The organism is Sphingobacterium deserti (genome assembly GCF_000757725.1).
Taxonomy (GTDB): domain Bacteria; phylum Bacteroidota; class Bacteroidia; order Sphingobacteriales; family Sphingobacteriaceae; genus Sphingobacterium; species Sphingobacterium deserti.
On the sequence record NZ_JJMU01000072.1, the window covers coordinates 1 to 57,671 of the forward strand.

Consider the following 57,671-nt stretch of genomic DNA (forward strand, 5'->3'; position numbering starts at 1 on the left):
TGCCTTCGCACTATCTAATAAGGATGCAACAAAAATAAGCGACGGGGTTTTGAACCTTTTGCCCTTCAAAAGTATTTGCCTTGCCGCGGCATGCGGCGGAAGGGTTTAGCGTTGGACAAACTGTTTTATAAACAGAAACTTAAACTTGCTACGGCATGCGGCGGAAGGGATGTGCGATGGACAAACTGTTTAAAATGCAGTAGTGCGAGAAGTTCAGATATTCTTTATTTTATCGATTCTGACCATTATTAAACGACATGTCGCATTTGAAGGGGTATTGCGTATTGTGTATCGCGTAGTGCGAGAAGTTTAAGTTTCCCATACTTTATCGCTTCTTCCCATTATTAAACGAAATGTCGCATCGAAAGCTTTGCAATATGTAATCATTTGCCACAGCACAAACCCACCCTGCAAAGGTTTCAAGCGACGGGGTTTTGAATACTTTTGCCCTACAAAAGTATTTGCCTTGCCGCGGCATGCGGCGGAAAGGTTGTGCGATGGAAAAACTGTTTTATAAACAGAAACTTGAACTTGCTACGGCATGCGGCTAACTGACTCCCTAAAATTTCAGCTCGCCAGGCGATATACCATAGTATTTTTTGAATGCGCTGCTGAAATTATTTTGATGTCCAAAACCTGTAAGCAACGCAACCTCGTAAACAGACATCTTATCATCTATCAAGTAAGAACGTGCCTTCTCCATGCGGAGCCGCGTCAAGTAATCGTGGATAGTGACCGAAAAATATTCTTTGAAATCTTTTCGCAATTTACTTTCACTCATCAGTACCTCCGTGGCAAGCTCTTTTTGGGTGGGTGGGTTTGCGAGTCTTTGTTCCAAGATTTGCCTAGCCAGCTCAAGTCGCGTTACATCATCATCATTAAAAAGTGGCGCACTTTGCTGTGTCCGATCATTATATTGTTCAAACTGATACATCAATAACTCTACAACCCTAGACTCTGTATGTAGTCGCCGGATTTCGCCGGTCTTTTTTGATTCTACCAATTCTGAAATAGTGTGCTGCATTTCATACGTTGCCATCAAATCCTCCTCGGAGAAGGAAGCATACAAACCTTTTTCAATTTCGTCCACAAAATGTTTATGCAAGAGCGAATCGCGTTTGATAAGGTTTAGGTAATATTCTTTAGAAATGACCGCGATGAAGTAGCTGTATTCCACACCTTCTTTTACCTCATGCGTCGTTTTTACCGATGGAATGTAGCGAATGTTATGTCGGCTCATACCGTAGGGCTTTTTGCTATCCGTGGCTTTGTAGAAAATAAATTGGCTCGTGATGGCTTCCCCTTCAATTTCCGTATGGATATGCACAGGCTGATCAAAGGACATCTGCGTGTACAAGACAAAGAGGCCACTGGTTGATAGCTGAAAGTTTTTCATATGCACAGGATCGCGTTTTATAATCAGACGATTCTCCACCAACGGCTTATCGGGCACGTAATGATCGGGTATTTCTTCTATAAAAAGCCATTCGTCTAGCTCTACTATTTTGCCTTTTACCAACATATCAAACTTTATTTGAGCAACATATCCGGTCTAAATATACACAATATATTTCACTGTTTATATTAATTCTAAATAACAACATTTCCCCGAACGGATCTGCTCGTAGCTATCTGTTTTTCTTTCGATCGATTACTGATACGCAGCGCCAAGACGCCATGTTGATCAAAAAACTCCAACACATCTTCCTCCGCTGACGATACACTACGGAAGATATGCTCCACCAAAGGCAAACGCAATTCCAACTCCATCCTATCGTCTTTTATCATGTAACGAAAGCCTTGATCGATCAAATTTTTAATCGTACCGATATAGCTATGCACGCATCCCCGATTCATGGTTGTAATTTCTAGCATAGCGGAGTTGGCTACTGCCTCCGCGAAGATTTTTCGCACTTCATTTATACCGATTTCCTCCTTAGCATTTTGTGATGCCGGATTGTTTGATTGGGGATGATGCTTTGCTGCTGTCGAGGACGGTCCGAATTGCGGTTTTTCATCTTGCTTTGCTTCCAGCCACGCTGTAATGGCACAAAAAGCATCTCTATCACTTGTATCACAGAGCTGCAGGCCGTGTATAAGCATACCTTTGTCATCGAAAAAATGTAGGCCTTCATCCCCAACTTCCTTTACCAAAAATCCAGCGTGCCACTCAGCTAGATCGTGACGCAGCGCATTGACAATAGGTGATTGCGTGCTGATATGGGGTGCATAGCCATCATTCATCGCTGTGGTATACTGCTGCACGGTTTTTTGGGTGCAACATGCATTTCGAGTGTAAACACTTACTTCGCCTAAGCTCGAAAGCTTAGGGATAATACTCTCCAACGATTGATTGATAAAATTCACATGCCGACCTTTGTCCATCATCCAAAGTTCAGCTTCAGGTACACGCAATACTTCCGCTTGCTCTGAGATACTGAGATATGGATCTTGGGCAAGCAATTGTTCGCGACGCTGTTTTAACGGTACATGTTTGAGATGATCGGTACTTAATTTTGAATTTATCTTAAACGCATCAACCGGCATTTCTTCCAACCGGATGTAAGGGCGAAGCGTTCGCGGATTTAATTCTACAGATGCCTCGACAGAAAACACCGTGTATATATTGGCCGGGTTGAGTACTTCCACCGGCGTGCCATCGAAAAGTTTACGACCATGCTTTAGCATAATGACGCGGTCTGCATAGGTGGCAGCAAAATTGACATCGTGGACGACAAGAACAACAATGAAACCCTTTCTAGAGAGCGCTTTCGCAATAGCCAATACTTTTTGCTGGTAATGCATATCGAGGGCAGAAATTGGCTCGTCAAGCAATAGCAGGCTATCTGGGTTTTCCCATACCTGCGCGAGCGTTCGGGCTAGCTGCACACGTTGCTGCTCGCCACCGGATAAACTCATGAAGACGCGATCAGCTAACGTATCCACGCCACAAAGTGCCATCACCTCATTCACGACTTCTTTATCCGTGAGGGATGGACTTGATTTGAAGTGTGGATAACGCCCCATCATTACGATTTCCCCGGCTGTGAACGCTAATGATACGTGTTGCTGCTGACTTAACATCGCCCGCCCACGTGCCAAGATACGCGGGTCATAGCTGTCCAACTTCTTCCCATGTAATGTAACTACACCATTTGTAGGCTTGTATTCACCGCAAAGCAACTTCATTAATGTAGATTTACCGGCGCCGTTGGCGCCTAACAACGCTAAAACCTCACCCTTCCTAATTTGGAAGGAAACGTCGCGCAATAGTTTCCGCCCTTTTACTTCGTAATTTAATTTCTCAACCCTTAGCATGCTGTATTATTTGAATCTCTCCTGAATTCGTTATTTTTCTTTAATAAGTATGTATATAAAAACCGGCGTGCCGAGCAATGCGGTAATGACCCCAATAGGTAGCTCCATAGGTGCAATAAGTGTCCTCGAGATCACGTCAGCCAGTGTCAATACAAGAGCGCCTAAAATTAATGATCCAGCTAATACATAGCGATTGCTCGCTCCACCTAGCAAACGCACCGTATGCGGAACCAACAAACCAACAAAACCAATCACGCCTGCTATAGCTACGGACGAACCGACAGCTAAGGTCGACAGGATCACTACCCAAAGCTTAACCTTATCTGTACGCATTCCTAAAAGGTCGGCATGCATTTCACCTAGGGAAAAGGCATTCAGCTGTTTCCCGAAAAACAATAGTAAAGAAACAGGGAATATAATGCATGGCGCCACAACGGCTATGTTGTCCCAGGTTGCACCGCCTAAACTTCCCAACATCCAGAACGTGATGGTGCGTAGCTGTTGTTCTGTTGCCAGATACGTCATTAAGCCCGTGAGTGCTCCCGCGAAACCATTGATCGCAATCCCGGCAAGTAGCATAGTAGTCACATTTGGACGACCGTCTTTGACGGCGATGCGATATACAGCGAACGCCGTCAATCCAGCGCCGACAAATGCACCGAATACCAATAGGTAGTAGCCTAAATATGCCGACAACTTCGTAAAAAGAAGGGTCTCAAATGCGATTATCAACACAGCAAAAAGTGATGCCCCGGACGATATACCGATGAGGCCGGGCTCTGCTAGTGGATTTCTAAAGATCCCTTGAATTGCGGCGCCGGAGACGCCTAAAGCAGCACCCACCAGTAGGCCGAGCATGACACGAGGTAGTCGGACCACGAAAAGTACATCCATGGGCAGTGCATTGTCAGATGTTGGCGAGAGCAAACGCATTTTTTCGCCAATGAGTTGCAAAACATCGCCAACGGGAATATAAAATGCGCCTAGACCAAGCGATACCACCGCCGTTATTATCAACAGGATAGACAGCACGGTGATAATCAGGTGTTGTTTTTTTGACACGGTATTTCTTTTATCAATTAGTTGTAATCGCAATTAAAGCCTGATGAAGCGCCAACACCGCTTCGGGTAAACGCGTGCTGAAATTGACCAACAACGATGCATTCATACTCACGATCCGTTGGTGCTTACCAGCTTCTGTTAAGCGCACACCAGGCATTTTCAGAATCGCATCTTTACCACCGAGGCTGCTTACACCAAAATCAAATAATAAGATAACGTCCGGGTTGGCCTTCACGAGCGCTTCCGTGCTGTAGGGTTTAAATTCCGCAAATTCTTGAACAGCATTCTTTCCCCCTGCCAGGCCAATCAGCGCATCTAAACTACTTCCCTTACCGGACACACTCATTGTTCCTGTACCTCTTGCGTAAATAAACAAGACTGTTGGCTTTTTCCTACCGGACATCTCTTCTGATATCATTTCGGAAACTTTTTGCATAGTCAGCTTTGTCCTCGCCACAATCTCTTTTCCACGATCAGGAACCTGAAGCACATCGGCTATTTGCTGCATAAAACGATAGGCCCCTTGTTCCGTAAATGTTTGTTTTAAAGTCACGACACGTATGCCCGACGTTTTCAAATGTTTTAGGACAGTTGGGGGAATGTCGCCCTCGAGCACTAGCACGATAGTTGGGCGAAACGCCATCACCCCCTCCGCCGAGATCGAGCGATTTTTACTCACCTTCGGTAGTGTAGCTGCCGCTTTTGGCGATAAGCTTGTTACGTCGGTAGCAACAACCTGATCCCCCAATCCAAGTCCAAATACGGTTTCCGTGATAGCACTACTTAATGTGACAATGCGCTGCTCTTTTGCATCGACGTCCAATAGGCTGGACACCAGGATAATTAATATAGCTATGATACGATTTGTCATGTGTGTTATTTTCTTGTCGACCTCCAACTAATCTTTTCTCCATTCTCGTATCCAGCAGGGCTGATCCTATGCGAAATAGATCGAGAAAGTGAAATGCCGACACAAAACAAGTCAATAATCAGTCTAAATACAAATAAATTTTACACGCTATAACTTCATGCTAAAACCTAGCAAAAACCATATTAATAAATAATAATCAGATAGTTATAAACTTAATTTTTAAATATTGGTCGTGTGATAAAACGAATTTAAGATAGGATTTAGCACTTTTCATATAGTAAAAATCATTTCGATTCGCTTTTTTTGTGCTATTATTTAGATTGAATAAAAATAAATTGCGTTTACGAAGGTTTACAATATACAACAGGCTTATCCTTGTCTTATGGTTTTTCTTACCATCAATTTTGATTGGGCAATCACGAAATCTGCTATCGGGCTATGTCCTGGATTCATTGAGAAGACCACTCGAAAATGCACAAGTAACCTTGCATCCAGATAATAAAATTATGCAAACAGATACTGCAGGTTTTTTTTCCTTTACGGATCTCTATAGTGGTACTTATAAGCTGGAAGTGCGCCGGGTCGGCTTCGCTCCGTCAATGCATGCTATCGCCTTAGAAGATATCGATAGCTTGATTACTATCCATCTGCGCGCAGATGCTCGACAGATCGATACTGTATTAGTCAACGGAAAAGTCGCTGCAGTCGACAATCTTGTCCGTGTAGAAAGTTCGGCTATGCCCGTAAAGATTATTACCCGGCGGGAGATCGAATTGATGGGAAGCCGTAGACTGGATGAAGTAATGAAAGAGCAGACTGGTGTCGCTGTGGTCAATGATGTCGCCGGCGGGTCTCGGGCGGTGGGTGTACAGGTGCAGGGCTTTAGTAGCAACTATGTGATGGTTTTGATTGATGGGCAGCCGATGATGGGTAGAAACAATGGTAATTTCGATCTCTCCCGGATATCAGTGACGAATATTGAACGCATTGAAATTATAAAGGGCGCCACCTCTTGTCTGTATGGTAGCGACGCATTAGGGGGAGCAATTAATATTGTGACTCGGCACGGCGCTGTGACGCCGCAAGCGCAGGCTTCTATCTTATATGGTAGCCGAAACATAGTCGATGCTACGTTAGAGGCTGAAACTCCATTTGCCCATCAACGTGGTTCAGTAGTCGTTTCTGGAAATTATTACCGTACGGACGGTTTTAACACGGATCGTCAGTTTTTAGATAATGAAAGTACGACCTTTCCTCCCTATGAAAATTATAGCTTTCAAGGCCGCGGTCGGTATAGAGTTAGCAAAAAGGGTACGTTTGGTTTAACGAGTCGATACGCTGCGCGAAAGTCAACCATGATAAATGCATGGTCTGAGGATCTACGTATAGAAGATAAACAAGAGGATCAGGAACTGAGCCTAGCAGCGAGTTATGACCACTCCTTTTCCTCAGCATTGCGCAGCATGAGCCGCTACTATTACACCCGCTTCCACACCCAAATGGACGCATCTTGGCTTCAGCAAGAGATTTTAGCAGGCGCAGAATCTTTTGGACAGCAAGCACACCGACTAGAGCAACAATTTGCCTATACGCCGATGCAGGCATTGAAGTTTACGGGTGGCCTAGGCGCTGGGCTGGAGCGAATGGATGAGCAAAGTCTTGACGAGCGCCGTTCGCTAAATACGGCATTCGCTTTCTTGCAAACGGAATGGAAGGCTACAGAACGCTTGTTAAGTACTTTAGGGCTACGCTACGACTATTCGAACGCCTATAATGGACGACTAAGTCCTAGTCTGGGACTTCAGTACCAATTGCACTCCTCCCTATTGCTAAAAGCGGGTGTAGGAGCAGGCTTTAAAGCTCCAGACTATAAAATGCGTTATCAGGTGTTTTTCAATCCAGCAGCAAACTACCTCGTCGTAGGAAGTGATCGCGCGAAACAAATTATAGAGGCTATGGATGCCAGCGGTGAAATAAGTTTTAAAAACACCTATATGCTTAACATACTGGATAACAACTTAAAAGCAGAAAAAAGTTTATCAAACAATATTGGCTTAGCCTGGAGTCCCAGTCCGAAACTGCAATTGGACGCCTCCCTCTTTTATCACCGCATTAACGATCAAATAAATACTGTGGTAGTCGCCAATGGAACAACAATCACGAGCATCTTTAGTTACCGCAACTTACCAAAAGCTGTCAATAAGGGTTTTGAAGTTTCCGCTACCTACCAAGCAAGCCGCAGTCTACAATTGTCTGCTGGCTACCAATACCTTATCGCTAAAGATCTGGCGATGTTAGATAGTATACGCAGTGGTCGCTATCCTTACAATCAATACAATAATGCGGCCACCGGCGAGTACCGCGAAAGCCGAGAAAGCGACTATTGGGGAATTGAAGACCGTTCGAGGCACATGCTAAACCTCAAGGCACTCTATACCTATCAACCTTGGGATATAAACCTCAATTTGCGGGCAAATATTCGTGGGCGATATCCTTTTCAAGACATCAACGGAAATCAATTTATTGATAACGCTGACGCTTTTGTCCCTTGGCATACTCTGCTTAACGTCACGCTTGAAAAACGAATATTTGATCAGCGTATGACCATTCGATTGGTGGGCGACAACTTGCTGAATTTTACCAATAGAAATATGTTAGGTCAGCCTGGAAGGGTTGTCTTAGCAGGCCTCAGCTATCGCTGGATGAAAGACTAACAACTGTTCTACATGTAATTAAACTACAAATGGAAATACTAAGAAAAATCATAACATCCACACGCCAAATGCTACCGTTGCACAGCGGGTTCCTATTATTGCTGCCCATGCTATTATTATCCTGTGGAAAGGAAGAGGACACGCGCCCCGCCCTGGAAGACGGGAAGAGTACAGTCGTTTACGACTTACCCGGTGATACAGAAGCTTCTTTGGGCGAAGCTGTTGATGGCAAGCAGCAACGGCCATTTTATACGTTCCTATTTCGATTGCGGGATCAACGACAGATCTGGATAAAAAGCCAAGCGGACTCGTCGCAGTGGCTAAAAACTTCAGATTGGGACCTGGCTTTTACGGATGAATATAACTCTGGCCTTTATCTCAATAATGCTGATTTTGAGTATAACCCAGGTTTCCAAGGTGCTGCTAAGAATACAGCTGTCGTACTGGTGAAAGATGCGTACGATAACGTAACCACCGCGCCAGCGGACGATGTATTTGCAAACAGCACGGTTAACAAAATTGGTTGGGCATCTTCCGAAAGTTCAAGCGGTTGGTTTCAGTATAGCTTAAATACGCACATTATGCAAGCACTTCCAAACCGGACTTACGTATTGCGCCTGCCCGACGGAAAATATGCGAAGCTACAGCTGATCAATGCATATAAAGGTAATCCACAAACGGTCACAAATATGAACTGGCCAGCCCCCTACTTCACCTTCCGATACTTCGTGCAGCAAGATGGCAGCAAAAACCTGAGTACGAGGTGATAAGTCAAAAGTGAGAAGTCAAAAGTGATAAATCAAAATTCAAAAGTAATAAGTCAAAATTTATAAGTGAGAAGTCAAAAGTAATAAGTCAAAATTTAAAAGTGGGAAGTCAAAAATATACAAACCCGCTGCGGTAGACTTCGACACTCCGCTTGGATACAAATTGAAATAAAAACCCCATAACGGATATATACAGCTTTTTTTAATTTTTTTATAAAACTACATGAACAAACTATTCAAAATTGCAGCGTTGGCCTGCACGATTACAATGGGCTTTATGTCTTGCGGCAAAGATGAAAGTACTATTGTCCCAGTCTTGAACAATGAAACTGCTGTACAAACCGAAGCACAGGTAGAGGTGCTTGCAGGACAGAAAGTATTTTTTGATTTCAGCAGCAATGCGCCCACTGATAGCGTGAAGAGTATGGTCAACCTTTCAGGCATGTATGGCTCTACGCTTAAAAACTCGCAAGAAGGCGTCTATAAAATGGGATATTTCGACTTGCAGAACACATCTGTTTCTGCCTTGACGGTGGAACAGGTACTCGCTTCAAATATAACTTTAACAAACACCTTTACAATAGATGCAACATCGGCAGGCGCCCCTGCTGGCGCCACACCGTTTTGGATCGTATATGACTTTGCTAATAATCACGCTGTTTACCCGACCGCAAATCGCTATATCGTGTTATATAAAGGAGATAACCTCTCGCCTTCCACAGATGAGCTATTCATCGTACAAGCAAAAACTGTGACCGCAGCTCGTGGAAATGCGTCGTACAAAATTGATGTTAAAAAGATAACCAAGAGATAAGCAAAAAAAATATCCGCACGGTCATAAAGTGTTCAATTCCAATTTAAATACTCAGAGACGCGTTTGCACGCGTCTCTATCTTTCAATAGCAAAATTCATAAACGAAAAATCATTTTTAATATATCGAATGTGAGGTACGTCAACTATATTTGTTATTATCTATAATGATTTTAAATAAAAATAACGTGATGATTTTATCAAAAGCCATACATCATAAGCTGCAAAGGATTAAGCACAGCATCTTCATAATATTCGTTTCGAGTATTCTCCTTTCGGCTTGTAGCAAGGGTAGCACGGAAGAACCTACCCCCGATCCGGATGTTCCGACAAATGATTCCATCTTTAATCGCTTGATTGTTGTCAAAAATTTTGGCGAATTAATTCCGGTTGGTGCTGAACCAACAACACCGCAGTCCCCTATTTACTATAGTTTGGAAACAAATAGCGCTATTACGGCAGATTACCAGCGTACCGCGCGTTGGGATATTTCTTTCGCAGACATATACCGCAGCAACATCAATTGCAACAATACACGTGCTGACGGTGGCGCGGGGGGGCCCGGCAAGGGAGGTATCCTTCTTCTAGAACAAGCTTTTGAAGATGTTGTAGACATTCCTGCCGATAATCTTTTCAAAACAGGAGACAAACCCTATGGCTTGGATATCAATGGTGCGCTAGGGGAAGATCTTGGCTGGGTGTTGTATGATTTTAGTGGGTCTTTAGTTCGCGATGGCGCGTACGACAATGCCCATATTGCCTATCCATTGGATAAACCGCTTACCATAAAGTTGGAAAATGGACAACCAAAAACAGTGCCTGCGAGAACGATAGTGGTTCGCACAGCCAAAGGTAACTACGCTAAGCTGAAGGTAACCAGCTTCTATAAAGATAAGCTGGATCGAGATTCGTGGAGAAGAAATGACCCGAAGCCATTCTTTTCTTTCGAGTATGTGTTGGCAAAAGCCGGAAGCAGCAAATTTGAAATCAAATAAAATTGACCATTAACCTTATGAAAAGATTATATACATACATCATACTTCTGAGCAGTGTCATAGCGCACTCATCCTGTACAAAAACAGAAGATTTAGCCCCATTGCCACAAGATAAAATAACAGTTTTCAAGGTTGCCAACTTGCCTGATGACAATGTAATATATGGCGCAGTAGACAATCAAAAAAATACCGTTACCGTATACATCCCATACTATTACAGTTTAGTGGTTATCGACCCGGAGATCGAGGTATCTAACGGTGCAAAACTAGAAGGCGAGATATTACCCGTCCTTGTCGCGGAGGAAGAACAGACGTATACGGTCATCGCTGCAAATGGCGGTAAAAGAACCTATAAACTCATCATCGAATCGCAAAATACACCATCTTTCGAAGCCGCTTGGGTTAGTACAAGTACCTTTTCCTTGCGAAAAGCGCCATTCACATCTCTTGTAGGTATTTTGGGAAATTTTGGACATACCAATACCGCGGCAACGGGTATCACATTGATCAACCAGGAAACTGGCGAACGTTTGGCTATGCCGGTACTTAATTCACTCAAGCCCGACAATCAAGGTTTTTATGTGCTCATCAATGAAGGAAATATCGATGCACATCGGATACCTGCGGACGCTAAGGCCGGTGTATATGACGTAGAAGTGCGTAATCTAAATCACGTTTACAAATTAAAAGAACCCTTGAATATCCGTTATGTCCAACCCAATCCGCATATACCGCTGGCGGGCGTACAGTTAAGTAAGAATGCTGATTGGAAAATAGGCCCCGCTTTGGGCACCGTGTTTCTGGATCCGAAGTCGGCGAAAGTAACAATAAATGGCAAAGATTATCCGCTTACCATAAAATCTCATTCCCGGACGGAGCTCATCCTAACGCTTCCTACCGACTTGCCGGTAGGGACATTTCCAAATGTCAATGTAGCATTTGAGTTTGAGGGATGGAATGCCGCAAATAAACCGACGACACTGATGGTATCAGGCACGTAAAAAAGCATCCACAGACCCTGCGGGGCAGTATATATATTTATTTATTTCAACTTTATTCATTATGAAAATTCAATCAATCTTTAAGACCACGCTGGCAGTAGCGCTTCTTTCGACAACCGTTTTAGCTACTTCTTGCGACAAGGAAAATGATGCATCTCAGCTTGAGCTTCAACAGGCACAGGCAGCAACGCCATATACAATTACCGGCCAATGGGGATCACCGTTTAATCCAACAGGCTGGACAAAAGTCTATGTCAATTTCGCGACAGCAAGCCAAAGCACATCATCAACCTCAACGCACCAAGTTGCTTTCGAACGTCAGGTCAATGGAAACATAGCTGCAGGTTCAGGCTACCAATTACGTTATATCGCTAAAGCTATTGATAATGTGAGTGCTGCCGACTGGAGCTCAGCAACAGCAGCAGCGTCGATCGGTAGCGGCATCTGGTATAACTATGACACCAGCACAAACGATTATGAAGCAGTAGATCCATTGACCGTTATTGTGGCGACAAGCACGGGCACTCCGGTTTACGCGGTAAAACTTGTTCGTTTTGATAATATCCAACAGACAGGTTCGGGCAGCTCATTGCAAGTAAAAGCTGATCCTGTCATCGAGTACAAAGCACTTTAAGAGACGCTATATCAACTAAGCAGTTTGCAGGCCAGTGGATGGGTCGGCAAACTGTTTTCATCACAACATCCGCATATCAATTTTAGTGAAATAGATCATGCTACTAACTTTCATTTCCAACCAATCAAAAAGCATATTATTACTTAGCTTGTCAATACTCGCTCTAGCACAATCGTGTAAAACGGAATACGTAGATTTCCCATACAACGAGATTGAAAGCTTCTCCATCGAGGATCCGGCAGGAAATCCACTGCATGCGAGCATCGTCGGCGACAAAATAATGGTCTATTGGCCGCCCTTAGTAGAACAGCCCGAAACCGTTACACCTACTATTGCAATTTCTGAACGCGCAAGTATACAGCCGGCATCGGGCACGCCAGTATCAATCGCTTCCAATGAACCTATAAATTACACCGTCACTGCGCAGGACGGAACGAAGAAAACGTACACACTTGTCTTCAACTACAACCAGCCTATTTTAATAGCCAACATCACTGATCAACAGTACGTGACGGGAGACATAGATTACACCTATGCTTTCTTTCGAGTCTCCGGTCAAAATATCATAACAGATTCACTACAAACGGTTGCTTACCTTGTTGATAAGGATGGAATGGAAAGAAAATTAAACCTCGCAACCATCAAATCCACAATGATTACATTTAGCCGATCCAAGGCTACTGATCCCGCTCCGGGTCTGTACAGGATTAAACTAGTGTCGGGTAAATACACCGTACTTACTGACCAATTTGAAGTTGTGCTCTTACAACCGAATTAAATAGTCTAGAAATATTAAAGGCAAAACTAAGTATGCGCCAGCAGCGTATTACAAAGAAACAAAAGCCGGACTCCTGGAAGGGTCCGGCTCACTTATACATCGCCATAGAGGCAATATATATATATTACTTATTTCGCTACGAAATTACAATCTTTCCAAAAACTATATAACCTAAGATCTGTTAAAAAAACCTAATTCTTTAGTTTTGTAGCATAAATACTACAAATCACTACCTTTTCCTTAAACCGGAAGATCAATAGATGCGATACAACCGCCCTTGATCGGTGATGGCATAAAGCGCACCATCCATACCTTGCGTTACATCTCTAAAGCGTTGATTCTCTCCAGCGAGCAATCTTTCTTCTCCAGCTACTTTGCCATCACGAATCACGAGCCTCACAATATGTTGCCCACTTAGCGAACCTATAAATAAATTGTGTCGCCACTCCGCATGATGGCTGTGGTTATAAAATGTCATTCCGCTAGGCGACACTACGGGATCCCAATAATACACGGGTTGCTCCATGCCGGGCATTTGCTGTATAGCGTCTCCTATCGCCTGACCACCATATTCGATACCGTAAGTAATCGTAGGCCAGCCATAATTTGCACCCGGTTTGATAAGATTTAATTCGTCGCCACCGCGCGGCCCATGCTCTCCCTGCCAAAGATCTCCCGTCTCCGGATGTATGGCGAGTCCTTGTGGATTGCGATGTCCGATAGAATATAGTTCAGCACGAGCAGCTCCCTGTGTAAAGGTTGGGTTATCTGGCGCCGCCTGCCCATCGGTTGTGATGCGAACAATTTTTCCAAGTGCAGACCCTACGTCCTGAGCCTGTGGTCGCGTGGCTAAATCTGATCTTTCCCCGGTACTGATTAGCAAATGTCCTGTCCTATCAAAAAGAATACGCCCGCCATAATGTAGTGTTCCTGCGTAAGCAGGTGTTGCGCGATAAATAACAGTTGCATTTTCGACCTGCCGTTCATTTGCAGCGAGCACTCCCCTTCCTACTGCAGTAAGATTGCCGCCCGCTTGAGGCTCGGAAAAAACCCAATACACTCTTCGGTTTGAGGTAAAGTTAGGATCAAGGCAAATGCCAAGGAGGCCGCCCTGCCCTGCCGCGTCCACTGCAGGCAGCCCAGTGATGGGCTCGCTCAACTCACCAGCTGCCGTCGCTATGCGAAGAGTTCCACCTTTTTGCGTTATCAGGAGCCTTCCGTCAGGCAAACTTGTGATACCCCAAGGGCTATTAAGTCCCGAACTAATGGCCTCAACAGTATAATTCATTGTGGTGCTTACGCCCGGCGCGCGAGTTTGCCCCACGAATGCCGGCGTATAGTCGGTTTCCGGTGGATCTGTTTCTACCGGCGGCCCCAATACAGTAGTATCTTGGATGGCATCATCGGTCCTACAGGAATGAAGCCCGGCACTAAAACTAAGGGCTAAGCCAAAAAAGATAGCTCCTTTGAAAAGAAATTGAACGAGATTTTTCATAGTTAGCTGTATATCAGATTACATTCCATATAACATTGAACAGCGCATTAGGTTTTAAAAAATATACCGATCGTTCGGATTTCGGTTCGACTGCGTATCTTTGCGTATCCGAAAGTCGGACAGCATTACTCAAAATATATGCTATAAAATTATTCTATCTATATCATGTACGGAGAAGAAACTTATAGGAAAGAATACGGAAAACAAGTTGAGAAGTACCTTGCGGCGTTTGGTCTGACGGAAGAAGATCTTGGAAAGCTAATCAACTCCAGCTCCGACAATGTCCGGGATATCGTTAAAGGTGCGGTTGGGCTTAGTTTAGGGAAAATGATAAAAATTGCGAATGTGTTCTCCGTGCATTATTATCAATTTGCCGACCCCGCCTATCCATTGCCCGAAGAAAGGCATTTATCACGAAGTACGCGGAAGAAGATAGAGAAACGCAAATCCATTGGTATTATAGTTCGTGACAATCAAAATCTGTTAGCTAAAGAGCTTGATAGGCTAATATCAATCGGGTTTCTTAGTAAACCTGTCACCGCTTCTATGCTCCATCAAGCAATGGATAAAAGCCTCTCCAACAGAAATTCTACAGAAATTAGTAATCTACTAATTAAACGTCCTCGCAATCAGATCATTGCAAAACTATCAGCTAAAGTCGGCAAGCAAAACCTTTATATCCACAAAGATTTTTTGAAAAATCACGAACCGAATGGCTTGGATCTTTTTCAATCTGCAGCGGAGCAGGATAATCCGTTAAAATAGCAAAATTCATAGTCGAATCAGCGATTTTAATAGAGCATAAGAAACCTAATCCCTTAAATTTGTTATTATTTAGAATAATTTCAAATAGAAACGGATGTATAGCTATCTACCTCAATTTCGTCATATTCAACGCGCTATAAAAAACGTAACGTTACGTTTATCCATTTTCTTTATGCTGATTTTGATATGCGTGCTTTTTTCCTGTGAAAAAGATGGAGGAGACTACGCTACCGACGAGGCATTGTCGCCGCTCACGGGCACGCGCATGCAATTGACATTAGACTCCATATTTCTTTACAGCCGCCAAGTCTATTTGTGGGGAAAGAGTCTCCCCAGCTATGAAGAATTTAACCCTCGGCTACGCTATGGCTCTATCTCTCCCGAACTAAGTGCGTACCAAAATGAGTTATACGATATTACACAGTTCCCAAGCGATTTTAATGGTAAGCCCTTTGAATGGACAGGCATTGAACACCGCGCCAAATATTCCTATCTGGAGCGGACGACTGCGCTATCAACTTCCGAACGAAACGCGTCAATCGGGCTCAGCAACTTTGTGAACCATGTACAGTTTTGGGATATTGGCACAGCCAAAGTAGCTTACCTGTACCTCTCAAGTTTTCCGGATCTCGCACAAATACAGCAGGAACTCGACGATGTCTTCGTAAACCTGCAGAAAAGATCCGTTACGCACCTCATTGTAGACCTGCGCCACAACGGTGGCGGTTTCCTCAACTCTGCCGTCCACTTAGCAAATCTTATCGCACCTCAACAGCTTAACGGCAGAACGATGTTTGTAGAGCAATTCAATGAAAGCATGCAGAACGGCAAAGCCAGTATTCTACAAAAACAGATTTACCGTGATGCAAATGGCAAAACTGTCCAATATCAAGGAAGGCTGGCCACTATGGCCGATGTAGACTATAGTGAACGAGCGAATACCGAGGTATTTGCAAAGCAAGGAAATTTTAATAGTGTTCAGCAACTGTATTTTATAGTGTCAGGAAGAACAGCGTCGGCAAGTGAATTGTTGATAAGCAGCTTCAAGCCATACATTCCCGTAAAGCTAGTGGGGCAAAAAACCTATGGCAAACCCGTGGGCTTCTTCCCTATTCAAATCGATAATTACCGAATGTATTTGGCAAGCTTTCTTCTAAAAAATGCAGCGGGCTGGTCAGACTATTTTGATGGGATTCCAGTAGATATTACGGTTAATGACACACTTACGGATAACCAATACATCGGCAATCCAGCAGAAAAACTACTGTCTACTGCTTTACGTGATATTGCTTCTGGAAAGCAAAACATTACGCCTAATGGGAGCTTCCTCGTAAAGAAAGAATTACTTCAAAATAAACGTTCACCTGTTATAAAGAACAATTATCACTTATTACCCCCCAAGTAGGTGAATAGACTAATGTAAACAAATGCTTATGACTATGACAATCGAAAACACACCCTCCAAGTGGATCCAACAATTGAAAGATCGCGGTCACTCCGCGAGCCGACAGCGCATCCTGATTATGACGGCCTTGTCGCAAAAGCGCGTAATAGATGATATGGAAAGTTTTTGGCTGGAACTGCGACAGGAACACGCTATTTCCTGGGCAACATTTTACAGCTTTATCCGTTTGGCGGTTAAAGAAAATTGGATCGCAAAACACGGCAAAGTGTCTACCTACGCGCGTTATCAGCTGCTAATCGATTGATTTTAGAACGTCGCCAAGACAATTGCATCCTTTTTTTAAAATCAGGTGGAATCATTCTAAATTATATCGAAATCGCTATATTTGATCGGGAGTACATGTATTGTATATAAATATATTTCCAAAGGTAAGAAGGTTGGATTGAAAAGCTGTGCAGTTCAGTAGCTCAGTAAAACGCATGAATTAGCGATTTTCATACATCAATAATCAGATATCAGCATAAATATTAGCCCAGAAATCTGAATATTTGTGTAGAATCGTTTTAAATAAAAAAGCTATGATATTAAGCGAGAATATTAAAGAAAATACAAAAGCAGCTCACCAGAAGTTAGAGGCTGTTGTTGTCCGACAATTGAAGGCTGTAAGATCCAATGCCGATTATGCGGAAGTTTTAAAAAATTTTTACGCATATTTTAATGCGGTTGAGCGAGCTATTGCTCCTTTTATCACTTCTAATGTTTTACCAGACTACCACGAACGTCGAAATTCTTCGCATATAAAAGAAGATATTTTGGAGTTAGGAAGTGATATTAATGAACTACCTGCCGCATCTGCACCATCAGTCAGTAATACGCTGGAAGCTTTATCTGCTTTGTATGTGCTAGAGGGATCAATTATGGGTGGTCCTTACATCGTGCAAATGCTTAATAAGTATGGTATCAATCTCGGCACATCGTTCTTCTCTGGCTACGGGCAAGAAACAGGAACAATGTGGGCATCTTTCACTGCAGTATTGAATAAGTATGCGGAGAGTCCCACAGATCACGAACGTGCAATAGAAATTGCTAACGAGACCTTCTCAAAATTTGGAGATGTTTTTGCAGCAAGCACAGTTGAAAAATAGTTTGCACTTATTAATGTCAGAAACAAAAGAAAAAAAATCAAAGTTATGGCTTAAGCGCGCTGGTATTGGCGCGTTTATGTTTTTCCTGCTTAAAGGGATTGCTTGGCTAGTCGTGTTTGCCTTAGCAGCAAAATCTTGCACATAAGGCACCTGCTGGTATTCCTTTTTTAATTCAGTACGGTTACAGTGTTATTGCTATTGTAGTGGAATTCTCCATTTCCCTATACTAAAGTTTGACCTCATTCCAGAGTATCTTCATCACTTAGTTTTTCGCTATCTCATTCCTTTGTAAAAATAACAATTGCTCGTTACTGGTAATAGTCTGGCCATTAGCTGCATGCAATTCTCCTTCACTATTTATGAAATAAATGATTAAAATCGCTTTACTTAGTGTGAATAATACACTATATTTGTACTTTCATAATTTAGGTTTATAATTGGTTAATTAAGGCTTTCACTCTCCTCGTTTGAAAGCCTTTTTTATTCATAAAAAATTTCCTAATATTTACCAACTACTAGATTCGTATTCTTTCAAATTTTTCTTTTCGTTTCGTTTTAAGATTCGTAGTGTCGGTTGTGTCCTAATTTTAAAAATGCTATTTTTAAAATCAGCTGCCGTTATCAACGGCATCCTATAACACCGAATGTCGAATATTTATTATATCGTAAAATAAAGCGTATTATGCAAATGAAAACAATTAAAGGACCTGCAATATTCCTTGCGCAATTTATGGATGACAAAGCGCCGTTCAATAATCTGCAAGCTATCGGTGCCTGGCTCGCTGGTTTAGGCTACAGAGGCGTGCAAATCCCTACTTGGGATAAACGTTGTATAGACATGGAGCAGGCCGCAACTAGCAAAACATATGCGGATGACCTCAAGGGTGTTTTAACAGAACTTGGTTTGGAAATAACAGAACTTTCTGTGCACCTGCAAAGCCAGTTGGTTGCCACACACCCAGCCTATGACACGATGTTTGACGGATTTGCACCCGCTCAGTATCATGGAAATGTGAAGGACAGAACGGCGTGGGCAACAAAGCAGGTCGAACTTGCAGCACAAGCTTCTGAAAATCTTGGATTAAAAACTATTGCAGCTTTCTCTGGCTCTTTACTATGGCATACGGTGTATCCCTGGCCGCAACGTCCCGCAGGACTTGTTGAGGCAGGCTTCAAAGAGCTTGCCTCACGATGGAAGCCGTTGCTAGATACTTGCGATCGTCATGGTGTGGATGTTGCATTTGAGCTTCATCCTGGTGAAGATTTACATGATGGGGTAACTTTCGAACGTTTTTTAGAAGCCGTGAACGGGCATACCCGCGCAAATATTCTATATGATCCCAGCCACTTCGTGCTGCAACAGTTGGACTACTTACAATTCATAGACTTCTATCACGATCGAATTAAGGCTTTCCATGTCAAAGATGCGGAGTTTTTGTACAACGGGAAATCCGGCATCTACGGTGGCTACCAAGATTGGATTGATCGCCCTGGTCGCTTTCGCTCGCTCGGCGATGGACAGGTGGATTTCAAAGGAATTTTCACCAAACTTTCCCGCTACGGCTTTGATGGATGGGCAGTCATTGAGTGGGAATGCTGTATTAAAGATCCAGTACAAGGGGCGGAAGAAGGCGTCGCCTTCGTAAAGGATCATATTATCCAAGTTACCTCAAAGACCTTCGATGATTTTGCCAGCGCAGGCGCGGATGAAAATCTGAATAGACAGATATTGGGACTGTAAAAAAAGAGCGCTGTATCCTTTCAAATACAGCGCTCTTCATTTTACAGCAACAGGCCACCCGGCTTAGCTCTTAAAGCATTGTTTTATGCCAGACCCGATGGGTCATGAATGTTTTACTGCGAAGACTAATAACCAAAGATCTCTTTCAATGATGGTTTCTTCAATTTACCGATCTTTTCCAATTCCTGATCTGGTAAACTTTCTTTGTCTCCAACAATGCAATACACATACGGTTTATTACTGAATTCGCGCTGGTGAAATGCTTCCAGATCAGCATACTGTAACTTTGGGGCTTCCTCATAAACAGCCTTTCGGATATCGCTCGTATTCCCCAGGCGTTTAGATGCAAGATAGCTGTTTAAGATACCTGCATTGGTAATACGCTCGCTTGCCAACGATTTTAAAAGACTCACTTTGGCCGTTTCCAATGCCAACGGAGATTCCGGAAGAACATTTAGCAGTTCATTCATACCATCAATAGCCTCTTTAAATTTATCGCTCTGCGTTCCTATATAGGCACCGACCACGTAATGGTTCTCCTTCTTTTGGGGCTGACCGAAAAATGCATAGGTTGAATAAGCAAGAGCCTTCGATTCCCTAATAGTTTGAAAAACGATGCTTCCCATCCCCCCACCGAAGTAATTGTTGAACAAGGAAATAACGGGCGTATGGGCAGGATTGTATAACTCGGAATTGCGAGACCAAAATACCTCTGCTTGCTTCATGTCATAATGCGCAAACAGCACTTCGTTCTCGGTGGTAGACAATTCTTTAAAGCCAGGACCACGCTTTACCTCTACATACGGATTTTTATCGGCTTTAAGCGGAGGTAGTCCCGCCGTTAATTTTTTCATTTCTCGGGGTCCGTAATATAATATGTTATGCTTCGTGCGGGATAGATCGTGCAGAATGTTAACCAAGTCCGCAGCTTTCAGATTATGAAGTTCTTCGTCCGAAAAAGTATTATTAAATGGATTTTTTGGGCCATACTTCGCATAGGCTTTCAAGCCGTCCAGAATATTTTCTTTGTTCTCTTTCGCATTTGATCTCGCTTTTTTCAACCTCGAAAGATAAGCTTGAAACGCATCCTCATCCACCACACAGTTACGAAGCAGGTCTTGGATAAGAACAACTGTTTTCTCGAAGTTTTCATCAAGTCCGGAGATTGAAACACGCGTTTCCTCATTACCGGCAGAAACTGAAAATGTAGAAGCAAGCTGATAAAATTCTTTGCTAAAGGTTTCGCTGCTCTTATCCTTTGTTCCTAAAAATTCAAAATAAGCTACTGCCAATGGAAGAAGTTTATTATCCCATTTTCCCAGAGAATATTGATAGGATAGGCTAAATAACGCATTATCCTTATTTTGAACAGCGAGCACTTCCGTATCATGTAGTTTTCCTTTTGCAACGTCCTTCTCGAAATCAAGCCATACGGGGCTGATCTCGGTCTCCGGCAAAGCATTTACCGATTTCAAAAAATCGGACTGACTATCTCTATTTACCGTGACCGGTGTGATCGCCGGCTTTTCTACTTTTACAACATCGGAATCTACACCTTGCCTTTTGTAGACTACTACATAATTATTATCATTCAAGTACTTATTAGCAAAATCGACGACGTCCTTCTTCTTGATCGTTGTTAACCTATCAAGATAGCCAATCTCCCTAGCCCAGTCGACGTCTGAGGTGAAAGCAGACATCAGCTCTTCCGCTCTGCCCTGATAGCTTTCGTTAAGCGATATTTGGTCTTTTCGTTGGTTGTTAATTATTGCAGTAATAAGATCTTCCGAAAACTCCCCGCTCCTAAGTTTTTTTAATTGGCCTAGGAGAAGATCGCGCACCTGCTCCAAAGACTGGCCTTGGGAAGGGTTGCCTTGGAGAATTAACAGAGAATAATCTTTCAATACATAAGGAAATGCGGCTGCTCCTAAAAGTTTCTGTGACTTAACCAAATCCAGATCAATCAAACCAGCAGAGCCGTTTGTCAATATATTGGCCATTAATTTCAACATTTGCGCATCTTCGCTGCCCGCACCTGGAAACCGGAATCCCATAAAAAGGAATTCGGCAGTCGGTCCTTTTATCTCTCGGACGATAGGCTCATTAATCTCATTTTCCTTGTCGAAATCGTAGGCCGGAACAGCTTTCGGCTGCATATACGCAAAAGCTCTATCTATCTTTTTTATCATCTCGGCCGGATCAAAATCGCCAGACATGATAACCCCCATATTGTTTGGAACGTAATAGGTATCGTAATACGTTCTTATAGCTTGTAAGGACGGGTTTTTAAGGTGTTCCACCGTACCTATAACGGTTTGCTTACCATAGTTGTTATTTGGAAAGCTAGCTTCGAACATAGCTTCAACGGCTTTCCGACCGTCATTGTCCAACCCCATATTTTTCTCTTCGTATACGGCCTCTAACTCCGTGTGAAATAAACGTAGGACTGGAGCACGGAAGCGTTCCGCCTGTACAGCCAAATATTTATCGATCACATTATTGGGAATGTTCTCGATATAAACCGTCTGTTCGAACGATGTAAATGCATTGGTCCCTTCAGAGCCCATGTTGCTCATCAGCTTATCGTACTCATTCGGGATTGCATATTTTGCCGCTTCACCAGAAACGCTATCTATTTGTTTATAGATGTCCTTCCGTCTAGCTTCATCTGCCGTAGAATTGTACTGTTCATACAGTGCATCGATTTGGTCAAGCAGCGGCTTTTCCTTTGCCCAATCCAAAGAACCAAATTGATCCGTTCCCTTAAAAAGCATATGCTCTAGGTAATGCGCAAGGCCGGTATGATCCTTTGGATCCGTTTTGCTCCCCGCCTTAGTAGCGACATATGTCTGTATTCGTGGCTGCTTTTTACTCGGACTTAAAATCACGGTCAAGCCATTACGTAGTTTGTAAAACCGCGCCTGAGTCGGATCATTAGTTACATAGCGGTAGGTATAGCCATCATCCGAAGCTTCCTTCCATTCATATTTTTTTTCTTGGGCAAAAGATCCAACCCAAATGAAAAGCAACGAAGACAAGATCGTGGCTCGAAAAATTTTTCTCATACGCTTTTAGATTTTAGATAATAATTTCGTCAAGCTATTTTCTACACTCGAATTACAGACCCCTAAATGGGTAGTAACAATAGCTTTCAGGGTTAAAATTATAGAAAAAAGAGTGAATATTCAATCTTTTAATGAAACTTACATAAGTTACGTTACATATAACGTATACATAACGTGAAATATGGAATGCAAAAAATTGTAGAAAGCAGGAGACTGCCAGGCCTATAAACCTACGAATATTCTATTTTTCAGGCTTTTTAAAGATATTGAGTTCGCCCAATAGCCTATTGAAGTTTTCAGTCCCCTTTTCCTCCTCTCCTAACAAGAACCCCCATGCTTTAAGGTCTCGCACACGGTCAAACAAAATTTTGCATATAGCGAGGATAGGAATTGCCAGAAACATACCCGCAATACCCCAGATCATCTCGCCAACAATGATGGCCATCATGGCGAAAAGCGAATTTACTTTCACCTTTGAACCGACGATCTTCGGCACAACATAATTGCTATCCATGAGATGTACAACAACCAATGCGACGATAACTAACAAGACATGCGTAACCGATGATGTAGCAAACGTAATGATCGATATAATTAGCAAGGCTATAAAGATACCTATGTATGGTAACACATTGAGAAAACCCGTGATAAGCGCAAGCATAAGACTATATTTCACGCCGATAACACTTAATGCGATAAAAGTTAATGCAGCAACAATCAGCATTTGCAACACCAAGCCAATGAGATATTTTTTAACAACATATTGGATCTGCCGCACAATATCCATCACGATAACATGATGTTCCGTGCGATTTACAAGAAGTAGGAAGCGGACAATATGTGCACGATAGATGAGGATAAAGAATGTGTACAGGAATGTGAATACGAGCAAAATCAATAGCGATGACAACGATAGCAACGCAATCCCTACTATTGCCGTTCCCTGACTGATTGATTTCGACACGGTGCTAGTAAGATATTCCATTTGTTCGGCCTGTGCTACACCGAAAGTTTTGTGCACCCAAATCTGCGACATACTGAAACTTTGTGTAATTTGCTTTTCAAAAGCCGGCCAGTCGTCTTTTAACATGGATAACTGTGCGCCCAACATCGTGAAAAGTATAACTATCAAACCAAAGAAAAGCAGTAAGGACGTAATTGCGGCAAGCGTTCGGTGAAATTTCAGCTTGTTTTCCAATATATTGCATACGGGAACCAGCAACAAAGAAAATAAACTTCCTAAGATCAACGGCACAATGATAGTTTGACCTATGTGAGCGATATAACCAAGCGCAATGATCGAAATCAATGTGCAAGATAGCTTAATATAAAAGGGTAAACTTAGGAATCTGATCATTTTGATTATTAATTTGGACTAATATACAATTTTAGAGGATTGCGACGAATCGATACTGAAACTACATTGTGAAATACGGCAATTAAATTAAAAAGTAAACTGCAATTCGATATGGCGCAGATTATGACGAATTAAGGTCTAACCGAATTACCCCACATGCTCATCCAGCAATGTCCGGTCTAATCCTTTTTCAAATTTCGCGATAACGAAAGTCGCGGCCGTGTTTCCAATAATATTGGTGAGCGCCCGCGCTTCACTCATAAATCGATCGATCCCTAAAATAATGCCGACTGCCTCTACTGGAACATGCCCTACCACCGGCAAGGTAGCCGCTAACGTCACAAACCCGCTACCCGTAACACCGGCCGCACCTTTCGATGTTAATAGCAATACCAAAAGTAGCGAAATCTCCTGATGCAACGACAAATGCATATTAAGTGCCTGGGAAATAAAGACAGCAGCCATAGTAAGGTAGATACAAGTTCCATCAAGATTAAACGAATAACCTGTAGGAATAACAAGTCCAACAATGGGCTTCGCGCAGCCAGCTTGCTCCAGCTTTTGCATGATGCCCGGGAGTGCGGATTCAGAAGAAGATGTTCCCAATACAATCAGTAACTCCTCCTTAATATACCGAATGACCTTGAATATATTGATACCTACATAGAAGTATAAGACTGACCCTATAACCACGAAGATGAAGACAATACATGTGAGATAAAAGCTGAGCATCAGCAAACCTAACGACGATAATGCTTCAATGCCATACTTTCCTACCGTAAAACCTATCGCACCCATCGCCCCCAAAGGAGCGAGGTACATAATCATCTTTATAATCGCAAACAGTCCTTTAAGAAAAGAGTTTAAGACTGATAAGACAGGTGCCGCCTGAGCTTCGCCGATTTTTGTCAACGCTACACCAAACAAGACGGCAAAAACTAAAACCTGAAGCAGATTATCTGAGGCTACAGCGGCCACAACATTCTCGGGTATAATACTAAGCAACCAACTCACCATGTCCTTTTGCGTCTGGGCCTCTTTCACATAATGCGCAACGCTTGAACTATCCAGCGTTGCCGGATCGATATTCATGCCCGTGCCCGGCTGCATCCAGTTTACAAAAATTAGCCCAATGAGAAGCGCTACGGTCGTCATTACTTCAAAGTAAACCAATGCGGAAAAGCCTATCTTACCAACCTTCTTGACATCTTGCATACCAGCGATGCCGATAACAATCGAGCTAAAAATCAGCGGGGCAATCACCATCTTAATCAATTTTATAAAGCCATCCCCTAACGGCTTCAACTTGATAGAAAATTCTGGATAAAAAATGCCCAGCACGATACCTATGGTAATACCGAGGAGCACCTGCACATACAAACTCTTAAAAATTTTGGGCATACCCTAGTGTGATTTGAATATAATTGTTAGCGCAAAAATAGTAATTAATATTGAGGAAGAGGCGCATTACGAGCTGCGAAAAAAAAAGCTCCCTTAAAAATTAAGGGAGCCAGATCATACGTATGTTAATTGTCGTACGTTACTTCTTCGCAGCGTCAACGTGTATACCAATCTCAATGTCTTTACTGATCATCCATTCCGCAGGGTCGCCTTCTGACGTGCCGAATTTGATTCCCCAGTCTGCGCGGTTAACCGTAAATTTAGCATCTACCGATACTTTGTCACCTTCTACAGCAATTTTCGCAGGGAAAGAGATGTTTAATGTGCTGTCTAACAAAGTCAAGTTTCCACTTACAGTTTTGTTAGCCCCTTCAATTGCATCTTTCGCTGTTGTGGCGTCTAAATCAGACACCTTCGTAATCGTAAATGCAGCTGTGGCAAATTTCTCTACGTCGAAGAAATCAGGATTTTTCAAGTGGTTTTCTAGATCGGACGATTTTTTATCAGCTTCTGTTACTGACGCAGAATCTACTTTCAATGACTTCATATCAATAGTGAACTGACCTGCAGTCACGTTTGATCCGTCCACAGATAATTCTCCGGATGTTAACGACAGTGTACCCCAGCGTGGAGCAAATCCACCTTTGTGGAAAGCTTTCCAGTTGATTTTTGATGAATTCATGTCTACTGCATAGTTATCACCCTGCGCTTCAGCAACTGTTTGCTCGGCAGATGTAGACGTGTTTGAGTTGCTTCCACCGCATGAAGCAAAGATGATTGCTGTAGCAGCAACCAAAGATAAACCGACCTTTTTCATAAATTGTGTGTTTCGTTTTAAATTAATTTTTAAAATTATTTATCTTTTTTCATTTTGACAACTTTGCATATAATAAAAATCATAAAAAGACACCCACATTACGATTTTGTAAAAGTTTAAACAAGCAATGTTGATATGTAAGTATGTCTAGAGCGCTTTTTATGATAACGACCGCATCCTGCAATTGTGCTTTCGAAATTACCAGCGGTGGCGCAAAACGAATTTTATCTCCGTGCGTAGGCTTCGCTAACAGACCCCGGCGCATCATTTCTTCGCATAAGATGTATGCAGCCTGCGGATCGTCATGTCGAATCACAACAGCATTTAAAAGGCCCTTCCCACGTATTTCCATCATGCAAGGATGACCAATCTTCGCAAGTTCCGATCGGAAGAATGCGCCTAGCTCCTCAGCATTCTCGGCTAAATGCTCTTCCTTCAACACTTCCAGCGAAGCTATCGCAACAGCACAGGCCAGCGGGTTTCCGCCATAGGTGGAACCATGCTCGCCCGGCGAGATGCTTAACATCACTTCATCATCAGCTAACACCGCCGATACGGGGAGCATGCCGCCACTCAGCGCTTTCCCAAGCAATAACACATTGGGTCTTACTCCTTCGTGATCGCAAGCCAATAACCTCCCTGTTCGTGATAGGCCGGTTTGAATCTCGTCTGCAATGAAAAGCACGTTTTTAGCTTTGCACAATTCGAAAGCCTGCCGGAGGTAGCCATTATCCGGCACGACAACACCCGCTTCGCCTTGAATTGGCTCAACTAAAAATCCGACTACATTGCTATCTTCCAGCGCCACGCTCAATGCATTCAAATCGTTGTAAGGAATATTAATATAGCCTTCAACGAATGGACCAAAGCCTTGACGAGCAGACTCATCCGTGCTGAACGATATCACGTTTATCGTTCGGCCATGGAAATTACCTTCCAAAGTAATGATTTTTGCTGAGCCCTCTTGGACACCCTTCTTGCTATAGCCCCATTTACGGGCGAGTTTTACCGCTGTTTCAACCGCCTCCACACCGGTATTCATGGGCAAAACTTTATCATAACCAAAGTAGGAAGTAATGTACTTCGTATATTCTGCTAATTTTTCGCTATGAAATGCTCTGGAAGTCAACGTCAATTGTTGCGCTTGCTGCATAAGCGCATTCACAATTTTAGGATGGCAGTGGCCCTGATTAACGGCGGAGTAACCGGAAAGAAAATCAAAGTATCTTTTACCTTCGACATCCCATACAAAACAGCCCTCGCCCTTTTTTAAAACTACAGGCAGAGGGTGGTAATTATGAGCCCCGAACTCGTCTTCCATCGAAATTAAATTGGCTGTCCTACTCATTGTCGTAAGGTTGTTATTCATCGTGGTCAATTTTTACTGCACTATACCGTGGTAGACCCATCAGTAAAATTAAAAAATATATCGACTTTTTGGCACATCTAAAGTTAGCAACACACAGGTGGGGTAAAAGTTTGCGGTATTTAAATTATTTTGACATCTTAGCAGTATTCCAACGGACAAAACTTAGACTATGCTGCGTTTCATTTTTATTTTATTCAGTTTGATCTCCACCCTTACAGGGAGTGTACATGCCCAAAATGTACAGGATACGATACCAACCGCAGCATCCGAGCAAATTGACAAAAAACAGATTGAGTTGGAAGTGATGCGCAAACAGCAGCAGGAAGATTCCTTGCACAGACTTCGCTTGGAAGACCAGCTGTTGCGCGTCCAGCGAAACGACTTTGAGGAAAAGAAAAAGCTTGTTGAAGAAATCAATCTTTTAAAAAGTCGTGATTCGCTAATTGTCAACCGCAGGAAGCTAAAAGTAGATTCGCTCAGAAAGCTTAACAACGGCATTGGGGTCTCGCCTTTCGGAGATACCCTATTCAGGGTTTATAACGCTGTTGGCAGCTACACAGCAGCAGAACGAGCCGCTGCGATAACGCAAAGGATGAAAACGCTGGCAGCTAACATCAAGTTTGATACGGACTCATTGACCATACAAAAAAATGAGGAAAACTGGCTTTTACTTTGGCAAGATCAAATTATTTTAAGCATTAACCAGCAAGATGCGCTTTGGGCAAATATGGATGCAGAGACGCTGGTGCGCTCGCGAGAAAACAGTATAAAGACCGCCGTTGACCAATACCGTGAGGAAACCAGTGTAAAACGAATGCTTGAAGCAGTGGCGCTAGCCACCCTCATCTTGTTTATCCTCGTGCTGATTATCTATTCAATAGGAAAATTCACATTATATCTACGAAGAAAGACATTATTGGGGAAAGGGCGCCTATTTCATGGCATAAAAATTAGGGGCTATGTATTAGTAAGCGCTTCTAAACAAATAAAGTTTATTTGGACGCTGCTGGCCATTTTAAGGTGGATTTTAATTATCAGTGCTATCTACCTAGCTCTTCCGCTGTTGCTAAACTTATTTCCCCAGACAGAGGGCTATGCACCGGTGTTACTTGGGTATTTTCTCTCCCCCTTGCGCAATGTTGCCCTGGCGGTGTTTTCCTATCTACCTAACTTAATTACCATATTTGTTATCTGTTTTGTGTTCCATTATTTGCTTAAACTTTTGAAGTTTTTCGCCCAGGAATTGCAAAATGAAGCACTGACTATCCCCGGCTTCTATAAAGAGTGGGCGCTTCCTACTTATCACATTTTACGGGTACTCTTACTAGCCTTCCTGCTTGTCGTGATCTTCCCCTATTTGCCCGGATCTGAATCACCAATATTTAAAGGTATTTCCGTTTTCATAGGGGTCTTGTTTACTTTTAGCTCGGCCGGGGCGTTGGGAAATATCGTTGCGGGACTGTTACTGACCTACATGCGTTCATTTTCTCTAGGCGATCGCATTAGGATTGGTGATGTATCGGGCGATATTATTGAAAAGTCTCTACTGGTAACCAGAATCCGAACAATTAAAAACGAAGTGGTATCAATTCCCAATGCGCAGATTTTAAGTAATCATACCATCAATTACAGTGCTGATGCCCAAGAATTAGGGCTGATCGTTCATGTCGTAATCACCTTATCTTACGAGGTGCCTTGGCAGCAGGTGCACGAATTGGCTAAAAAGGCAGCAGCGAAAAATAGCCGTTTGGAAAAAACGCCGGAACCTTTCGTTTTGCAGACAGGTCTAGATGATTTTTATGTTTCATACCAGTTGAATGGCTATACCAAGCTACCTAATCAGCAAGCTCTCATCTATTCAGATCTTTATAAAGATATTTTAGACGTTTTTCACGAGGCGGGCATTGAGATACTGTCGCCACACTATCATGCCGTTCGTGATGGTAGTAGCCGTGACATGCCTCAGGAGTTCAAAAGCGAGCATCCCGTAACCGAGCCTATTCGGGTAAAGGTGCAGAAAGAGCAGGAACAATAATGGACAGAGATCGAAAGCCTAGGCGCCTTGACCCACATTTATTCGCAAGCCACCATCAATAAAGATGGTGGACCCAGTTACATAACTACTCTCTTGGCTTGCTAAAAACACTGCCGCAGCGTTTATATCGCCTACGTTCCCAGCCCTTCCTGCCGGAATATTCTTCTCTTGCTCCTTTCTCACTTCTTCATTGTTTACCGCATCTTTATTCATATCCGTAAGAATCATGCCGGGAGCAATATTGTTGACGGTGATCCCTATCGGTGCAAGCTCAAGTGCCAAGCTTCTACTAAAATTTTTTAGTCCACCTTTCGAGGCGTTGTAATCGGCGCTACCGGGCGATGCTACATCTTCATGGATAGAGGTGATATTAATAATTCGTCCATAATGCTGCGTATCTTTCCAAACGTTCAGGTATGCCCGCGAACAGAAAAAAGGTCCGTAGAGATTAGTCTTTAAACAGCGGTCAAAGGTCTCAGTTGCCATTTCCCGAACCGGACTATTGCTTCCGATCGTGCCCGCATTATTCACAAGAATATCAACTTTTCCAAATGTCTTGATTACGCTTCGAAAGAACAGCTTCACATCGTTTTCATCGCCTACATCTAGTTGGTAAACGCCATGCTTTAGGTTTTTCTCTGATAATTCCTTACTAAATGTATTTGCCTTTGCTTCATCCCTATGGTAAGTAATAATCACACTCGCGCCTTCGTTCGCAAATGCTTCAGCTATAGAACGTCCAATACCGGAATCTCCACCTGTTATTACAGCAACTTTATTTTCAAGCTTCTTTTCCAACCCCAATTCAATGTTAAATGTAAATACAATGATATGATAAGGTGCATGCCGCGCTAGGCTATACCCCGAAACAGCTATATATCCAAAAATTCCCCAGCAGCTCTTCCCCGTGGAAAACTAAAGGTTTTTACTCGAATTGAATCGAGTAGGCAAACCGTTAGTTATTTTGCATCAGCTTCATTTAGAACCCGCTCCACCGTGTTTTCAAGTTCTGTGATATCAAACGGTTTTGGTAAGTAAGCGTCTGCACCCGCCTTTTCCGCCAAGAGGTGTATATCATTATTTGCCGAAATGTATACCACCGGGATGTGCCTGTATTGCTCATTCTGTTTGAGCAGACGTGTGGCCTCGATGCCTCCTATTTCTGGTATCCAATTATCCATTAAGATAATATCCGGCTGTATCTCGGTCACCTTTTCAATAATATCATGAGACGTTTCAGAAATTTTCACGGTGTAGCCCGCATCAACAAGGATGATGGTGCAAACTTCCAGGATGTTTACATCATCGTCAAAGATTAATATTGTTTTGTTTTTCATAGTTTGTTTCAAGTGGTTCCTTCGCGGAAGCTATATATTAATATAAATTATTTATCAGTTGCCCAAATTCTTCGGGTTTTAAAATTGCATCCACCTTCGTTTGTAAGATAGCCTGCCGCGGCATATACTCGACTTCAGCAGTTGCTGGATCCTGTACAAAAATGAGCCCGCCTTCAGATTTCACATACCTTAATCCCTCTACGCCGTCAGCGTTTGCGCCAGACAACAATATGGTAGCTAAGTTTTTTTTAAATATTTGAGCTGCCGACTGGAACGATACATCAATAGATGGCCGGGAATAGTTCAACTTCTCCGAACAATCCAGCGAGACTAACTCCTTATTTTCAAACAATAGATGGTAATCGGGCGGTGCTAGATAAACGGTGTTTTTGGATAAGCTCATTTTATCGCCCGCTTCTAGCAAGTTTAGTTTTGTATAATTTTTTAAAAGCAGATCTAAAACAGAATCCGGATCTGGCTTCCTATGCAAAACAATAACAACCGGAAATGGAAGATCAATACGTAGTTCTGGCAGAAGTTGCAGGAGCACTTTTAGGCTTCCGGCTGAACCACCAATAACTAATAACTCTATTTTTCTTCCTGTAAAATCTAACATAGGCACTATTGCATATTTTTACGCCAAATTTTTTCACCTTCGAACTGCTTATATCTGTTTTCCAGATTAGAAAAACGAATAGTCTCTTTCGATCCTAAAGCTAAAAAGCCCAAGTTATCCAAGCTTTCATCAAATAGCCTAAACACATGATTTTGTAATTCCTTGTCGAAATAGATCAACACATTTCTACAGATCACCAATTGAAATTCATTGAAAGAACTGTCCGACACCAAGTTATGGGTGGAAAAGATAATTCTTTCGCTCAACTCTTTATCGAACTTAGCCATATCGTAGTTGGCCATATAGTAAGAGGAGAAGTCTTCCTTGCCGCCAGAGACAATATAATTTTCGGAATACTGTTTCATTTGAGCGATCGGAAAGATGCCTTTGCTTGCCTTTTCAAGCACACCTGGGTTGATATCCGTTGCGTAGATAAGTGACCGTCTGTAGAGATTGGCTTCTTTCAACAAAATGGCCATAGAGTATGCTTCTTCCCCGGTCGAGCATCCTGCGAGCCATATGCGGATAAATGGGTAGGTACCTAATTGTGGGAGCACCTTCTCACGCAACGCTTTGAAAAACGTAGGATCACGAAACATCTCCGTTACGTTGACCGTAATTTCTTCAACAAAGCGTTGTAAATATTCTGGATGGTTTAGTAGCCTATAACGAAGCTCGGCAAAACTGGTAAACTTGTCGATCAGGCAAATACGGTTCACACGTCGCTTAAGCGACGCCTTGCTGTACTGCGTAAAGTCATACCCGTATTTGGAAAATACATCGATCAACAGTATTTCCAGTTCCTCGTCTTTAATCACATTTGGTTCTAGCATCTAACACACCTCTTCAATAATTGCAACTAATTTATCAATATCTACAGGTTTAGCAATATAATCCCTTGCTCCAGCTTTTATACATTTCTCACGGTCCCCAGCCATGGCCTGTGCGGTGACTGCGATAACAGGCAAGTCCGCATAATCTGAATCTGCTTTTAACAGTCGAATTGCCTCGTAACCATCAATCTCCGGCATCATCATATCCATCAAGACCACGCGAATATTTCCATCTCCCTTTATCAACGACAGGCCTTCCTTCACAGATGATGCCGCAATTGCGGCATAGCCGCGTGATTTTAACGCCAAGCGCAATGCAAAGATGTTACGCCCATCGTCATCTATTATTAACACTAACTTCTCCATTTCAGTTGCACCAAGGTTAATTCTCATACAACCAAACGCGTAATAAGGATAGTAGCTGATCCGTATCTACCGGTTTGGATATATAATCAGAAGCTCCAGCCAAGATACAACGTTCGCGATCTCCGGTCATTGCTTTGGCCGTAACCGCCATAATCGGTAAGCGTGCATATTGAGGGATACTACGTATCAATTTGATTGTTTCATAGCCATCCATCTCAGGCATCATCATATCCATAAGTACAATCGAAACCTCCGGATTGTTTTGCAATTGTGTCAATGCATCCTTGCCGTCTATTGCGGAAATCACGTTCATTTGGTATTTCTCCAGCGCTTTGGTCAACGAGAATATATTCCGCACGTCATCATCAGCAATCAAAACTGTTTTGCCATTTAAAACTTCATTCAGCGAACCTAATTTACTCGTAGACCGTTTAACGGGCTCGGTATTTTTTTCTTCGACAAGGTGTAAGAAAAGACCAACTTCGTCTAGGATACGCTGGTAAGAATGCGCTGTTTTGATGACAATTGAATCTGCATATTGTTTGATACGAAGTTCTTCAGCTTGAGAAAGGTTTTTACCCGTAAATATAATGATGGGAAGATTTTCCAAGCCCTCGTTTTTCTTGATAGCCTCCAAGGTTTCGTATCCTGTTTTGTCGGGAACCCCCATATCGAGGATCACACAGTTCACATCTTCTGACGATAGTGCCTTGACACTGTCGTCAACGTTGTCTTTGATTTCCGCCGATATATCAAAACTACTCAGAAAATAAGATAAGGCCATAGCATGCTTAGGATTCTCCTCCACAATCAATACCTTCTTCGGGTGAATGCTTAGGGCATGTTCAATCCGCTGGAACATACTTCCAATTTGCTCCAAAGCGATAGGCTTATTTATAAAGTCTATTGCGCCTTTCAACAAGCTCTCCTTTTTAACTTGCATTGATGACATAATATGCACCGGAATATGGCGAGTCGCAGGATTTCCTTTGATCTCATCCATAACCTGCCAACCATCTTTTACAGGTAACTGAATATCCAACAACACGGCGAGTGGTTTATACTTTAACACCGCATCAGCCGCTAGGTCGCCACGAACGATGACGATACCCTTATAGTTTTGCTGCCGCGTATACCGCAGCAATGCTTTAGCAAAATTGGTATCATCTTCAACTATCAGTATGACACGATCCCCGGCAACAATACTGTGCCGATCATCATCCACATCATCCGGAATCTCTTCAATAGCAAAATTCCCTTCAGAATCTTCGAGTAGATTATTAATCTCTTCGATATCTGAAGCAATGATATCAATCAATTCATCAGAAGCCGGCTTAACAGCTTTGGAGCTTTTCTTCTTAGGCACGATGAATGTAAACGTACTACCTTCGTCTTCTTTGCTTCTTAAACGTATCTCCCCGCCTAATAACCTTGCTATCTCACGGCTTATTGAAAGACCTAATCCTGTACCGCCAAATTTCCTCCGTGTAGAGCCATCGGCCTGTTGAAACGCTTCAAAAATCACCAGTTGCTTGTCGGCCGCTATACCTATCCCGGTGTCGGTCACCGCAAACTCTATAAAACTTGGATCTTTTTCGTAGTCCTGAATAGTGAGGATAACGCTGCCTTTGTTCGTGAATTTAATCGCATTTGACAAAAGATTGCGCAAAACTTGATCCAAACGCAGCCTGTCCGTTTCCATCTGCAGATCCGCTTTCGGATCTAAGTCAATGGAAAATTTAAGGGATTTCTCATTGACCAGCGGAGTGAATAAATTTCGCAATTCGCGGACAACATCGTTTAGATTTACAGGCTGATATTCAAGTTCCATCTTTCCAGCCTCAATCTTAGAAAGATCTAATATTTCATCAATGAGACTCAGCAAACTGGTTCCGGAACTTTGTATAACCTTCGCAGATTCCACCTGTTCTTCGTTTAAGTTTTCCTCTGTATTTTCAGACATGAGTCTAGAAAGCAATAAGATGGAATTTAACGGTGTGCGTAACTCATGCGACATATTTGCTAAGAATTCCGACTTGTACTTTGTACTTAGTGCCAGCTCTTCTGCTTTATGTTGTATTTCAATATTGCGTTCTGCAATGAGTTGGTTCTTTTCTTCCAGCAATTTAGATCGTTCTTCCAATTCCTGATTGGATTGCAACAACTCTTCCTGCTGAACCCTCAACTCTTCTTCGGATGCCTGTAGCTTTTGGGTTTGCGCCTCAAGCTCCGTATTTAAGTTTTCCAATTCCCCGTGCTGCGTTTGCAATTCTTCGGCCTGTGCTTGCGTTTCTTCTAAAAGGGTCTGCACCTGCCTGCGACTTCTTGCCGCAAAAATAGCCAGTGCTACATTATTCGCCGCCTCTTTCAAGAAGTCGATTTGAACTTTTTCAATACTTTCCGTAGATCCCAATTCAATAACACCAATGCAGCGCCTCTCTAACATGATAGGCAATAGCAGTATACTACTTACTGGTAATACGCCATTCGCAAAGCTGACCATATATTCACGATTTGCCCCGAGATCAGCAAAGACCTTTTCTTTTTCATCCACAAAAACTTGCCCAACCATACCTTCTCCAGGAGCGTAAAACATCTTCATGTTATCTTCAAGTCCATAGGCGCCCTGTAACACGAGCCCCTCACCTTCGAAAGTATACAAGGCTCCATTTGTACAACCTGCATACGTCACAAGATGATGCAAAACATCCTTTGCAATAAGCTCTTGACTTTTGTTCCCCATCAGACTTTCATTCAACATTGCCAAACCTGATTGTCTCCACTCATTATGGTTCAGACGGTCAAAAGAAGTTTTTAACGACTCCATCATATTATTAAGCGACACAGCAAGGCTACCTAAATCGTCTTGTTCGTCATCTTCAACTTGCGTGGAATAATCGCCGTGGGCAATTTTGTAAGCAATACGCTGTATGACGTTCAATCGCCGTGATATCTGTTCATCTTTATCCCGTAGCGAGTTTTGTAACTCCTCTCTTTTTTTGAAATCTTCGCGGATCCTTAGGTAAAAAACTACCGTAATGATCAGGGAAATAAGCGCTGCGATAATAATGAATATTGCTGTATAGCTGGATGATACATCAAGTGCGCTGCGGCGGCTGTTCAGGAGCAATTCTTCATGTTGGATAAAACGGCTAATGGTGCTTCTACAGCTATCCATATATCGCTTTCCTTCTTCCAGCTGCCTAATGGTTACATCTTCCCCTACACGCTTTCTAGAAACTAAATCTTTTAATATTTGCGTGCGTGAATCGATAACTGATGTCAGCGTATCTAATCTACTCACTTGAAGATCGCTATCGTAGGTCAGCTTTCGTGCGCTCTCTAAAGACTTGGGCAGCGATTCCAAGCTTTGCGTATACGGTTCAAGAAATATCTCGCGACCCGTTAATTGGAAACCACGCTGACCGGTTTCCGCATTCTGAAGATCACTAAGTATATTATTTGCAGCAGCGATTGTTCTGCGGGTTTGGTCAACGCGTTCTCGGTTTCCGACTTGCTGCCTTATACTGATATACGATGCTGTTGAACTCGCTAATAGTATCACGAGTGAGATTCCGAAACCGACCTGTAGGTTTCGTAAAAATTTTCTAGGCATAGCGGTTAATTTAGTGGTATGGTAAAATAAAACGTAGATCCTTTTCCAACTTCACTTTCTAATCCAAAAGTTCCATGGTGCTGACGGATGATCTCTGAGCAGATATAGAGCCCGATACCCAATCCCTGAAATTTCACAGATGATTCTTCGACGCGATAAAACTTATTGAAGATGTCTTTCTGCTTGTGCGGCGGAATGCCAATCCCAAAATCTTGCACCTCGACTCTGAGGGCTGCAGATTCATTGTTTGTTTTGATAATTATGCGCTCGCTGTTTGGCGAATACTTAATAGCATTTGTTAGATAATTAATAATGACTTGCTCAATTCGGATTTCGTCGCCCACGACGGATATGTCTAGACAGTCTCCAACTCGATCAATACGAGGACACTTTTCATGGGTATGACAAATCGTGTCTATCACATTCGTTAGAAGATCTTCAAAATTGAACGGATGCATATTCATTTTAAGCTTACCATTTTCAATTTTCGATATGTCTAATAAATCTGTTATCAAGCTATTAAGCTTCGACACTTGTACTTGAACTTTATCTACGTATTTATTCGCTGGATGCTCTTCATCATGCGAAACGGTTCTACCTAGCAATTGGGTATACGCTTTAATGCTGGTCAAAGGCGTCTTTAACTCATGGCTGGCGATGCTCAGAAATTCATCTTTCTTTTTTTCTACCTGCTTCCTGTCTTCGATATCAGTAAATGTGCCCACCCATCTGGTTACTTTTCCTTGTTCCTTTATAGGGATAACACGAAGGAGGTGCGATCTAAAACTATCCGCATCAATTTCTTTAATGCGAACTTCCATTTCTAGCGAGCTGTGTGTCATCATGGAAAGCAGCCACGCGTCGCGAATGGACTTGTCATCAGCGGCCGTTTCCGGAAATATGGCGGAATTGTTGGAATACCGAAACCATTTATTGTTCACGAAGTCTATCCGTCCTTCGTGGTTTGCGGTAAAAGCGATTTGCGGTAAAGATTCCAATATAAGATGCAGATAGTCCACCCGCTCTTTCAATGCGGTCTGCGCCTGCTTCCGACTTTCAATTTCACTACGTAAAATTCGCTGCGTTTCATTCAACGCAAGGGTTTGCTCGTAAAGGCGATAAAATGTTTTCACCTTCAACATCAAAATATCGGGATCTACAGGCTTCGTAACATAATCTATACCTCCGGAAGCATATCCCTTGGTGATAAATTTTTTGTCCGTATTCACGGCCGAAAGGAATATTATTGGGATGTCCTTTGTCTTGCTGAAACCAGAGAGTGTCTCCGCAACCTCAAAACCATCAATGCCCGGCATCTGTACATCAAGTATTATTAACGCATAATCGTTACGCAACACCTTCTTTAAGGCCTCCTCGCCTGATAATGCTGTATCCACCGGAAAATCTTTAGACTCTAAAAGCTTTTTTAGAGAGTATATATTTTCAGGCTTGTCATCGACTATTAGAATCATCTAAGCTATATTATCTTAAAGTACTTTTGCAGATGTAATGTTACCATCCGAAAAAGCGTTTATTTTTCATCGTTCTCATAAACATGTATACTGCTAATAAGTACATAGGAACAGTAGAGGTTTCGTTATTTAGCACGCCTTCCAACATCAAAAACTAATCCAAACTATCCTATTTTTCTGGTTAGTAAAGTTAACTAATAATCTTCTAAAACCCTATTATAGCAGGGCGGCAGCAAATATCGCCTTCGTTTCCTCACAGCTAAAAATCAGACGCCGTTTTTTATACTTGAATATGAGCTTATTCCGCACGGGGCAATAGACTCATAGACTGTTGCCATTGCTCTTTCGTGCAAAACTTTTATGGCTTAGCAACGTTATTAAAGCGTTTTAGCGTGTATAGTCAACCCGCCTTCCTGAGCATTTCAAGTATTTACTCCCTCTCATCACGTATTTCCCCTTCGTTTGACACGTCTATTAAATCTGGTAAACCCTGTTTAACTATACCAAAATTGCTACAGAAATCCATCGTAGACGAGATGTAATCCGATACCTTTAGCGCAACTAGTTAGATTTTTCCAGCTGATCAAGCTTTTTCTCCATTACAGTGTTATAGAATATGGAGCCCGTCTAGGTGCTAAGCTTTTTTTTTGCGCTGCTTTTATTGGATAAATGCGTGTCATTTATTACTTTCGGTCAATATAAACTTAAAAACCTACTCATGTTAAAGAAAAATTTGGCCACCTTAATTACGTTATCGCTTGTTAGCATATGTACATTATCGAGCTACGCCCAACAAACTTCGAAAGCTACCGTAGAAGCTTCCGTCGAAAAGCTTAAAGATGCTATGCTTAAACCGGACGAAGCGGTCTTGAATGACTTAGCAGCTGAAGAATTAACATACGGTCATTCGAGCGGAAAGATAGAAACCAAAAAAGAATTTATCCATGCATTTTTATCCGGAGCTTCGGTGTTCAAAACAATTGAGTTGTCGGATCAAAAGATCTCCATATTAAAAAACACGGCTATAGTCCGCCATATACTGACTGCGGAGACAGACGATCCTGGCAAAGGTGTTGCCAATATAAAATTAGGCATTGTTCTTACGTGGGTAAAAGTGGGTCAATCGTGGAAGTTATTAGCACGCCAAGCATACCGGGTTTCGTAAACATTTTACAAGGTATACCTGTACTGCATGATCTGCGTTTCAGGAAGTAAAGCCTATGAACACGCTATAGCTAAGGCGGAAAATAAAAAAGCGGCACATATATAATATGAGCCGCCCTATATGAAATATTAAACAATTATACGTTTACAGACACTTCGGAAATTTGATTTCCCTGTTTCGTGCGAACAGATTTATATTTAACTTTTTGATTAAGCTGCAACACCTTACCTGCCAATAAATCATTGAAATATACAGTTTGGCTCGTAAGATTATCGCGAATGAAGCCGTAGCGTCCTTGTTCATTATAGTATGATACCTTTCCGTACTGATACTCGTCCAACTCTACTGGTCGTAAGAGATCTGTCTCTTTGAATTCATACTTTTTCTCTGGCGGCGTATTCGATATATTACCGAATTCATCGACATAGGCAAACATATCTTCTAAAGACTTGCCTTTGTCATTTTCCAACTTATGCATTTCGCGTCGCTCTTGCTTATGCTGCTTCTTAAGCTGTTGTTTCTTTACTCGTTCTTTTTTGTTAAATGTAATCTGGCTTTTTCCCATGCAGTGCTTTAAATATTAAATAATTTATTGTTGTTTTCCCAGGTACGGTAATTCCAATACTCAAATGGAGCAAGGAAGCTTCTGTATAGTGAGGTGTGATACAAATATAAGACAAATTAACTAATTTTCCAAGCCTTTCATCCGCATGGGCAGATATGACACTGCTGCTACACTCCGATTTCAAGACTTTGCAAATCGCGCTATCGCTGACTTTATGATTCTTAAATTCGCTTCTTACCGTGCTCGTTTTCCGCTACCCCTCTGGTAATTTGTAGCCGTTTTGATAGGTTGCCGCCAGGAATTTATTGGCTTCAGGATCATCGAATTTTCGCTTATCACTATCCCAAAACAGCTTTTTCTTAGTCCGATAGGCAATGTTACCCATTTGGGAAAAAATCGCTATATGTGCTCCCGCTTCTACCGGTGCATGCAAATGTTTTTTATCGTTTTTCCGAATAGCCTCTACGAAATTTTCCATGTGCTTGTCTAACCCACTATCCACAGATTTTTGAAGCGGTACCGCTTCCATCCGTCCTTTTTCCGGTATTACCTCCCAACCCTGCCGATTGAGCACTAACGTTCCATTATTCCCGATAAAAGCTACGCCGTGATTTCTTTCGTAAGGTCCCAAATCAATTCCATTTGCATGTTCCCATTGAATATTAAAATCATCAAACTCAAAGACAGTAGTTAAAGTATCTGGCGTTTCCGCGGCATCGTCTGGATATGCAAATTTACCACCAGCAGCCATGATTGATTTTGGATTAGACACGTTCATGCCCATTAATGCGTAGTCAAGCATGTGTACGCCCCAGTCTGTCATTAAACCACCGGCATAATCCCAAAACCAGCGGAATTCAAAATGAAAGCGGTTAGGGTTAAAGGGGCGCTTTTTTGCAGGCCCCAACCATTTATCGTAATGTACACCCGCCGGAACACTTACATCGGGCTTTACGGGAATGCTTTTCATCCAACCTTGATAAGCCCATGCTTTCACTAATCTAATCTTGCCTAGCTTACCACTTTGCACATAAGCAATAGCATCTTTAAAATGTTGCTGACTGCGTTGCCATTGGCCTACCTGAACCATTTTATCGTGTTTTGCAGCAGCAGCGGTCATCACCTCACATTCCTTGATAGAATTTCCAAGTGGCTTTTCCACGTAAACATGCTTGCCCGCTTTCACCGCTTCCACCATCTGTAGGCAATGCCAATGATCGGGCGTCGCTACAATAACCGCATCTATGGCATCGTTTTTTAATACTTCATTGTAGTCTATAAATCGCTTAACGGTTATTTTTCTTTCGGCTAATTCTTTGATGCGCTTATCAAGCACACGTTCGTCTACATCACATAGTGCCGTACAGACTACACCGGGGACTTTTAAAATAGCGTTCAAATTGGACCAGCCCATACCGTTTACCCCAATAAGGGCAACGCGTAAAGGTTTTGAAGGTTGTGAAAAAGCTTGCGCTTTTAGCAAGAAGCTGGAGGCGGCGAGGAAGGATGCCTGGCGAATAAAGTCTTTTCTTTTCATATCGCTAATGGAATTTTGTAGTGTGTATTAGATGACTGGAAGGTGATAGCCGTTTTGATAGCGCGCTGCTAGATATGCATTCGCATCTTTTTGAACGAAATGACTGTCGCGCTCACTCCAGATTAACCTGTCTCCCGTCCGGTAGGCTATATTTCCCATGTGCGACAACTTAGCAATATGGGCAGCATCTTCCAGTGGAGCCAGTATAAGCGAAGGATCTCTTTGCCTTACTGCGGTGATAAAATTTTCCATGTGTAGATCTAGACCAGAATCTACCCTTTTTTGAAGAGAAACCGCTTCCATCTTCCCTTTTTCGGGGATGACCTCCCAACCGCCCCTATCCAACACCAGTGTACCCAGATCGCCGATAAAGGCGATCCCATGTTCTCGGTTGTAGGGACCATTACTAATGCTCGTCGCATGTTCCCAAATAATGTTGAAACCGTCAAATTCATACACGGTGGTTAAGGTGTCGGGCGTATCACCAGCATCATCCGGATAGGCAAATTTACCGCCGGTAGCCATAATAGACCTAGGGCTATGCACTTGCATTCCAAGTAATGCGTAATCCAAGAGATGTACGCCCCAATCAGTCATTAATCCGCCCGCGTAATCCCAGTACCAACGAAAGTCGTAATGAAATCGATTAGGATTAAACGTATGCCGCTCCGCAGGTCCCTGCCATAACAAGTAATCTACGCCCTCGGGCACATTGGTATCAGGCTTCTCTTCCACTCGTTTCTTCCAACCTAAATAAGCCCAAGCCTTCACCGTTCTAATTTTACCCAACTTGCCACTATGCACGAAAGAGACGGCATCTTGAAAATGTTTCTGGCTGCGTTGCCACTGCCCTACCTGAACAATCCGTTTGTACTTCTTATTAGCATTTACCACGGCCTCGCATTCGGCAATGGAGTTTGCCAACGGCTTTTCTACATAAATATCTTTACCCGCGGCCATCGCATCCACCGCTTGAAGGCAGTGCCAATGATCAGGCGTTGCAATTATTACTACATCAACATTTTTATCAAGAAGTAGTTGCGTGTAATCTTTATAAACGGTGGGTTTAATACCCATAGCATCCAATTCTGCACCTCTACTGCTTAATACAGCGTCGTCGATATCACAAATTGCCGTGCATTTCACAGCATCAATTTTTAAGATCGCTTGCAGGTTATTCCAACCCATTCCTTTTATTCCGATTGCGCCGACACGTACCGCAGAAGAGAATTTATTAAAAGCCATTTATGTACGGTTTACAAATTAGTGTAACCAAGATAGCAAACTTTATAATAATAGCCCCTGTAAACTGCAAGTTAATATCGACATTGTTACAAGACGTTTTTCTTGCATATTTTTCGTAGATTTCGCCTACATCAAAGTAGTAAATGAAATTCTTTATTAAAAATATGGTCTGTGCGCGCTGCAAGATGGTTGTTGAGACGGCTTTTCAAGAAGCGGGCTTAAAAGTCGTGAACGTGGAGTTGGGTTCGGTGCAAGTCGCTGATCAAGACGTGGCAACCGAGCAGCTAGAAGGCCTCGAACAACAACTAGAATCACTAGGATTTAGTTTACTAACCGACAGCCGATTAAAAGATATAGAAAGTATAAAAACCTGTATAATAGCGCTGGTGCATTCCAGCAATAATGCATTGGAACAAACCTTATCCGTGTACTTGTCAAATCGCCTTCATAAAGATTATGCAACATTAAGCACTATTTTTAGTCAACATGAACCCTATACTATCGAAAAATACTTTATCAGGCAGAAGATAGAGCGTGTAAAGGAACTACTTAGCTATGATGAGCTCAACTTAAAAGAGATCGCTTACAGATTAAATTACAGTAGCGTGGCGCACCTCAGTAGCCAGTTTAAAAAGGTGACCGGGTATACACCTTCCGCTTTCAAAAAAACAGCAAAAGATCTCCGGCAAAATCTCGATCAGCTTTGACCGTAAGCTGTGCACAGCAGAGCTGGATCTCGAATTATATAAAACATAGCAAAAAAAATATAAGCCGCTGTTCATTCGAATTATTGAACTTTGTTTTTTAGCAAAGAAAGAACATATGGCAACAATAGATGAGCTGAAAAGATTAGCTGCACAGCTAGCCCATCCCAGCGGCGAAGAAGGTTTACGCTTAGCCCAAATGATGGAAGAAACCAACTATGGCATGACCAAACAGGCATGGCATGCGCTATCCGTGCAACCTGGACAACATGTGCTAGAACTGGGACACGGCAATGCGAGCCACGTAACACCATTTTTAGCTGCAAACAGCAACGTACACTATTCTGGTTTGGAAATCTCAACAAGCATGCATCAACTAGCTATGCAGGTAAACCAAGCATCTATAGTATCCGGAAGAGCAGATTTTCGGCTTTATGACGGGCAGGAATTTCCCTACCCTCTCGCTTCATTTTCCTGTATTTTCGCTGTAAATACCATTTACTTTATAGATGACCCCGCAACTTTCACAACCAAGCTAAGCGGTTTATTAGCCAAGAACGGCAAATTAGCTTTCACATTCGCCACTAAAAGCTTTATGGAAATGCTGCCTTTCACGGCCTATGGCTTTAATCTTTATGAACAGGAAGATGTTTTGCGCTTTGCCGATCCGGATGTGCTTACCCTTCATTCAATCATTCGCGATAAGGAGATGGTGTTAAGTAAAAATGGCGATGAAGTTGAACGCGAATTTGTAACAATAGTGTGGAGTAAAATTTAGAACGCGATGAAAAATCAATATAAAATTTTAGGAATGACTTGTAGTGGCTGCCAAAACCTTGTTCAGCAGCGGCTTAATGATTTAGACGGTGTTGAAGCCGTAGTGAGTTTGGAAAAGGGACTGGTTGATATAGAAACCTCTAAAGAGTATGCATTGGAAGATTTCCAAAATCAATTGGACTCCCTAGGGCATTATGAAATTGTACCCTTAGGTTCCGATAAGAAGATTAAAGCACCGTCGCTTGCCGAATCGGAGAGCGGCACATATGTTTGTCCAATGTTCTGCGAAGGAGATGATCAAACCTATGATGAGCAAGGAAGGTGCCCTGTTTGTCATATGTTTTTGGTGCCTGTAGAAACAATAGATCGGCAAACACATAGGCCAATGGGACATGAACCTTCGATCAAGCATGATGCTTCCCATGCCGGAAAATTTTATTGTCCGATGCATTGTGAGGGCGACAAAGTGTATGATGAGTTCGGATCATGTCCAGTATGCGGAATGAACTTGGAGAAAATTCCAGACATGACATTACAGGTCGAATACGTATGTCCGATGCATCCCGAAGTTGTTCAAGATCACCCAGGAAGTTGCCCGATATGCGGAATGGATCTTGTTGCAAAGCACATCGAGGAAACTAGCGATCCAGTATACCACGCATTGCAGCGGAAATTTTGGATTAGTGTCGGATGCACCGTGCCAGTTTTTCTCCTAGCCATGGGAGATATGCTGCCTGGCGCGCCCGTTAGCAGATTGATTCCTGTACATACTAACGGCTGGATGCAGTTGATGTTTACACTGCCAATCGTCTGTTATACCTGCTGGATGTTTTTTGAACGTGCCTGGATATCATTCAAAACTTGGCGTTTGAATATGTTCAGCTTGATAGGCTTAGGTGCAGGAGCCGCCTTTGTTTATAGCGTAATAGTGCTCCTTTTTCCAAATGTATTGGGACATGGGAACGGGAGTATGCAGCACGTACCGCTATATTTTGAATCAGTTTGCGTTATCCTGACCTTAGTGCTGCTAGGACAGCTTATGGAAGCAAAGGCGCATGCCAAAACCAGTTCTGCTATTAAAGAGCTAATTCGATTGGCACCTGCCGAGGCGATTTTAATTGAAGGTAGCGAACAGAGGAAAATTCCGGTCTCCGATATAAAGGTCGGCAACCTGCTTCAGGTTCGTCCGGGCGATAAAATCCCTATTGATGGCGAAATTATTGAAGGAACGAGCAGCGTTGATGAGTCTATGATCACGGGCGAACCTATTCATGTAGAAAAGACAATAGGTGATAACGTAATTGGAGGGACGATAAATGGAAATCATAGCTTTCAAATGAAGGCCAGCCACGTGGGAAACTCCACCGTATTATCGCAAATTATTCAGCTCGTTAATGAGGCTAGCCGTAGCCAGGCTCCGATCCAAAAGCTCACCGACAAGGTATCGCGCATCTTTGTACCTATCGTCATCGCTATAGCCATTGGCACATTATTGATTTGGTCGATGATCGGTGCAGAACCAGATTACGCGTTTGCATTTAATAATATGCTTGCCGTATTGATTGTCGCCTGTCCGTGCGCTTTGGGATTAGCAACACCTATGTCTGTAATGGTTGCCGTAGGCAAAGGGGCTAAAACTGGGATTTTGTTTAAAAATGCGTCGACATTTGAACTACTTAAAAAGGTTGACACATTGATCGTAGATAAAACGGGCACGGTGACGGAGGGCAAACCGAAAGTGAGCGCGGTGAAGTCTACTGCCCCTCAACAATTCACGACAGATGATATTTTGCAGATAGCGGCATCCGTTAATAAAGTGAGCTCACACCCGTTGGCACAGGCGATCGTTAATCATGCACAGGAAAAATCACTGTCTTTGCTGGATGTGACGGCTTTCGAAAATTTAACTGGAAAAGGTGTCTCCGGAAAAATATTTCACATGCACGTATTGCTAGGTACGCGCAAATTAATGGAAGAGAATGAAGTAAACTTATCCGACGCTGCCCAAGAACGTCTTATTGAATTGCAGGAACAAGGCAATAGCATATCATTGCTGGCCATAGACGGGGAAGTCGCGGGCATTGTCGCGATAAGCGACGAAATAAAAGCGAGTAGTAAAGAAGCGATCGCCCGGATACAAGAACAGGGTATTGACATACAGATGTTCACAGGGGATAATGAGAATACAGCGAAAATTGTTGCTAAACAAGCCGGTATAGCGAGTTTCAAAGCAAATATGCTTCCGGCAGATAAATTGAACGAGCTGAAAAAATTACAAAACCAGGGACACGTTGTGGCGATGGCCGGCGATGGTATCAACGATGCACCAGCACTTACGCAGGCGGATGTTGGTATCGCCATGGGAACAGGAAGCGACATTGCCATTCATAGCGCGGAGGTTACGCTGGTCAAAGGCGATTTGAAAGGGGTAACAAAAGCGATTGCGCTCAGCCATAAGATGATTAGCAATGTAAAGCAAAATTTAGCTTTCGCCTTTTTATATAATGTTATCGGGATTCCGATTGCGGCAGGTTTACTATTCATGCCCTTCGGCATATTGATGTCACCCATGTTGGCGGCGGCTGCGATGAGCTTAAGTTCTGTATCCGTTATTCTAAATTCATTACGTCTGAACGCAGCGTCATTAGACTAAACGAAAAAAAGGCGGCACTGCTGCAGTACACACTAACCATAAAAAGTCTAACAACTCTTTCGATTTATGCGTACTTAGCAATGCCGCCCTCCTACTATGACTCAATTATTTATCGTCCTTACTAAGGGAGAATGGCAAATCTGCTTTGTTCACACCTCTGTTTTTATTCGGTTCCGAACGCATATCGAAATTAAGCGTAGCTCCTTTTAGTAACTCACTGTGCTTTACAAAATTTTTCGTATGATTTTTACCGTTCCATTTTAGGTTGTGGACATACCTATTCTCCACGGAATTGTTTTGCGCATTTATCGTGACCTTCTTGCCATTAGCTAAATTTAAGGTAGCTTTTTTGAAAAGTGGGGCTCCTAACACATATTCATCTGTTGCCGGCGTTACCGGATAGAAGCCTAATGCCGAAAAGACGTACCAAGCGGATGTTTGTCCATTATCTTCATCACCGCAGTAACCATCCGGATTCGGTGAATACATCCTTTTCATAGTTTCTCTTACCCAATACTGCGCTTTCCATGGAGCACCCACATGGTTATACAAATAAATCATGTGTTGGATAGGCTGATTGCCATGCGCATACTGCCCCATGTTGGCAACCTGCATTTCCCGTATCTCATGAATTGGAAAACCATAATACGAATCATCAAAAATAGGCGGCAGACTAAACACGGAATCCAACTTAATTTCCATAGCCTGGTGTCCACCCATCAGTTTAGCCAAGCCTTCCACATCTTGAAAGACAGACCAGGTATAGTGCCAGCTGTTACCCTCGGTAAAGGCATCACCCCATTTAAATGGATTGAAAGGAGATTGGAATTGACCGTCCTTGTTTTTGCCTCGCATAAGTCCCGTAGCTGGATCAAAAAGCTTCTCGTAGTTGTATGAACGTTGTTTGTAGCGCGTAATATCCTCTGTAGACTTGTTCAGCGATTTTGCTAACTGGTAAATCGCAAAATCATCATACGCATATTCTAATGTGCGTGCAGCGTTCTCATTGATATCCACATCATAAGGAACATAACCCAAGCTGGTGTAATATGACGCGCCTGCTCGACCGACGGCTGGCAGCGGCCCGGCATGGTTAGCACCGTGTATTACGGCTTCATACAATGTCTCTATATCTTTGGAACGGATTCCTTTTACCCATGCGTCAGCTACCACTGAGGCGGAGTTGTTTCCCACCATGACACTCCGCAATCCAGGGCTTGCCCATTCAGGCAGCCACCCGCTTTCCCTATAAGCATTCGCCAAGCCATCCTGCATCTTTTCGCTAATTTCAGGATACATCAGATTTAAGAATGGAAATAAGCTACGAAAAGTATCCCAAAAGCCGGTATCAGTAAACATATAGCCGGGTAATACTTTTCCGTTGTAAGGGGAGTAATGCACCACCTGTCCGTTTGCGTCAATTTCGTAAAACATGCGCGGAAACAGTAATGATCTATAAAGGCAGGAGTAGAATGTGCGCATGTCATCAATTGAACCGCCCTCTATCTCGATCTTCTTCAATTCGTTATTCCACTGCTCCTCACCAGTAGCAACGCGCTGATCAAACGTGCTTCCATCTAGTTCTTTTAGATTGATCGCAGCCTGTTCCTTCGATATAAAAGAAGATGCTACTTTCATCAACACCTGATCGCCGGCATTGGCTATTTGAAATCCAACCAAGGCGCCCACGTGGTCTGCTTTGACCAAGTATCGACCATCCGTAAGAACAGAGTCTGCAAACGTGGCGATATTCGCGAACGGACGATCAAATTCCAGTACAAAATAATTTTTAAAGTTATCAGGCACACCTCCGCTATTTTTGGTTGAATAGCCTATTATACGTTGCTCCTTTGGAAGAACCTCTACATAAGAACCCTTATCAAATGCATCGAGTAATACATAAGCATCGTTTGTTTTCGGAAATGTAAATCTGAAAAACGCGGCGCGTTCTGTAGGTGTTATCTCGGTTTTAACGTCGTAGTCTGCTAGGTAAACAGAATAATAGTGTGGTTTAGCAACCTCTGCTTTGTGCGAGAAATAACTTGCTCGCTCCTCCTGATCGAACGATTTTTTTCCGACCATAGGCATCACGGAAAACTGCCCGTAGTCATTCATCCAAGGCGACGGCTGATGTGTTTGTTTAAAACCACGCAGTTTTTCTGCGGTGTACATATACATCCATCCATCGCCCATTTTGCCGGTTTGCGGACTCCAAAAGTTCATACCCCAAGGCATCGCTATCGCCGGATAGGTATTTCCTGTAGATAAAAAATAAGTGGATTGCGTACCTACCAACGTACTTACCAGATCGATTGGTTTTTCAATCTTGTCGACCACTTGTGCTTGTGCCAGCAAAACGCTGCCGCTAAATAAAAGTGTCGCTAAAAATTTAAACTTCATAGAGCTATAGGCTTATTATATTTTTCTAAAAATACAAAATACTTTTAAAAAACCATAGCTAAAAGTATTTAGCAACCTATATAGTCAACACTAGTTTTCCAAGAAAATTTCCTGTTTCCATGAATTCATGTGCCGCGGCAGCATCTTCCAACTTAAATTCCCTATACACCTGCGGTTTAAATGACGCTCCAATCAATGGCCAAACAAACGCCCCTATTTCTCTGGTCAGCTGTGCCTTAAATGTTACATCACGTGCCCGCAGCGTGCTTCCCGTGATTACAATACGCTTCTGCATCACTTTCATCAAATCAACAGCGACATTTTTACCGTTTACCGCATTAATGTATACCAATCTTCCGTCGGGCATCAGCAGGTCGATATTCTTTTCGAAGTAATCGCCACCGATACTGTCCAATACAACGTTTACTTTCTGATCTCTTAAAATACTCAGAAAATCCTGCCGCTTGTAGTCTACGACGATGTCTGCGCCTAAACTCTTACAATAGGCACATTTATCGGAGTTGCCTGCGGTAGTCGACACAAACGCTCCGCTTGCTTTTGCTAGCTGTATGGCTGTACTTCCTATACCTCCTGAACCACCATGAACCAAAAGATGCTCCCCTTGCTTTAACCCTCCGCGTCTAAATACGTTATCATAGACCGTATAGATAGTCTCTGGAAGCGCCGCCGCCTCCGCAAAACTGAGTCCCGACGGTATCGGAAGACATACATCTGCATCGGCCAGCACCAGTTCAGCATATCCCCCACCTGGAATCAGAGCACATACCTTATCGCCTATTTCCCAGCGTGTCACTGCGCTACCTAACGCGACGATAACCCCGGAAACCTCTAGGCCCGGAATATCGACAGACGCGCCGGGCGGCGCAGGGTAATATCCTTTACGCTGTAAAACATCAGGCCGGTTTATTCCTGCGGCTCTGACCTCTATCAATACTTGATATTCACCAGCAGAAGGATCTTGTCGGGAAGCGATTTGTAACACGTCCGGTCCCCCAGCAGCCGTTATAATTATTGCATTCATGCTTACTTTTTCTTTGGGTATTTTTGAAGACGCATATTAAATGTGACCATAAAATAGCGCCCCAGTCTATTATTTCGTGCCTCGTACAAGTCGTTACCAATGTATTCGCTATAGGTGCCCATGTTTTTGTTTTGATCCAATAGATCGAAACCCTGAAACCGCAAAAGGCCTTGTTTATTAGGTAAGAATGAAACCTCAAGATAGGCGTTCAAAATCGTAGGGTTGTTATTCATGAAACTGCTTTCATATCCCGAATTAAATCGTTGGGAAACTTCCGCTCCCAAGGTTACGTAGTCACTGATATAACCTTTTGTAGCACCACTCATCAGCAGGCTGTGCGCTGTAATCTCATTGTTGTATGGCCACGTGTAACGCGCGTTATTTAAGAGGTAACTTGTATTGAAAAGCGACTCAAAGTAATCGCTCCAGGTATAGCGCACTTGCACGGATTGGGAATAGATGAACTGTTGTGTTTTGTTGCGTTCTTCGTTTATAAATGATATGTTATTATAGTAATCTGTATTCCCTACCAAATCTAGTTGCAGGCTTTCGTTAAACAAAGGAGTGTTGAATAGGAAATACCATTTTAAGTCGTAGTAACCGTCTGCATTTCGAAAGGTCGTTTGTTGGATAGTCGATGTGTTAAGCGCGGTTTTATCAGACACAATTTTATTTAAAACCTTATTAAATGCAAAGTTAGTCTCAAAATACTGGCTACGTTTTGTGATAAACTTCCGTAAGGTAGTATTGATCCGATTGGAAAATTCAGCCTTTAGCTCAGGATTCCCCACGACAATGTTTTGTGAATTACTGTTATCCCTTATCGGGATGATGTGCAAAAAGTTAGGCTGATTATTTTTTCCAACATAATCCACACTCCAATCTAACTCGTCATTGATCCGCCATTTGAAACCAGCGCTAGGAACAAGATTTACATTATCATATTTATAGTACATGTCTTCCCGAGGGAGATAGCCATTTAAAGTAAGTGGTTGCACTGCAAACCCAATATTAGAACGAAACGTTTTATTGGGAATGTATTGATAATTCAGTCCTACACGACTACTTTGAAATCGGTAATCATAACTAACACCAAGTGAATCGACATAGAAAAACTGGTCAAACTCCGCCGTTTTGAGTTTGTCCTCGACACGCCTCACAGCGGTCATATCCGTTAGTTCATAATCGTAAAACAGCTCCATAAAGCTGGATTCAGTGAAAGGCTCTACAAAGGATACAGAGGCTTTCACACCGTCGGTTCCACTAGTTTGCTGTATGTAGTAATGTTGATCAAACTTAGTAAGTCGCGGAGGAGCCTGTGAGGAATCCACCGTGGAATAGGCATCTACGACATCTTCGAGCCGTCTTTGGCTGTTAAAGTTTAAGGTCAGATTTGCAACGAGCTTTCTCCCCGGCTTTTTAAACGATCGGGCGTAAAGCATATTCACATCCAAATTTGGATTTTTTTGGTTTGATGTATCTCGATAAACGCCATCATTCGTGATACGATTATTCGTGATAAGGCGCTCCCGAAGATTTCCAAAGTAAACACTATTATAGGAAAAAACTGGCTTGATCTCTAAAATATCATTATTCTTAAAGCGGTGCTTAAACTCCGCTGTAAGCCGGTGAAAATAGTCATCACTCATCGTTCTGTATGATTCCTCGTTTGATATTTTATTCATTTCGTAGTCCGACCGTAAAAATGAATTTCCCGTTGTTACATTTCGTTTATTCGCGAAGCTGTAGCTCGTGCTCAAGACAGTGTTTTCTGCTAAATTGTCGGAAAAGTTGAAGCCCAATGAATTTATATTATTCAAACCATCTGTCGGGTCTACAAAATCATTGGCGTCAAATAATGATTTCTCCCGCTCGCCGACCCCACTAGGAGAACCAAAAGAAAACAGACTTGTATTAGTGTTGTTTATTGAGCCTATGACGGAGAATTCCTGCCCATCGTTAAACCTATTCACACCGACGCTCCCTATATAACGGTCGCTCGTCCCCACTCCAGCAGTTAGCTGTCCAAAAGTTATCTGTTTACTATCTTCGTTTAGAACAATGTTGATTACTTTCTCCGGATCTTCGGTCCTTATTCCGCGTTCGGTCGCATAATCGCCGAAATAGTTAATCACTTGTATTTTCTTCACGAAATTTGCTGGCAGGTTCTTTGTGGCCGTAGCTACGTCTCCGCCAAAAAACTTCTTGCCATCCACCATGACAGATGAGACCCGCTTACCTTGTGCGTAGACTGTACCGTCCCGCGACACCTGAATACCGGGCAACTGCTTTAATGCCTCCTCAAGTAAAGAATGTGGCCGAAATTTAAATGCATCCATATTATATTGTATGGTATCGTCGCCATACACCACCGGAATTACTTTAACAACGGATATACCTTCGATCAGCGAATTTTGTGGGGTAAGTTTCACATTCGGAATAACTATAAAAGAGCTGGATTCACTATTCGACAACGTTTTAGTAACAATTTGATGCCCGAGCATACTGTAGGAAATTCTGATTTGATCGCCCCCTACATTTTTGAACTGATAAAGGCCATACTGATCACTGGTAGTAAGTAAGGTATCTGACGAACTTGTCAACCTAATGTTGACACCTCTTAAACCTACCGAAGCAGTGTCCAGAACAATTCCACGAATTTGTTTACTTGCGGATTGGGCATGCACGTCGAGCAATCCCGATGTACAGGACAACAGCATTATGATCAAAAACGTGATACACCTATTACTATTCACAAAAACTGCTCGTTTGCTCGATTGAGATCAATATACAAAAAAAATGAAATTCAGTAAAAGTTTCTACTATAACGTCCCATATTCATTTTCCGTATAAATAAAATCGGGTTATTTCTACAGAAATAACCCGATTTTAAGACTAAGCGTTGTATAGCTTATTCGCCGTCGAATGTCACCTTTACCAAGTGTCTATCAATTTCCCAACGACCAGTACCTTCTTCACCGATAACGTCAAAAAGTTCAAGAATACGACGAGCTACATACTCCTCTTCTACTTGTTCTTCCAAGAACCACTGTACAAAATTAAAGGTAACGTAGTCCTTCGCTTTCATACATCTGTCCGCGATGTTATTAAACTGCTCCGTTACGAACATCTCCTGCTCTAAAGTCTGTTCAAACACCCCGCGGAACGACTCGAAATCAGTTGGTATATTGGTGATCTCTGGCGATATCGCACGACCACCGCGGTTATTGATGTAATTGAACAACTTTAACATATGCTCGCGTTCTTCATTCGCTTGTTTCGCAAAAAAGGATGCAGAATTGTCAAATCCTTGATCATCACACCAAGAGGACATGGCTAGGTACAAAGCTGAAGAATGAGCCTCAACTTTTACCTGTGCATTCAATATATTTTCGATCTCTTCAGACAGTGAAGATTTTATTTTTAATAAGTCTTTCATATGATGTCTCTATTTATATTCCTTACTACTATAAACAATGATTTCCCTACATTGTTTGTACAAAGATAAAGTAGAAAATTTCGTTTCTCAACAAAAAAATGCAATACAAATTAAGTCTAAATTAGGAAGGATAAAACCTAAGCAGTTTAGAATCAGTACAATTAAAGGCTAATAGTTACTGTGCAAGAAGACAGTCTTTGCGAAGAATCTTTTTGACCTCGCTATTCAATTCGATCATAAATTTCGCGCCTGCGAGTATCTCACGCAAAGCCAAAACATCCTGCACAGACAATAGGAAACAACGTTCCGTACGAAATGGCATTACAATTTCAAAGTCTGATCTGCGGGATGCATCGTCTATCATAGAAGCAAGGTTGATCGCGTCGATACGCTTCTTAAAGGAAAAGAAGTCCGATATTCTGAAAGCCGTTGTGGTATGTTGAAATTCTAACCAATAACAGTTCTTTCTGCTGCATTGATAGACAGCACCGTTGGCTGTGGCGAAAATCTCTTCTACGTGGGCTAAAGGACAATTCATTTACTACTTTTCTTGATGCAACAAATATAATCCTTATTAATATTCAATCCAAATAAAAAAGCTGATTTTTCAATCAGCTTCTCTATTCATTTAAAAAATATGTTAAAACTCTTCACCTGCATCATTCAGCAACTCTTTATGGTTGCTGGCGGTCGTACGGGTTTTAGTTTTATGTTTATTAATCTGCCGTCTCAGGGATTCTACTACAGCATCCGTGGCCTCCTCGAAACTTTTCGCCTGTGCCTTTGCAAACAATTGACTTCCCGGTATATTTATTTTTAGTTCGACAACTTTATTCGACTCGTCATCAACATTTTCTATACGCAAATAACATACTCCTTCAATGATATTGTCCAGAAATTGTTCTAACTTGGATGTCTTCTTTTTAATAAATTCGACCAATTTTTGATCTGCATCAAACTTAATAGATTGCACAGTAATATTCATTTTTCCTCCTTTTTTTAAGCCTTTGGATGGGCTTGTTTATAAATAGATTTTAATCTTTCTACAGAATTGTGCGTGTAAACCTGTGTCGCAGCGAGGCCAGCATGCCCTAACAGTTCTTTAATGGCGTTTAAATCTGCTCCATTGTTCAAAAGAGCCGTGGCAAAAGTATGTCTGAGCACATGCGGGCTTTTTTTCTTTTGCGATGTTATCTGGCCTAGGTAGTGTTGCACGGTACGGTAAATCAAGTATCGACTCGCCGACTTTCCTTCTTTGTTAACGATTAATGAAGTGGAATTGTTTTCGAAATTCTGATCATATTTTAGCTTAAGATATCTTTTGATAAGCGCATCCAATGCCTGATGGATGGGAACGAAACGTTCTTTGCTTCGTTTTCCAAAAATTAAAATCTTCCGATTGTATGTATCCACATCCCGCTCCTGAATGGCAAGTAGCTCAGCAAGACGGATACCTGTGCCAAACAAAAGTTCCAAAACGAGATAATCTCTAATTTCTTCAAAATTAGCTTCCTGTTTAACGCCATCGCGCAACAAACTTACCATCTTCTCCTCTTCGACCACGACGGGCAATTTTCGCGCGGTCTTTAATGCATGGATAAGCGTTAACGGATTACGATCAGCGAGCCCTTCTCTGTTTAAAAATTTGTAAAAAGAACGTAATGACGAAATAGATCTATTGATGCTCGTTGCTTCTCTCCCCTTTTCTTTCATCTGCGCTAGATAATGTCGAAGAACGCGATGGTCTGCCTGTTCGAAATCGACGTCTTCGCTTTCCAAGAAAAGTAGGAAATTATCTATTTCCATAGCATACGCCGTAACCGTATGGGCGGAGTATCGCTTTTCAAACTTTAAAAAATTTAAAAACTTGTCCTTGTTCATCATTGATCTTCTTCAGTGATAAATATAGCAAAAGCGACGACATAAACAAATTTTATTTTATCAGCGATTGGTAAGGTTTACAGTAAATAATTGGAATAAAGATGAAATAAAGAAGCCCGATGAGTACATCGGGCCTGGTATATTTTACGAAGTCAATAGCGACTACAATTTGCTGTTTACATCTAAAGCGTTCAACTCGCTGAAAGCTTGTTTTAAACGTGTAACAAAAGCCTCCTCGCCTTTCCGCAACCATACGCGCGGATCGTAGAATTTCTTGTTTGGTGAATCGCTTCCTTCTGGATTTCCAATCTGTGCCTGTAAATAATCGTGATTTTTAGACTCATAAGCGCGAACACCGTCCCAGAATGCCCATTGCATATCCGTATCGATATTCATTTTAATAGCTCCATATGAAAGTGCTTCTGTTATCTCTTCCGCTGAAGAACCAGAACCGCCATGGAAAACAAAATTCACCGGCTTCTCCGCATCTAAATTGAATTTTTCACGGATAAACTGCTGCGAATTATTCAAGATAACGGGCTGTAGTTTTACATTCCCTGGTTTGTAAACACCATGAACATTACCAAAAGCGGCCGCAACAGTGAATTTATCAGATACTTTTGAAAGTTCTTCAAAAGCATAAGCTACTTCTTCCGGTTGGGTATACAATTTTGAACTATCTACATCAGAGTTATCGACACCGTCTTCCTCTCCACCAGTAACACCCAATTCAATCTCGACAGTCATACCTAGCGGCTTCATACGTTCCAAGTACTTGCTGGAAATTTCAATGTTTTCCTCTAATGGCTCTTCTGACAAATCTAACATATGTGAAGAAAATAAAGGCTTGCCATGTTGCGCAAAGAATTTCTCACCCGCATCCAATAAACCGTCTATCCAAGGCAACAATTTTTTGGCAGCGTGATCCGTATGAAGAATGACAGCTACACCATAATGCTCGGCAAGTAAGTGAACATGATGTGCAGCAGAAACCGCACCCAAAATGCAGGCTTGAAGCCCATCGTTGTTCAATGTTTTCCCTGCATAAAATTGTGCTCCACCATTGGAAAGCTGAATAATAACAGGTGAATTAACCGCTTTTGCCGTTTCCAAAACTGCGTTGATCGAGTTTGTACCGATGACGTTCACCGCAGGTAACGCAAACTTATGTGTTTTAGCAATCTCGAAAAGCTCTTGAACTTGATCTCCTGTCAAAACACCTTTAAAATCTTTTAGGCTCATATGTTTTGTCTTTTTTTATTATGTGCGACTAAAGGTAAGTAATTTTGGAATACAGCACAAGGCTTAGTGTAAAAAATACACGCAACGAAAATATTTGGCTCCTCGTCTGCTTTCTGTCAGCCTGGGCAACTTCATTAGATGGTATCAAACGCTTTAAATAAACAGGAATATATTTTAGTGGAGAAATGTATCTCAATTTTTACCTTTTTGCACATTTTTTAGTTTTCATAGTGAAAACCCTGATGTACTCGTATCCGAGAATGCCCAATTCGCAGCGTTAACAATTCATTAACGCCATTTGCAACAAAATATGTGGTTAAAACGATAGCCGGCTGACTGCTTTTTTAAATATATTAATATCTTTATCGGATTAAACTAACAAGAAATTAAAATGGCATTGCATATTTATGGTATTAAGAACTGCAATACAGTAAAAAAAGCGTTAAACTGGCTTGAAGAGCATAAGTTGGATTATGTTTTCCATGATTATAAAAAAGAGCCTGCAACATTGGAAAAATTGGAGGAATGGGAAAACATTACGCCTTGGGAATCGTTGCTAAACAAAAAAGGAACGACGTGGCGAAAGCTGAGTTCGGAAGAGCAAGCTAGGGCAATTGATGCAAGAGGCGCAAACGTTTTGCTGCTAGAAAATAATAGCATGATCAAAAGACCTTTAATTGAAGCGGGAGCCGACATTGTCCTTGGTTTTGATGAAGCAGAATACGATAGAAAATTTAAATAACATATGAGGGGTAAAATCATCTTTACATCACTATCTTGCGCTTTACTGGCGTTCGGACAGGTGCATGCCCAAACACAAAGTAAGAGTGTCTACAGTTACACAGATGCGTTCAATCCGATCTTCTATACGAGCAATGGAAATGCTTATCGCTCTGCCAGTGGCAAGCCGGGACACGCTTATTGGCAAAATAGTGCCAGTTATTCAATAAAAGTCAAGCTGGATGATAAAAGCAATACGGTTTCCGGGAGCGTAACGCTTCACTATACGAATAACAGTCCAGATGAGTTAGGCTATATTTGGCTACAATTGGATCAAAATCTTTTTAACGAAAACTCACGCGGTCAGGCCACCATCCCATTGGAAGATAGTCGATATGGATCGGCGAACTCTGATTTTCAGGGCGGATTTAAGCTGACGAAGGCCACATTTGATAAGGGTGAAGAAGCTAAATACGAGATTATTGACACGCGTATGCGCGTGGAGCTTCCTAAGC

47 protein-coding genes (1 of these 47 running past the window's edge) are annotated in these 57,671 nt (G+C 42.4%); 19 read left to right on the top strand and 28 right to left on the bottom strand.

Features of this window, described 5'->3' with window-relative positions:
• Positions 1-559: 559 nt before the first annotated feature.
• From DI53_RS18745 to DI53_RS18760, 4 genes are all read right to left on the bottom strand, one after another.
• Positions 560-1,522, bottom strand: a complete 963-nt coding sequence (locus tag DI53_RS18745) for a helix-turn-helix transcriptional regulator (protein WP_037503535.1) — start codon at positions 1,520-1,522, stop codon at positions 560-562.
• Positions 1,523-1,590: 68 nt separating this feature from the next.
• Positions 1,591-3,318 carry a heme ABC transporter ATP-binding protein gene (locus tag DI53_RS19925; RefSeq protein ID WP_071790529.1) on the bottom strand — a complete coding sequence of 576 codons (1,728 nt, stop codon included), beginning with the start codon at positions 3,316-3,318 and terminating at the stop codon, positions 1,591-1,593.
• A 30-nt stretch (positions 3,319-3,348) separates the two neighbouring features.
• Complete coding sequence (locus tag DI53_RS18755; protein WP_037503652.1) at positions 3,349-4,380, bottom strand: FecCD family ABC transporter permease; 1,032 nt, start codon at positions 4,378-4,380, stop codon at positions 3,349-3,351.
• A 13-nt stretch (positions 4,381-4,393) separates the two neighbouring features.
• Complete coding sequence (locus DI53_RS18760; protein ID WP_037503537.1) at positions 4,394-5,251, bottom strand: heme/hemin ABC transporter substrate-binding protein; 858 nt, start codon at positions 5,249-5,251, stop codon at positions 4,394-4,396.
• A 404-nt stretch (positions 5,252-5,655) separates the two neighbouring features.
• Here DI53_RS18760 and DI53_RS18765 point away from each other — a divergent pair, with 404 nt between their 5' ends.
• The 7 genes from DI53_RS18765 (at position 5,656) to DI53_RS18795 (ending at position 12,951) form a co-directional block, all read left to right on the top strand.
• Positions 5,656-7,965 (top strand): TonB-dependent receptor, encoded by a 2,310-nt coding sequence (locus tag DI53_RS18765; protein WP_275041051.1) that lies wholly within the window; start codon positions 5,656-5,658, stop codon positions 7,963-7,965.
• 29 nt (positions 7,966-7,994) lie between these two features.
• A complete protein-coding gene (locus DI53_RS18770) occupies positions 7,995-8,732 on the top strand; it encodes an HmuY family protein (RefSeq protein WP_037503540.1) in 738 nt (245 codons plus the stop codon).
• Between the two features lie 223 nt (positions 8,733-8,955).
• Positions 8,956-9,546, top strand: a complete 591-nt coding sequence (locus tag DI53_RS18775; protein WP_037503543.1) for a hypothetical protein — start codon at positions 8,956-8,958, stop codon at positions 9,544-9,546.
• Between the two features lie 188 nt (positions 9,547-9,734).
• Positions 9,735-10,538 carry an HmuY family protein gene (locus DI53_RS18780; protein ID WP_052072580.1) on the top strand — a complete coding sequence of 268 codons (804 nt, stop codon included), beginning with the start codon at positions 9,735-9,737 and terminating at the stop codon, positions 10,536-10,538.
• A gap of 17 nt (positions 10,539-10,555) precedes the next feature.
• Positions 10,556-11,539 carry a hypothetical protein gene (locus tag DI53_RS18785; RefSeq protein WP_052072575.1) on the top strand — a complete coding sequence of 328 codons (984 nt, stop codon included), beginning with the start codon at positions 10,556-10,558 and terminating at the stop codon, positions 11,537-11,539.
• A gap of 61 nt (positions 11,540-11,600) precedes the next feature.
• Positions 11,601-12,173, top strand: a complete 573-nt coding sequence (locus DI53_RS18790) for a hypothetical protein (RefSeq protein ID WP_037503546.1) — start codon at positions 11,601-11,603, stop codon at positions 12,171-12,173.
• Between the two features lie 148 nt (positions 12,174-12,321).
• Positions 12,322-12,951: a DUF5018 domain-containing protein gene (locus DI53_RS18795; RefSeq protein ID WP_157836805.1), complete on the top strand. Its 630-nt coding sequence runs from the start codon at positions 12,322-12,324 to the stop codon at positions 12,949-12,951.
• A gap of 253 nt (positions 12,952-13,204) precedes the next feature.
• On the opposite strand, the gene DI53_RS18800 is transcribed toward DI53_RS18795, so the two are convergent.
• The gene (locus DI53_RS18800) at positions 13,205-14,446 is read right to left on the bottom strand and encodes a PQQ-dependent sugar dehydrogenase (RefSeq protein WP_037503548.1); all 1,242 of its coding nucleotides are present in this window, start codon (positions 14,444-14,446) and stop codon (positions 13,205-13,207) included.
• Between the two features lie 165 nt (positions 14,447-14,611).
• Here DI53_RS18800 and DI53_RS18805 point away from each other — a divergent pair, with 165 nt between their 5' ends.
• The 5 genes from DI53_RS18805 to DI53_RS18825 all read left to right on the top strand — a co-directional run bounded on the left by DI53_RS18805 (position 14,612) and on the right by DI53_RS18825 (position 19,502).
• The gene (locus DI53_RS18805) at positions 14,612-15,211 is read left to right on the top strand and encodes a helix-turn-helix domain-containing protein (protein ID WP_037503551.1); all 600 of its coding nucleotides are present in this window, start codon (positions 14,612-14,614) and stop codon (positions 15,209-15,211) included.
• Between the two features lie 172 nt (positions 15,212-15,383).
• Positions 15,384-16,616, top strand: a complete 1,233-nt coding sequence (locus DI53_RS18810; protein WP_157836806.1) for a S41 family peptidase — start codon at positions 15,384-15,386, stop codon at positions 16,614-16,616.
• Positions 16,617-16,644: 28 nt separating this feature from the next.
• Positions 16,645-16,920, top strand: a complete 276-nt coding sequence (locus tag DI53_RS18815; RefSeq protein ID WP_131555387.1) for a hypothetical protein — start codon at positions 16,645-16,647, stop codon at positions 16,918-16,920.
• Between the two features lie 274 nt (positions 16,921-17,194).
• On the top strand, positions 17,195-17,761 hold the full coding sequence (locus DI53_RS18820) for a biliverdin-producing heme oxygenase (protein ID WP_241462482.1): 567 nt from the start codon (positions 17,195-17,197) through the stop codon (positions 17,759-17,761).
• 688 nt (positions 17,762-18,449) lie between these two features.
• The gene (locus DI53_RS18825; protein ID WP_037503674.1) at positions 18,450-19,502 is read left to right on the top strand and encodes a sugar phosphate isomerase/epimerase family protein; all 1,053 of its coding nucleotides are present in this window, start codon (positions 18,450-18,452) and stop codon (positions 19,500-19,502) included.
• Between the two features lie 125 nt (positions 19,503-19,627).
• Here the strand turns inward: DI53_RS18825 and DI53_RS18830 are convergent, their stop codons facing one another.
• The 5 genes from DI53_RS18830 to rocD all read right to left on the bottom strand — a co-directional run bounded on the left by DI53_RS18830 (position 19,628) and on the right by rocD (position 27,511).
• Positions 19,628-22,567 carry a M16 family metallopeptidase gene (locus tag DI53_RS18830; RefSeq protein WP_052072578.1) on the bottom strand — a complete coding sequence of 980 codons (2,940 nt, stop codon included), beginning with the start codon at positions 22,565-22,567 and terminating at the stop codon, positions 19,628-19,630.
• 241 nt (positions 22,568-22,808) lie between these two features.
• Positions 22,809-23,924, bottom strand: coding sequence for an AI-2E family transporter (locus tag DI53_RS18835; protein ID WP_037503556.1), 1,116 nt, complete (start codon positions 23,922-23,924; stop codon positions 22,809-22,811).
• Between the two features lie 147 nt (positions 23,925-24,071).
• On the bottom strand, positions 24,072-25,325 hold the full coding sequence (gene dctA, locus DI53_RS18840; protein ID WP_037503559.1) for a C4-dicarboxylate transporter DctA: 1,254 nt from the start codon (positions 25,323-25,325) through the stop codon (positions 24,072-24,074).
• A 139-nt stretch (positions 25,326-25,464) separates the two neighbouring features.
• Positions 25,465-26,142 carry a YceI family protein gene (locus tag DI53_RS18845; protein WP_037503562.1) on the bottom strand — a complete coding sequence of 226 codons (678 nt, stop codon included), beginning with the start codon at positions 26,140-26,142 and terminating at the stop codon, positions 25,465-25,467.
• 79 nt (positions 26,143-26,221) lie between these two features.
• Entirely contained in the window at positions 26,222-27,511 is a 1,290-nt protein-coding gene (rocD, locus tag DI53_RS18850; RefSeq protein WP_071790531.1) for an ornithine--oxo-acid transaminase, read from the bottom strand.
• Between the two features lie 169 nt (positions 27,512-27,680).
• Here rocD and DI53_RS18855 point away from each other — a divergent pair, with 169 nt between their 5' ends.
• Positions 27,681-29,546, top strand: a complete 1,866-nt coding sequence (locus DI53_RS18855) for a mechanosensitive ion channel family protein (RefSeq protein ID WP_037503565.1) — start codon at positions 27,681-27,683, stop codon at positions 29,544-29,546.
• An 18-nt stretch (positions 29,547-29,564) separates the two neighbouring features.
• Here DI53_RS18855 and DI53_RS18860 read toward each other — a convergent pair whose 3' ends face one another.
• The 7 genes from DI53_RS18860 to DI53_RS18890 form a co-directional block, all read right to left on the bottom strand.
• The gene (locus tag DI53_RS18860; RefSeq protein WP_037503568.1) at positions 29,565-30,344 is read right to left on the bottom strand and encodes an SDR family NAD(P)-dependent oxidoreductase; all 780 of its coding nucleotides are present in this window, start codon (positions 30,342-30,344) and stop codon (positions 29,565-29,567) included.
• A gap of 161 nt (positions 30,345-30,505) precedes the next feature.
• Positions 30,506-30,883 carry a response regulator gene (locus DI53_RS18865; RefSeq protein WP_037503683.1) on the bottom strand — a complete coding sequence of 126 codons (378 nt, stop codon included), beginning with the start codon at positions 30,881-30,883 and terminating at the stop codon, positions 30,506-30,508.
• Positions 30,884-30,920: 37 nt separating this feature from the next.
• Complete coding sequence (locus DI53_RS18870; RefSeq protein WP_037503571.1) at positions 30,921-31,499, bottom strand: chemotaxis protein CheB; 579 nt, start codon at positions 31,497-31,499, stop codon at positions 30,921-30,923.
• Between the two features lie 5 nt (positions 31,500-31,504).
• A complete protein-coding gene (locus DI53_RS18875; protein WP_037503574.1) occupies positions 31,505-32,332 on the bottom strand; it encodes a CheR family methyltransferase in 828 nt (275 codons plus the stop codon).
• Entirely contained in the window at positions 32,333-32,725 is a 393-nt protein-coding gene (locus DI53_RS18880; protein ID WP_037503577.1) for a response regulator, read from the bottom strand.
• Entirely contained in the window at positions 32,715-36,314 is a 3,600-nt protein-coding gene (locus DI53_RS18885) for a response regulator (protein WP_037503580.1), read from the bottom strand. The genes DI53_RS18880 and DI53_RS18885 overlap by 11 nt, the downstream gene beginning before the upstream one ends.
• A 5-nt stretch (positions 36,315-36,319) precedes the next feature.
• Positions 36,320-37,786, bottom strand: a complete 1,467-nt coding sequence (locus tag DI53_RS18890; protein ID WP_037503582.1) for an ATP-binding response regulator — start codon at positions 37,784-37,786, stop codon at positions 36,320-36,322.
• Positions 37,787-38,504: 718 nt separating this feature from the next.
• Between DI53_RS18890 and DI53_RS18895 the strand changes: the two genes are divergently transcribed.
• The gene (locus DI53_RS18895; protein WP_037503584.1) at positions 38,505-38,951 is read left to right on the top strand and encodes a nuclear transport factor 2 family protein; all 447 of its coding nucleotides are present in this window, start codon (positions 38,505-38,507) and stop codon (positions 38,949-38,951) included.
• A 136-nt stretch (positions 38,952-39,087) separates the two neighbouring features.
• Here the strand turns inward: DI53_RS18895 and DI53_RS18900 are convergent, their stop codons facing one another.
• The 3 genes from DI53_RS18900 to DI53_RS18910 all read right to left on the bottom strand — a co-directional run bounded on the left by DI53_RS18900 (position 39,088) and on the right by DI53_RS18910 (position 42,298).
• Positions 39,088-39,516 (bottom strand): cold-shock protein, encoded by a 429-nt coding sequence (locus DI53_RS18900; protein ID WP_037503587.1) that lies wholly within the window; start codon positions 39,514-39,516, stop codon positions 39,088-39,090.
• Between the two features lie 253 nt (positions 39,517-39,769).
• Complete coding sequence (locus DI53_RS18905; RefSeq protein WP_037503590.1) at positions 39,770-41,053, bottom strand: Gfo/Idh/MocA family protein; 1,284 nt, start codon at positions 41,051-41,053, stop codon at positions 39,770-39,772.
• Positions 41,054-41,080: 27 nt separating this feature from the next.
• Positions 41,081-42,298: a Gfo/Idh/MocA family protein gene (locus DI53_RS18910; RefSeq protein ID WP_037503593.1), complete on the bottom strand. Its 1,218-nt coding sequence runs from the start codon at positions 42,296-42,298 to the stop codon at positions 41,081-41,083.
• A 143-nt stretch (positions 42,299-42,441) separates the two neighbouring features.
• Between DI53_RS18910 and DI53_RS18915 the strand changes: the two genes are divergently transcribed.
• From DI53_RS18915 to DI53_RS18925, 3 genes are all read left to right on the top strand, one after another.
• Positions 42,442-43,005, top strand: coding sequence for a helix-turn-helix domain-containing protein (locus DI53_RS18915; RefSeq protein ID WP_037503596.1), 564 nt, complete (start codon positions 42,442-42,444; stop codon positions 43,003-43,005).
• Positions 43,006-43,120: 115 nt separating this feature from the next.
• On the top strand, positions 43,121-43,780 hold the full coding sequence (locus DI53_RS18920; RefSeq protein ID WP_037503599.1) for a class I SAM-dependent methyltransferase: 660 nt from the start codon (positions 43,121-43,123) through the stop codon (positions 43,778-43,780).
• Positions 43,781-43,786: 6 nt separating this feature from the next.
• Complete coding sequence (locus tag DI53_RS18925; protein WP_037503602.1) at positions 43,787-46,432, top strand: heavy metal translocating P-type ATPase; 2,646 nt, start codon at positions 43,787-43,789, stop codon at positions 46,430-46,432.
• Between the two features lie 105 nt (positions 46,433-46,537).
• Here the strand turns inward: DI53_RS18925 and DI53_RS18930 are convergent, their stop codons facing one another.
• The 8 genes from DI53_RS18930 to fbaA all read right to left on the bottom strand — a co-directional run bounded on the left by DI53_RS18930 (position 46,538) and on the right by fbaA (position 56,436).
• Entirely contained in the window at positions 46,538-48,832 is a 2,295-nt protein-coding gene (locus tag DI53_RS18930) for a GH92 family glycosyl hydrolase (protein WP_037503605.1), read from the bottom strand.
• A 76-nt stretch (positions 48,833-48,908) separates the two neighbouring features.
• Positions 48,909-49,874: an NAD(P)H-quinone oxidoreductase gene (locus tag DI53_RS18935; RefSeq protein ID WP_037503608.1), complete on the bottom strand. Its 966-nt coding sequence runs from the start codon at positions 49,872-49,874 to the stop codon at positions 48,909-48,911.
• A gap of 2 nt (positions 49,875-49,876) precedes the next feature.
• Positions 49,877-52,630, bottom strand: a complete 2,754-nt coding sequence (locus DI53_RS18940) for an outer membrane beta-barrel protein (RefSeq protein WP_241462483.1) — start codon at positions 52,628-52,630, stop codon at positions 49,877-49,879.
• A 155-nt stretch (positions 52,631-52,785) separates the two neighbouring features.
• Positions 52,786-53,313 (bottom strand): ferritin, encoded by a 528-nt coding sequence (locus tag DI53_RS18945; RefSeq protein ID WP_037503611.1) that lies wholly within the window; start codon positions 53,311-53,313, stop codon positions 52,786-52,788.
• Between the two features lie 175 nt (positions 53,314-53,488).
• A complete protein-coding gene (locus tag DI53_RS18950) occupies positions 53,489-53,851 on the bottom strand; it encodes a hypothetical protein (RefSeq protein ID WP_037503614.1) in 363 nt (120 codons plus the stop codon).
• A 102-nt stretch (positions 53,852-53,953) separates the two neighbouring features.
• Complete coding sequence (gene hpf, locus DI53_RS18955; protein WP_037503617.1) at positions 53,954-54,298, bottom strand: ribosome hibernation-promoting factor, HPF/YfiA family; 345 nt, start codon at positions 54,296-54,298, stop codon at positions 53,954-53,956.
• Between the two features lie 14 nt (positions 54,299-54,312).
• Positions 54,313-55,197 (bottom strand): tyrosine-type recombinase/integrase, encoded by an 885-nt coding sequence (locus DI53_RS18960; RefSeq protein WP_338056465.1) that lies wholly within the window; start codon positions 55,195-55,197, stop codon positions 54,313-54,315.
• 159 nt (positions 55,198-55,356) lie between these two features.
• On the bottom strand, positions 55,357-56,436 hold the full coding sequence (gene fbaA / locus DI53_RS18965; protein WP_037503620.1) for a class II fructose-bisphosphate aldolase: 1,080 nt from the start codon (positions 56,434-56,436) through the stop codon (positions 55,357-55,359).
• Positions 56,437-56,827: 391 nt separating this feature from the next.
• Here fbaA and DI53_RS18970 point away from each other — a divergent pair, with 391 nt between their 5' ends.
• A complete protein-coding gene (locus DI53_RS18970; protein ID WP_052072579.1) occupies positions 56,828-57,178 on the top strand; it encodes an ArsC family reductase in 351 nt (116 codons plus the stop codon).
• Positions 57,179-57,181: 3 nt separating this feature from the next.
• A protein-coding gene (locus tag DI53_RS18975) for a M1 family metallopeptidase (protein WP_037503623.1) crosses the window boundary here: on the top strand, positions 57,182-57,671 show its beginning. Its footprint extends 1,466 nt past the window's final position; only the first 490 of its 1,956 coding nucleotides appear in the window; the start codon lies at positions 57,182-57,184; the stop codon falls past the right edge of the window.

Excerpts from the sequence above, each read along its gene's own strand:
- DI53_RS18945 (WP_037503611.1), bottom strand. The coding sequence starts at position 53,313 with ATGAAAGACTTATTAAAAATAAAATCTTCACTGTCTGAAGAGATCGAA.
- DI53_RS18845 (WP_037503562.1), bottom strand. The coding sequence starts at position 26,142 with ATGAAAAAGGTCGGTTTATCTTTGGTTGCTGCTACAGCAATCATCTTT.
- dctA (WP_037503559.1), bottom strand. The coding sequence starts at position 25,325 with ATGCCCAAAATTTTTAAGAGTTTGTATGTGCAGGTGCTCCTCGGTATT.
- DI53_RS18915 (WP_037503596.1), top strand. The coding sequence starts at position 42,442 with ATGAAATTCTTTATTAAAAATATGGTCTGTGCGCGCTGCAAGATGGTT.
- DI53_RS19925 (WP_071790529.1), bottom strand. The coding sequence starts at position 3,318 with ATGCTAAGGGTTGAGAAATTAAATTACGAAGTAAAAGGGCGGAAACTA.
- DI53_RS18930 (WP_037503605.1), bottom strand. The coding sequence starts at position 48,832 with ATGAAGTTTAAATTTTTAGCGACACTTTTATTTAGCGGCAGCGTTTTG.
- DI53_RS18885 (WP_037503580.1), bottom strand. The coding sequence starts at position 36,314 with ATGCCTAGAAAATTTTTACGAAACCTACAGGTCGGTTTCGGAATCTCA.
- DI53_RS18790 (WP_037503546.1), top strand. The coding sequence starts at position 11,601 with ATGAAAATTCAATCAATCTTTAAGACCACGCTGGCAGTAGCGCTTCTT.
- DI53_RS18910 (WP_037503593.1), bottom strand. The coding sequence starts at position 42,298 with ATGGCTTTTAATAAATTCTCTTCTGCGGTACGTGTCGGCGCAATCGGA.
- DI53_RS18770 (WP_037503540.1), top strand. The coding sequence starts at position 7,995 with ATGGAAATACTAAGAAAAATCATAACATCCACACGCCAAATGCTACCG.
- DI53_RS18895 (WP_037503584.1), top strand. The coding sequence starts at position 38,505 with ATGTTAAAGAAAAATTTGGCCACCTTAATTACGTTATCGCTTGTTAGC.
- DI53_RS18780 (WP_052072580.1), top strand. The coding sequence starts at position 9,735 with ATGATTTTATCAAAAGCCATACATCATAAGCTGCAAAGGATTAAGCAC.
- DI53_RS18900 (WP_037503587.1), bottom strand. The coding sequence starts at position 39,516 with ATGGGAAAAAGCCAGATTACATTTAACAAAAAAGAACGAGTAAAGAAA.
- DI53_RS18855 (WP_037503565.1), top strand. The coding sequence starts at position 27,681 with ATGCTGCGTTTCATTTTTATTTTATTCAGTTTGATCTCCACCCTTACA.
- DI53_RS18870 (WP_037503571.1), bottom strand. The coding sequence starts at position 31,499 with ATGTTAGATTTTACAGGAAGAAAAATAGAGTTATTAGTTATTGGTGGT.
- DI53_RS18925 (WP_037503602.1), top strand. The coding sequence starts at position 43,787 with ATGAAAAATCAATATAAAATTTTAGGAATGACTTGTAGTGGCTGCCAA.
- DI53_RS18745 (WP_037503535.1), bottom strand. The coding sequence starts at position 1,522 with ATGTTGGTAAAAGGCAAAATAGTAGAGCTAGACGAATGGCTTTTTATA.
- DI53_RS18935 (WP_037503608.1), bottom strand. The coding sequence starts at position 49,874 with ATGAATGCAATAATTATAACGGCTGCTGGGGGACCGGACGTGTTACAA.
- DI53_RS18825 (WP_037503674.1), top strand. The coding sequence starts at position 18,450 with ATGAAAACAATTAAAGGACCTGCAATATTCCTTGCGCAATTTATGGAT.
- DI53_RS18805 (WP_037503551.1), top strand. The coding sequence starts at position 14,612 with ATGTACGGAGAAGAAACTTATAGGAAAGAATACGGAAAACAAGTTGAG.
- DI53_RS18950 (WP_037503614.1), bottom strand. The coding sequence starts at position 53,851 with ATGAATTGTCCTTTAGCCCACGTAGAAGAGATTTTCGCCACAGCCAAC.
- DI53_RS18835 (WP_037503556.1), bottom strand. The coding sequence starts at position 23,924 with ATGATCAGATTCCTAAGTTTACCCTTTTATATTAAGCTATCTTGCACA.
- DI53_RS18775 (WP_037503543.1), top strand. The coding sequence starts at position 8,956 with ATGAACAAACTATTCAAAATTGCAGCGTTGGCCTGCACGATTACAATG.
- DI53_RS18800 (WP_037503548.1), bottom strand. The coding sequence starts at position 14,446 with ATGAAAAATCTCGTTCAATTTCTTTTCAAAGGAGCTATCTTTTTTGGC.
- DI53_RS18815 (WP_131555387.1), top strand. The coding sequence starts at position 16,645 with ATGACTATGACAATCGAAAACACACCCTCCAAGTGGATCCAACAATTG.
- DI53_RS18830 (WP_052072578.1), bottom strand. The coding sequence starts at position 22,567 with ATGAGAAAAATTTTTCGAGCCACGATCTTGTCTTCGTTGCTTTTCATT.
- DI53_RS18820 (WP_241462482.1), top strand. The coding sequence starts at position 17,195 with ATGATATTAAGCGAGAATATTAAAGAAAATACAAAAGCAGCTCACCAG.
- DI53_RS18785 (WP_052072575.1), top strand. The coding sequence starts at position 10,556 with ATGAAAAGATTATATACATACATCATACTTCTGAGCAGTGTCATAGCG.
- DI53_RS18970 (WP_052072579.1), top strand. The coding sequence starts at position 56,828 with ATGGCATTGCATATTTATGGTATTAAGAACTGCAATACAGTAAAAAAA.
- DI53_RS18960 (WP_338056465.1), bottom strand. The coding sequence starts at position 55,197 with ATGATGAACAAGGACAAGTTTTTAAATTTTTTAAAGTTTGAAAAGCGA.
- rocD (WP_071790531.1), bottom strand. The coding sequence starts at position 27,511 with ATGAATAACAACCTTACGACAATGAGTAGGACAGCCAATTTAATTTCG.
- DI53_RS18875 (WP_037503574.1), bottom strand. The coding sequence starts at position 32,332 with ATGCTAGAACCAAATGTGATTAAAGACGAGGAACTGGAAATACTGTTG.
- DI53_RS18760 (WP_037503537.1), bottom strand. The coding sequence starts at position 5,251 with ATGACAAATCGTATCATAGCTATATTAATTATCCTGGTGTCCAGCCTA.
- DI53_RS18865 (WP_037503683.1), bottom strand. The coding sequence starts at position 30,883 with ATGAAAAACAAAACAATATTAATCTTTGACGATGATGTAAACATCCTG.
- DI53_RS18890 (WP_037503582.1), bottom strand. The coding sequence starts at position 37,786 with ATGATTCTAATAGTCGATGACAAGCCTGAAAATATATACTCTCTAAAA.
- DI53_RS18810 (WP_157836806.1), top strand. The coding sequence starts at position 15,384 with ATGCTGATTTTGATATGCGTGCTTTTTTCCTGTGAAAAAGATGGAGGA.
- DI53_RS18880 (WP_037503577.1), bottom strand. The coding sequence starts at position 32,725 with ATGAGAATTAACCTTGGTGCAACTGAAATGGAGAAGTTAGTGTTAATA.
- hpf (WP_037503617.1), bottom strand. The coding sequence starts at position 54,298 with ATGAATATTACTGTGCAATCTATTAAGTTTGATGCAGATCAAAAATTG.
- DI53_RS18920 (WP_037503599.1), top strand. The coding sequence starts at position 43,121 with ATGGCAACAATAGATGAGCTGAAAAGATTAGCTGCACAGCTAGCCCAT.
- fbaA (WP_037503620.1), bottom strand. The coding sequence starts at position 56,436 with ATGAGCCTAAAAGATTTTAAAGGTGTTTTGACAGGAGATCAAGTTCAA.
- DI53_RS18905 (WP_037503590.1), bottom strand. The coding sequence starts at position 41,053 with ATGAAAAGAAAAGACTTTATTCGCCAGGCATCCTTCCTCGCCGCCTCC.